This is a genomic window from Virgibacillus salarius (assembly GCF_039521925.1).
In the GTDB taxonomy this organism is placed as follows: domain Bacteria; phylum Bacillota; class Bacilli; order Bacillales; family Amphibacillaceae; genus Virgibacillus; species Virgibacillus salarius.
This window is the reverse complement of sequence record NZ_BAAACY010000006.1, coordinates 1-57,671: the sequence shown is the minus strand read 5'-3', so window position 1 is coordinate 57,671 and position 57,671 is coordinate 1. Positions and strand designations below refer to the sequence as shown.

Sequence of the window (57,671 nt, the reverse complement as noted above, 5' to 3'; positions counted from 1 at the left end):
CATTCAGAGATATGCATATTCATATCGACAAAACTTACTATGGGGGTAATTGGAGAGCACCAACACTGGCAACCAAAGGGATATGGACAAGACTTGAAGAAGAGGAAACATTACTTCGCCAATTACTACCTGTGGTCGAAGAAAGAGCAGGAATATTAATCAACCTCTTACTGCAGTCAGGATCCACTCATATTCGTACACATTGTAATGTCGATCCAATTATTGGTCTTAATAATTTAGAAGCGACGCTAAGAGCACTAGAAACGTTCAAAGATAAAGCTTCTGTGGAGATCGTTGCTTTCCCACAGCACGGGCTATTACGTAGCGATGCCGTATCTCTCATGAGAGAAGCGTTAAAAACTGGAGCTTCACTCGTAGGTGGTATCGATCCTGCCTCGATTGATAATCATATTGAGAAATCGTTACAAACTGTGTTCGACCTTGCAATTGAGGCTAATGCAGATATAGACATACATTTGCATGATCCTGGTCACCTTGGTATTTTTACATGTAGGCGATTGGCAGCATTAACGGAGGAAGCTGGTTGGCAGGGAAGAGTCACTATTAGCCATGCCTTAGCTCTTGCAGACATAGCAACTGAAGAGGTAAGTGAGGTCGCAGCTTTATTAGCACACCATGGTATTTCAATCACCTCTTCTGTACCCCTTGGAAGAACCATCCCAATCCCGCTTTTACAAGAAAAAGGAGTAGCGGTATCACTTGGTGACGATAGTATCATCGATCACTGGTCTCCCTTTGGAAAAGGAGACAGCCTAGAAAAGGTAGGAACACTTGCCGAACGCTTTCATCTCAAAGACGAGCAATCACTTGGGCAGGCGCTAGGCTTTATTACTGGAGGAATCACGCCATTAAATCAAAATGGAGAGATGATTTGGCCAAAAGCTGGGGACGATGCTAACTTTGTCTTTGTAGATGCAAGCTGTTCTGCCGAAGCCGTTGCTAGGAGAGCGCAACGAATAGCAGTTTTATATAAAGGTAAGATTGTTGCAGGAGCAATGTAATCGTTAAAGAGAAAGGATAGAAAAAATATGAGTTCTACTTTTTGGCTAACCAATGCTAGATTGGAAACTGGCTATCAGGTTACTAATAATTCAATTACAGGTACCAAAACGGAAGCATTTCACCTCAAGATTTGTGACGGAAGAATCGCTAAAATTATATCTGCTAATGAATCACTGCCTGAGCATCTTCCCAAAAAAGATGTAAATCACTTGTTAATGCTACCATCTTTTGTTGAACAACATTGTCATTTAGATAAGACCTTACTAGGTGACCAATGGCATTCAGCAACCCCCGCGCCTACTATTTTTGATCGACTTAAACTAGAAAAAGAAGAAACACGACAAACTTTAGATACGACCATTCAAGAAAGAGCAGAAAAATTATTGAATCGCTATTTAATGTATGGTGTTACACATGTACGTACCCATGTAGATATTTATCCAGAAATTGGCCTAAAGCACTTTGAAGAAGTTCAGAAGATATTACAAGCTTTTGCAGGAAAATTAACGTCTGAGATTGTTGCATTTCCACAACATGGATTATTACGTTCAGGTGTACAACATTTAGTTAGAGAAGCTTTAAAGCAAGGTGCTCAGTTTGTAGGAGGAGTTGATCCTGCGACAGTGGATGGTGATATTGAAGCATCTTTACAAGCCATGGTCGAGCTTGCTGTCGAAGGTAACGCAGGTATCGATTTACATTTACATGATCCAGACCATTTAGGTATCTTCACTATGAAAAGATTAGCAGAGCTAACCAAGGAGGCCGGTTTACAAGGTAAGGTTGCTATTAGCCATGCATTTGGTCTCGGTGAAATCTCTCCTTCGGAGGCAATGGAAGTAGCAGAGCAATTGGCTGAAGCAGGAATAACCATTATTACAAGTGTTCCCATTAATCGAAGAGTTCCACCTGTTGACTTATTACACAGTAAAGATGTGCCGGTTGCAGTTGGCTGTGATAATATTTTTGATGTTTGGTCACCATTTGGAAATGGCGATATATTAGAACGAGCGGGACGATTAGCAGAAATCTTTACGTGGATAGATGAACCCGCACTCGCACAAACACTTTCCTATATTACGGATGGCAAAACACCGTTAAATCTTGAAGGTAAGCAAATATGGCCTTGCCTTGGAGATGATGCGAATATGGTTTTTGTGGACGCAAGCTGTTCTGCTGAAGCAGTAGCTAGAAGATCACAGCGAGCAGCAACGATGTTTAAAGGAGAAATTGTATCAGGTACTTTTTAAGCAGGAACACCCTTGTTACATCCAAAAAATCTCCTACTTTATATATAATTAATTAAATCTAAATAATACGCCTTTAGTTGCTCTTTTAACGAAACAGGCTCAACAATTCGTATGGTTTTTCCAAAGCTAGCTAGGTAACAAATGATAAAGTCTACTTCAGTAGGCTCATAAGTTCCGACCAAATAATAATCATTATGTTCTTCTTTTATTTTCATAGAGGGGAACTGGCTCTGTATGAATTGCTCGATGCCTGTTTTTGTTATCTCACATTTAAACGGAATAGCTTGATCTGTAGGCTTCCAGAAAACATGTGCATTTTCTATAGTGATACCTTCTACGTCTATCATATCCACATCCTCCACTACCTCTATTGACTTTATCCGATCACAGCGAAAGACACGATACGCTTTTTTATTCAAATCAAGAGATTGGCAATACCAATAGCCCTTCATAGCATAGATAGAAATAGGTTGAATACGGCGAATTGTCGTCTGCTTTTCTGTGGTATAGACTATCGACAAAATTTGATTATTAGTCGAAGCTAATAGAAGCTCTTCTAAATAAGCACATTCATGTAGCTGCTCTGCATGAAAGAATGCGACTCGTTTTTGCAAGCTATCTATTTGCTTTCGCTGTTTTGTCGTGAGTCCTTCTAAAAACTTTTCATGAACGGAACGATAGGATATTTCAAATGGCGTACTCGTAAAGCTCTGTAGTGCCTGCATGGCAAAATAAAGCGCGAACACTTCTTGACTTGAAAATGAAATCGGCGGCAAAGTAATTGGTTTTACTAAACGGTATCCGCCGTATCTCCCATATTCGGCGTATAAAGGTACGCCCATCTCCTCAAGTGAAGCTATATCTCGAAGTGCAGTCCGTTTCGAAATTTGAAATTCATTGATGACATCTTTTAGTGTAAAACGTTGCCGTTGATTAACGAAACGAAGCATTTGATTTAAGCGCTCACTTTTTTTCATAAAATCCCCCTTAATAGTGCCAATAGTTGTCACCTTTATTCTATATACTCATCAGTATAACAAACGAAGGAGGCATTTCAATGAATGTTGAGGTTATTCCTTTCCTATCTTTAAACGGACAAGGAGCAAGAGCAATTGCATTTTATGAGCAATATTTAGAGGCTACGGTTCTATTCAAAAAAACTTATAAAGAAATGAAGGACATGGACCCAAAGTTTACGTACGCAAAAGGGCAAGAGGACTATATTACACATTCTGTCTTACAAATTGGATCGAACAAGCTGATGATTGCCGAGGAAGCAATGGATCAAACCCGCTCCTGGCAGTTAAATAACAGCTCGTCTTTATGTGTTCAAGCAAAGGACTATAACGCGATTTATACTATCTATGCAAATCTTCTAAAGCATGAAGACGTCCACATTTTAATACCCTTTGAAAAAAATGCATTTAGTTCTGGATATGGTATTGTAAGAGATCCCTTTGGAGTGATTATTCAATTAGCCGTAACGAAACATGAATTTTAGACTTCTAAAGCCTACGCGACTAAACCTAATGAGGATGGAACATAACGAAATCAGTATAGTGAACTACTCCCACCACTTACCACCCTTACGGGTTGCTTGAAGTGGGGGCTTCTTGGGTAATCGCCACTTTTGGTAGCTGACGAAATGGACCAAGCTAACCCTCTTGTTACAAGAGTTTATATTTTCATTAGGCACTTGCTAATAAGCGAATGCCTTCTTTTTTGATATGGAGAGCTGAATTAATCTCTTTCGGGATTTAGCCCACACGAACAAGCGTAAGTTCTAATTTCTATAGGCATTGGTTGGGTATTTCCGCAACTCGAACAAGTTTGGTAGATGGGAACCATTTATCAAACTTGTTCGAGTTGTTTCCCTTGTTCTTTTAGTTTGTACTGTAAGAAAGAAGTGAACATTCCCCATCCATTGAAAAATCTAAGCCAACAACTTTTTCAATTTCCTTCCTTTTTATCTCCTTCTCGTACTCTGTAAGAATAGAAATATAGTATTTTCCTGATGAAGTCATAGACAAGGTACAAGATTTGATGTTGTACTCCGAAGGAATTGCTCGCATCTTGAACAGCTGTACTTACTCATGGATCAAATTGTCCTGTTCAATGCCTAATTTCATAGCAACAGTTATTCGTTTTTTTCCATTACTGCAAAATAATTTTCTTCACTATCTGCAAAGTTAAAGACTTTTCCCGAAGGCATATTTACCATTTCACCAACTGTGACGCCTTTGCTAGATAAATCCTTATATAGCTTTTCTAGATTGTCAGTAAAAAACATCAAGGAAGGTGTATCGAGATTTAATTCAGGCTCCATTTTTGCAATAACGCTTTTATCATGAAGTACTATCCTTGTTTCGGCTTCCATTGTTGGAGCAATCTCAATCCATCTCATTCCCTGACCATTATTTTCATCAGTAATGACCTGAAAACCTACCTTTTCTCTCCAAAAACGCACTGCTTCATCTTGATTATTTACATACAGCATGAGCTGCCCTACTTTATTAATCATTCTATTACCTCCGTATCTGTTATCATCTCCTTATTTATTTCTACATTCATCTCAAATATCCTTTTCATTTCATCTAGAACTGCATGAATAAATGGAGGACTAATAAATATACACTCCTTATCCACTTCCATTCAGTTTCCATAGCCTCAAAAATTATATTTATTTAATTTTTCTTTTATAACCATCATCGAAGTATGAATTTCATGTATCTCACTTTCAGATAGTCCGCTAAACAATTGATTTATTTGTTGATCTGACTGAATATTAATTTTAGCTAGCTGTTCCTCTCCTTTTTTTGTTAAAAAGAGAAAGTTTTTTCTATTGTCTCTTGCTGAGCTTTTTTTCTCTATTAATGCTTCCTTCTCTAATTTACGCAAAATCCTGCTCATATAGCTTTTATCCATATTAAGTTTTTGAACGAGATTATTCGCAATACATTCAGTTTCTTCGCTAATTTCGAATAATATGCGTGCCTCGGTTAATGAATAATCTGTATCTAGAATGTGGTTATTAAATAAACCAAGTACCTTTGTATAAAATCGATTGAATTGCCTGATATCATAAATAATTTCTTTATCCATACGTTCTCCTTTAGTTGACTTTGTCCACTTTTAATAATACTATAACTATACCCTTGAAATGTTGACTTAGTCAACTTTTTAAGGGGAGAACAGTTTAACAATCTTTCGTAATCTTTAATGAGAACTATTTGGAGGGGGTATTATATGATTATTCGAGAAATTAAACAAGAAGACAATGCACAAATAAAAAAGATCATACAGGATTCACTAAAATCACTTGGTTTAGCGATTCCTGGTACAGCTTATTTTGACCCTCAACTTAACGATCTTCACCAATATTATACGGAGTTAAAACATGCGAACTATTGGGTGGTAGAAATGGAAGGAGAAGTTGTTGGCGGAATTGGTATAGCACCGTTTAACGAACATGACCATGTTTGCGAATTGCAAAAGCTCTACGTAAGTCCAAAAACGCAAGGTTTAGGATTTGCAAGGAACCTGATGGAAACAGCTCTATCATTTGCATCTAAACATTATTCAAAGTGCTACTTAGAAACACAACATGAATTAACAGCTGCATGTATATTATATAAAAAATTTGGATTCTCTCTTTTGGATGAACCACTGTCTGGTTCTGACCATTCCGCCATGAATGCGTGGTATATAAGAGATTTGAATTAGTAATTAATAAACTTCTTTTTAATGCTATATACATCCATAAATTTCAATCATTACCAAAGAAGTGTTCTTTCATAAAGTGAAACTTCAATTAACGGGGGGCTTACTGCTAGTTATATGCGGGATAAACAAAAGCGCAAGTGCCCGATTAGAAACGTAGCGACTGGAGCGAGTCAACGGAGATAATTAATCACGGTGTGCTTGCGAGCCGATGATGATTTAGATTAGGACGATTCGTGAAGTCCTCTAGTTTCTGGGTGCTGTGCTGGACGCCGCCCAACACGCCCATATCCACATGGGCACTTTTATAATTTCCTAGACTAGAATAAAAGATGGGATGAATATATAGTTTTCACACCATCTTTTTAAACTACTCTACAAATAATACTGGCTTTTGTTTTGATTAAAGCTTAACAGCTATTCCTGCCGTTTCTTTAAAGAAATTTTTATATAGTAGTATATCCAAATCTGTACTTCTTTTTCTTCAGTCACCGTTATTTTTTATGTCATGGTCATTTACAGGCATTTTCGTACCAGTAAAGGGATTTAACTCATATGTCATATCTCGATTGTAATCCTTTTCTGTTTTCCGAACATTTTTTCCTAAAGCAACAAAATACATTATAAAAGGCACAAAAGCAATGAGTATAACAATTCTTATTATCCAATCCATTGAATATACCTCCCTTTATTTTGTATTACGTCCTTTAATTAATTAAGTTTCACCTTTTCCCAAAACGCTACTATTATACGAAACATGGGGTCATTGTGAAAAAAACACGAACTAGAATGAATAAAAACACTCAAAATTGAAAGAGGTGGCCCACTATCAACAAAAAAGCGAAATCAAGTACTGACAACAGTAAACTTATTTATTTCATTTAACTATATTTAATCGTTTTATAAAAAGGCTGAATTATTTTTTGGTTACGTAGCTATTCTTGAATGAACTAAGAAAAATTCTTGAAGCTATACTTGGGAATATAACAAAGATGACTAGACATCGTCAGTTAACCAAAAATACAACACCTATTTAATTTCAACTTATTGACCTACACTAAGGTTTTAGTTTTGTAGTTTTCCCTTTTTAGCATACTTCATAGGTTCAGGTAATAAAAGGTTTAATATAGCTGCTCCTACTAAAATAACAATTGATAAGTAAAAGGAAATGTTATAACTACCTGTCTCACTATAAAACAGCCCTGGTAAATAAGCACCTAATGCTGATCCTATTTGATGACTTAGAAATAACCATCCTAAGATAAATCCAATGGAATATTCTTTAAAATATTGAGTAGCCAATAATTGAGTAGGAGCTACAGTTGCAAAATCAACTAATCCAAATAGCACTGCAAAAACAAGTAGTAAACCAGAATTATGACTATATAATAGAATACAAATTGATATTGCTCTAACTACATATAGAAAGAATAACATTTTCCGACTGCTCCAACGATCAGCTACTACACCAGATATTAAGATTCCTAAAATATTAAATCCAGCAAGTATACTTATAGCTGCACTAGTGACACTTGTTGAAAAACCATGATCATGTGAAAATGGAATTAGGTGTGTATCCATTAATCCTGTGGTAGTAAAACCACAAATAGCAAAAGGTAAAATTAAGAACCAAAATTCTCTTTTTAGAAATACTTGCCATATCGAAAGGTTTGTATTTAAAGCTTTCTTTGCGTCTATGTCTTCTTCAATAACTTCCCCGCCAATAGGGGATAACCCCTTTTCTTTAGGATGATTTCGTAAAATTAAAAGGACAATTGGAAAGACAACGAAAATTAAAAAAGCACCTAAAATAATAACAGTCATTTTCCAATTAAACCAATGGATTAACATAAGAGAACCTGGAACAAGAAACATTTGACCAGCACCAAAACCTGCTTCCATAATCCCAAATGCAAGGCCACGCTTTTCATTAAACCAATTAGTTACAACCACTGTTGCAGCTACATTAGAGGCTCCTCCTACACCAAGAGAAACCATAATTCCATAAAGAAAAAATAACTGCCAAGGGTGATGTACAAAAGAAGTAAGTAAAATACTTATTCCTACTAGAAAAGTGCTGAAGGATAAAATAATACGAGCACCTAATTTATCAACTAGCCTGCCAATGATTGGTTGGGAAAGTCCATAAACAATAAAGCTTAAAGTTGAAATAAGGGAAATTGTTCCTCTATCCATTGAAAATTCAGATTCCCATGGTTCTACAAAAGCACCAAATGAAAGGCGTACACCTTGAACAGCTAAAAAAGTTAAAAATGTCACAAAAACGATAATCCAACCATAATGAAATTTTATCTTCATATCTTCTCCTAAAAAAATAATTATTTGGTCCTTAGATCTAAATCCCAACGTTCTTCTATTAAAGTAGATCCCCACAATGATTTTTCTTCTTTTTCTGCTGTTATTTCAAATCCAAATTTTTTATATAATGGTCTGGCAGTTACCATATCACTAACCGTCCAAAGAAAAATTCGTTCAAAATTATGTTCTTTGCAATATTGAACTAAAGATTTAATAAGTTGAGTGCCCACTCCCTTTTTTTGAAATGCTGGATTTACTAGGAACCACCTTAACTGTCCGGTCTCGCTTCCATCATTTACTAAACCAATACAGCCTGCAAACTGTCCACAACTTTCCGCTATCCAGATCCTTTCTATTTCAGAGTCAAAGGTCTCATGAAGATATGCTAAAAAACTTTTATCCCATTTGTATACTTGGCTATAAAATAACCATTGCTGTTCAATCATGTTTTTTATATCTTCCGAAGTATAATAGCTCCGGATAGTAACGGCTTCTTCTTTATCTTGAAATGAATGAGAAAGAATTTCTTGTATCGTATTCATTGAAGAAATCAGCTTTCGTTTTTGACCATCTTCCAAACCTTCAAGAATATATCCCACTTGCTGATTAGCCTTCTTCTCCAGCTCTTTGTATATTAATTCTCCATGATTCGTGACATATAGATGATAATTACGACCATCATCTTTACATTTTTGCTTATAAATCATTTTTTCCATTTCGAATTTTTTAATAATTCTACTTACATAACCACCATCTAAATCTAATTTTTCTTGAATATGTTTAGCTGTACAATTTCTAGTGTTATAAATCTCAAATAAAATACGAGTTTCCGTTAAAGAAAAAGGACTATCGTAGATATGTTCATTTAAAAAGCCTAGAATTTCTGTGTAAAACCGGTTGAATTTCCGTAACTCAAAACCACATTCATTTTGTTCATTATTCATATTGCACACCTCTTCCAAAGTCTAATAATTTATTAAATACATAATTATTTCATAATTTTAAACAAAATACTTGCTTTAGTCAATTATTTATTTTTTTCTCCCTCTTCGTAGAACCTCAAGTTAGCTACATAATCTTCGTAAAGCATGCTCATAATAATTTCATCCGAATATGTATTCTTCAAATATAAGGATTGTCTTAAAATGCCTTCTTTTTGAAAGCCAGCTTTTTCATAAGACTTTATGCCACGAATATTATGTGAGAAGACTTGCAGCTCTAAGCGATTTAAGTTTAATTCCTCAAATGTAAATTTTTGTGCAAGCCGTGTAGCTTCTGTCCCATACCCTTTTCCATAGTTGTCCTTACTATGAAGCGCTATTCTAAACATTGCCTTTTTATTATGTTCATCAATTTCTTGAATCGATAAATCACCTATAATTTGGCCATTTTCTAATAAACAAATAGCTAAATCATGACGCGTCTCATCTTGGCTAAAGCTTTTATAAGCATTAACCACCTCCTCCATTGTAAATACGTTACGTGTGCCAGTCATGTATAACCCTTCATCCTCTTGGCATCCCTTAAATATACTTTCCATATCACTATCACAGATAGGTCTTATGTATACATAACTTCCTTTGATCATGTTTATAACCCCTTCTTTGATAATTTTTACTTAACCATATCAACTTATCTTCTATTTAAATAGATCGTTTTATAAATAGCTATGCCTAAAACAATGATGAAACGTTTTTGACATCATGAAAGGCACTAACAAGTGATTTGTCAGTGCCTTTCATTCATCTAGAATAGACTATTTTTTTAACCGTTTCTGTAGATAAATAATATTGTATTGCCAAAGCTTCAATTGGTGTTCCACAAGTAAAAGCTTTCCTTATAAGCCATTTATGCCAGCCCCTTAATTAATATAAATAAAAATAAGCATGCAAAGCCAATTTATAAGAAATGAATCCTAAGCAAATTATACAAATTGCTCATGTAAAAATCCGTCTTCTATTGCCATTTTCCAATTAAACTGTTGGTACCAGAAATAAGGCCACCATAAGCTTCATTTGTGATATAACCTCTGTCTTTTTGTCGATCAAGTAACCGCTTAAACCCTTTCAAGTGTTTCACAATCTTTTCTTCTTCTTTTTTCTGTTCAAATCGTTCCACCACGGTCAGATGTATGTTCAAAGCATGCACAGTGCTTTTCTTTTTAAAAGCACCAATTTCATCATAATAGTCAACTAATGCACGTAAATCGGCTATTGTTGATACTGGTACTGCCTGCTCGATGCGAAGATTATCCAATATAAATGTACCTTCCCCAGTGTCCATATTTACGGATGTGCCATCATTAAAGAGACCGATATAGGTTTGACCATTTTCTGAGCCAGTAATGGTAAACTCTGCTGTGTTTGTTTTTATAGATGCTGGGAGTAATTCATTCGTTGTTAATCCATTTGCCTTGTCGATATTTCGAACATCAATCGCTTGGTCACCAACGATGAAGCGATACGAATCAGCAGTTGTTTGATAGTCAAAGCTCACTTTATACGTTACACCTGGTTTAAAATGAAAGTGTTGTGGAATAGTTCGGTATACTAATCCACTGTTTCCGGTATTCACCTTCAGAGACCAATTCCCCTCAAGTACATCATCAACTATTTTTTTGCCTGCCCAACCTTTTTGTGTATATGGTGTATGAAGCTCTGCCAAGTGAATGCGGTTATCTTCTACACCCTCTGTATTACCTACAACAAAAGGATAAATTCCCTGGACAACTGTTTCAAAATCCTGTTCAAATACACCTGGTGAGCTGTAATTATTCAATGAACTTTGCACAATTCGGATGTCATCAAATCTTGTATTCCCTTCCCCGGCTTCACGGCCAAGCGATAATATAGCTGTATCACTTTCAGCAATAAAACTTACTTGCATCCGCTGCATATTACTGTTGTATCCATCATTTGTGGCATGTGAATCAGCTTTTACGTAGTTCTTTTGTAAGCTACGCAATGTATAATTGCTAACCTCCTCTACGCCACCCATAACAGAAATTGAAGCCTGCCCATCACTATTGTTCTCCACATATACTTCTGCTACATATTCCGCTCCAGGTTCTAAATCGGTTATCGTTCGAGTTACAATTGTCTCTTTTTTCGGACTGTCCATATTCAAATAATAGTCGCCACTGCTTAAATTTCGAGCATCCTCTGCTTGGTCTGTTCTATTTACACTGACAGCTTTCTTATCACCTTTAACCTTTGTAAACTTATCTTTAATTGTCCCTGTATTAAACCCAGAATCATGAATATGGTTACCAGTACTCCATTCCTCAACCTTTATTTGTTGATCGTCGCCAGCAACAATAATATAAGGAGTTGCTGCTTCCGCGTTCAGTGTAATTTGATTATCAACTACCTCTACCTCATGCATATCCGTTCTACCTTGATCTGTTAGCTTATAAACTTTTAGACTCGCAGCATCCTCGTATTCATTCGGAAGTGTCCATGTAGTCTCTCCACCTTCCAAATTCCAGTGATATAGTTTATTAGAATCAGGTGTTGGTTTCTCGAAATCCTGCTCGATCCATGGCAGCAAATACGTATGACCGTCAAGTATGACATTGTCATTAAGACGAATGATTCGTTCTCTCGAATCATTTTTTCGTCTCACTTCAACTTGATCTCCATTGCTTGGATCCTTTAACTTGATTGCTTTTTCTAAATTGGTTTTCGTTGGGTCACCTTCTGTTGTTTCCCAATTCATTACATAATATTTTTGTAAAAACTTCGTCGGTAAATTCGTATCAAATGTCATGCGAATGAAGTGATCGAAGTTCTTATCCGATTGCCATCCTTCAAAACCAGCTAACTCAAATCCACCAAGTAATGGATGATCCGCTGTACCTCCCACTTCTGGCCAATTTAGTACCCAGGAATCTTTTTGATGATTACTAATAAAACGAAGCACTTCAGAGTTAATACCCTTGCTTGCTGAGCCACCATAATTTTTGTCCGTTGCCCAATGCTGCCATGTGGAATAATTTGGAACAGCTGTACCAAATTCTGTTGTCATCCTCCACCCTCTGTCCACAATTTGCTCAGCAATCCGATCGGACTCCCATTGATCCTGATACCAAACATCTAGGTATATAAAATCAAGTTCAGGTGCGGCTGCTTTTAATTCATCCAATCTTTGAGCACGTGCACCCGAGTACAAATCTTTCAATTTATCAATAGTGTATGACTGGTCTAACCACCCCCACCCTTTGGCATTAGGACCGTTAATCAAATCGTCACTAAAAGCATCTGCTTCTGGATACGTTTCTTGGGCATTAATGTGAACACCAAATTCCGCATTGTACTGATGACCCTCTTCAATAAGTTTGTTTAAATCTATTGAACCACCCATACGCTCGCCAATATCACCGTAATCTGGGTGAGCACTGTCATGTCCTTCATTTCCATAACCTTTAAGCAGAACAGCCTGTCCTAATCCATCTGTTGCAAGTGCTACCTTTTTAACATTGTCTAGCGTTTTCAGAAATGGCTGCTGGGTCTGTGAGCCAAAATTCATGGCAATGCGCATGCCTACATTATTGTTTACGTTTTCCGATCCCTTAATCGTCTGCATAATATCACGGTATGCAATTGCTCCGTCCTGCCAATCTACGTTGTTATCTGCGTTTAAATCCTCTGCAATGGCAATTTTTATGGTCGGCTTATTAGAGGATGGTTCTGACATAAACTCCCTATGGTAATAAAGAGCGTTGGATGCAATACCTAGCGCTTTATTACCATTACCATTTACGTACCGGTTGGCAATCAAGTTATGGTAGCCATCTACTTCTGAACTGGACCATACCCCTGCACTTAGTTCGTTTGTTGACAGAAAGGCAGCATAGTACCCCTTTGAACTTCCTATTTCCTCTATTGATGAGTCTACATTCACAGTCGTATCACCGGGCTTGGTAACATCACTACTGAGATTGGTTAATTTAGCATTTGCATCAGCTTGCGAAGCATTTACTGAGATAAAATTCATATCTGCAAATTCGATTGTTTCAATGGTGGTATTCCCGTTATTATTTATTTCCTCAAAGCTATAAACAACCTTATTGCCATTCACTTTTAGTGAAAGGGTAAACGTAGCATCAAGGTCCTCAAACTCATCCTGAACAGCTAGCGTATAAATCACTTCCTGATCACTAACCTTTTCAAAGCTTACTTCAGGATAGTAAAGCATATTATTTATTTTTAATCCATAAACTGGTGATAGCTGCCCATTCATTACACTGTTACCAACAGAGTATTTGATTACTCTAGGAAACACTTCATCAATTGTTACATTCATATAATCTGAGCTTATTGTCTGCTCTATTGGCTCTAGATCTGGTGGATCTGGAGGCATGTACTCCTTCATATGCACATTCGAAATCGTAATATTAGCAGCTCCGCGGCTCTTCTCTAAGCCAATTAATCCCGCTTTATCTACACCACCAGACTGCGTCCATGATCCTATTTTTTCATCATTAATGAAGAGCGTTGCTGAATCATTAATAAATCGTACACGCAAATGGTATGTTTGGTCTGCCTCTATCGCCATCCCTTTCGTTAGCGAAGTCCATTTGTTCACTGGACCGAAGAGCTCATGGAAGTACTGATTGTTCTGATCCTCCGTTCCCACATACGTATACGCAGAGGGATCTTGTACTCGAAAAATAACTCCGAAACGATTCAAATCTGTATCTGATGTAATGTCTGCTTCAAAAATACCATTTTTCATTTCTTCCATATTTTTATAGACTATTTTATTTTTTCCGCTCGATGTAATTCCAAATGTTGCAGACCCATCATCGTGATAGGTTATCGTACCGTCACCTTGAATAATTTCTAAGTCCCCTTCTTCCAAGTTCTCATCATTAATTTCTGTCTGATTACTAGTAGAATCAATAGTTTGTAATCCCTCCCCGCTTGGTGATTCTTTTGAATTTTCATCCTTTTTTCCAATTTTCTCCTCCACTGCAGATCTCATGTTGCTGTTCCCCTTTTGCTGTGTGATTTCAGTTGTTTCATCTCCAGCAGAAGTATCTTGATTCCAACCTTCTGCATAAGCTGATGAGCGATTAATTATACTTAGATAAGAAACAGTTAACATAAATGCTAGTAACACTGTACATACTTTCTGTGCACATTTTTTTATCATTGATCCATTTACCTCCTTTATTTTAATAACTTAAATTAGATTGGGAGGACAAGTAGGTTTATTTCCATAAAGTGAAACTTCAATCAGTTAGGGTTTTGTTTAACCTCACTACTGCCAATTATGTGCGGGATAAAACAGGAACCTCCCTACAATTGCACGGTTACAAATTAAGGTTAACGTTGTTGAAACGCTTTCACAACAAAGATGTTGTTCTATTTTTTATGAATATTGCTTATTATTAGATTTATTAGTTCATTAAAGAGATAGTGCGAAGTAGTTCTATGAATCTTTTATTTGAAAAGCAGCCAATTACCTAATCCCGTTTAATTACTTGTTACTAAAACAGAAAAAGAGAGAAACACCTTGGGAACAAGGCGCTTCTCTTCAATTCAATTCAATTCTTTATTATCTCAAAATATACTTTTTACCAAGTGCCCACATAACAACACTTATACTCAAAAAATATAATGGCATCGTAATCAATGAACCATTATGAAGAAAACTCATTCCCGTCGTTACTAAACTAACTAACATGTAATAGCCTAAACTGAAAACTGCCCCGGCTGTTCCTATAACATCTTGAAAATCCACAAGCGCAAGGCTCAAACAGTTTGGTAAAGCAATACCTGCTCCTATTAACATGATAAAAACTGCAACTAAAATACCTAGCAGTAATGCTAGATTAAATGAAGCTGTGAAAATAACGGCCAATGTTAATAACAAAGAGCCTACAATCATTACGAAGCATCCAAGGTGAATAATTCTCTCTGGCTGATATATGGTTAATAATTTTCTTGAGATTATAGCTCCAATAATAGATGCCAACGCCACAATTATACCTAGGAAACCAAACATACCTGGAGACATATGAAAGTGTTCCATAAAGATAAAGGGGGCTTCCGCATAATAGCTGAACAAAATTCCGTTTATACCACCAATTAGCAATCCAAAGACAAAGACACGTGGAGAAAAAACAATTCGTTTAGCAACAGGCAAAATGGCGACTCGTTTTCTTGTTAAACCATTCGTTGTCTCCGGTAGCCTGAAAAAAGCATAGATAAACAACAAAATACTCATTATAACAAGCACTAAAAAGACAGCCTTAAACCCAAGTTCCTGATCCACCCAACCACCGATAAGTGGACCTACTGCAGGTGTGAAAGCGATAACTGCAGATATTTGTGCAAACATAACATGTCTTGTACTTCCAGACATACTTTCTCGTAAAATGGTTTGCGTAATAACTGACCCAGTAGCTGCCCCAAAAGCCTGAATGAAGCGGCTAACAAGAAGGAAAGTAACGGTTTCAGAATAAAAACACATCACACTTCCTATTCCATAGAAAACTAAACCACTTAGCATTGCTGGTCTCCGGCCGATTAAATCAGAGACCCATCCCCAACAGAAAACCCCGAAGGCGAAACCAATAAAGTAAATACTTAAGGTTAACTGCACCGAATTATTTGTAGCACCAATCGCATTAGCAATATCCGGCAAAGCTGGCGTATAGATTGTTTCGCTAATTTGTGGAAAAGCCACCAGAACAATCATTAAAAGTAAAGATGGTGCTGTATATTTTTTCATTTTTTGCCCTCCTACAAGCATGGTCTATGTTAAAAACAAAGAGACCAGCTAGGGGAAGGGCGGTATCATTATTAATATACGATTATAAAATAGCATTATTAAATCACCTTCGTATGCAATAAAAGTAGGAGAGCATAGTCTGATAATATTATAGGAGTTTTTATCCTTTTTTGAAAGAGCTATTTTATCCTCTTTAGTTTTGTCACAGCCCAAATTAAAAGGTATTCATTTAACTCTCCCCTTTTTATATTTGGATTGTTATCTATTAACCTCTCATATCCAAAAACCCTTTCTAAAAGAAAGACTATGAAGATGACATGGCACCTATCCTATGCAAAGTAGATTTTCATTCAGTAAGGATGGATACATTTTGTCTTGACGTTCGCACTCCATATATGTATAATCTAAATCGTAATAATTACGATTTATGAGGAGGAGTATTTATGCGTATTTCATTTATAAAATGGTTTAGCATAGTAACCATTAGTTCGTTACTAGTATTAGCAGGGTGTCAAAATTCAGGCTCATCTAAGGAAGATAATGAAAAATCATCATCCGGCAACACTTCTAAACAGCAAGAGCAAACAACTGATAATACAAATGAGCATGATCATAATCACGACCATGATCACGACCACAGTCATGCACTTGATGAAGAAACAAAACAAATTTACGAAGGGTATTTTGAAGACAGTCAAGTGAAAGATCGTTCACTCTCAGATTGGGAAGGTGACTGGCAATCTGTATATCCATATTTACAAGATGGGACGCTTGATGAGGTATTCGTTTATAAGGCTGAAAATGAAGGTGATAAGACAGCTGAAGCGTATAAGAAATATTATAATAAAGGCTATCAAACGGATGTTGATCGTATCCTAATTCAAGGGGATATGGTAACGTTCTTCAAAAATGGCGATAAATATACAGGTGAATATACCTATGATGGGTACGAAATCCTAACATATGACGCGGGAAATAGGGGAGTAAGATACATATTTAAACTAGTTGAAGAAACTGAAGAGCTTCCTCAGTATATTCAATTCAGTGATCATAGTATCTATCCAAACGAAGCTGGGCATTACCACCTATATTGGGGTGACAGCCGTGAAGATTTACTGGAAGAAGTCAACAACTGGCCAACCTACTATCCATCAGAAATGGATGGTCACGATATTGCCCATGAAATGATGGCACATTAACCAATCATGGTTAGACATATGTAAATTATGTATTAGAATATGATAGTCGTAGCAGTTGATAACTAGGGTATTCGGAAAATTGCGAGGATAGAGCCAGCTCTTAACCTCTTTCCATCCAATAATCCGATTACCCCTTTTTCATTACTGTGCTAGTTGTCTATGTGTACATTCGTTGATTTTATTTTATTTAAGTGAAACGAACATGTAATGAAAATTAAAGCTAGAACTACAAATAAACCACTAATCCAACTTAAATATAAAATGGAAATATACTGTATGATTATACCTCCGAAAGCAGCCCCAAGAGTCATCCCAACATTCATCAATGCTGTATTAAAGCTTAGTATCGTTTCAGACGAATCCGGCTTCAATGTAATAAGGTAAAATTGCTTCGCAGGTGTTGTTGTCCAAGTAGCTGCTCCCCAAACCATTACGGTAATAAAAACGCCTATTGTTGACTGCGTTGTAAACGTTAAAGAAAATAAAGCCATTGCGTGAATGAATAAACTAATTGATATCGTTCGATTTGGACCCCATTTATCTACTGCATACCCCCCAAATCGAGAGCCAATAAAAGCAAACGTACCTAAAACGAATAATACGACACTAATCATCTCTATAGATAATCCAGCAGTTGTACCTAATAACGGCGAAATATATGCAAACACCATTGTATATCCGAGAATCCAAAATACGGTAGTTAGTAACCCTGTAAATAGTCGCTTATCCTTGATTATCTGTATTTGTTGCTTAAAAGGGAGTGGCGTATTCCCTTTAATCCAAGGTAATCTTTTGTAAAGGAAATATAAAATAAGGACCGTGATGAAGGCAATAATTAGAAAGATATACCGCCAATCTACATAAGCTGCTAAATATGTTCCTATTGGAACTCCAAGTACTAACGAAACGGTAAAGCCCGTGATAACAGTTGCTATGGCACCACCTCTTTTTTCAGGCGTAGAAATTTGAGCAGCATAATTCGTTGCAACTACAATATACAATCCACCACTCATAGCCATAATAACTCGTGATATCATAAGTAAAGCGTAGTCATAACTAAAACATGCAATTATATTTCCTAAGATAAATGTAAAGATGGAATATAATAATACTTTTTTTCGTTCAAATGTTGCAGTTAACATAACCAAGACGAGTGCTCCTATAGCATAAGACAAAGAATATACGGTTATCAATTGACCTGCTAATGCAATGGTTATATCTAAATCAACAGAAATAATTTCTAAAATTCCAGAAACAACAAACTCTGCAGTACCTGTAACAAATGCTCCTAAAGCAAGTAAAAATATATTTAAATTTAGTTTTTGATTCAATTTCTACAGCTCCTTATCACCTCAAGACTTGTTCTCATTTTATGCCCTGTGATAACATAAGTAAAATTGATATTTTTAATGAAGGAGATGAGTAATAACTCATGAGTCTTGTTCGCTTTGAAATTATAACGAAAGTGATGGAGGTGGGGAGTTTTACCAAAGCCGCGGAAAGGTTAAATATGACCCAATCAGCTGTAAGTCATGCTATTGCCAGTCTGGAATCAGAATGGGGTGTGACCTTATTAATTCGTGATCGCCGAAAAGGGATAGCACTTACAGAAGTGGGGCAAAAAATCCTTCCTCATATGAGAGAAGTGCTAAATAATATGGAAAAAATAAACCAGGAAGTAGCTCTAGCAACTAATCTAGAAATAGGCACGATTCATATTGGTACTTTTTCGAGCGCCTCTTCTTGTTTATTACCAAAAATACTTGCAAAATTTCAAAAAAAGCATCCTAAAATAGAATTTAGATTTTATGAGGGGACATACGAAGAAATTACCGAATGGCTGAATTCAGGAATTATAGACATAGGGTTTGTTGTGGAGGATAGATCGACCTCAGACTTTGATCTTGTACCTCTAATAAAAGATGAAATGGTTATCGCTTTTCATCCAGAACATAAGTTTTTTAACAAACAAACGGTAAATATGCAAGATTTACAAGATGAACCTTTTATCATGCCAACAGGTATGTACCAAGCACATGTAGAAGCGTTGTTTAAGCAAGCAAATGTTAAACCTGTTATCCGCTTCGAAGTACATGACTGTAATACAATAGCCAATATGGTACAGGAAGGGCTCGGAGTTACAATCGGTCCAGCGCTATTTCTAAAAACACAGCAAACTATTAAAATAGGTAAATTAAATATTATTAATTGGCGTGAAGTTGCACTAGCTTGCAGTTCAATTTCAAATGCATCTCCCGCTGTAAAAGAGTTTCTTAAGGTTGCTAAACATACTTTCGATCAACCTAAATAATAAAGTGAAACTTCCATCCGTGGAGGATTGTTTATCCCCATTGATTGGTAGTAATGACCTAAAGACCATTGAATCAATCGGACATTTGCTAGCAGTCGAACCCCCTCTTACCAATATTGGGTTCACTTTTTTGCTTGAAGTCAGGGGCTTACTGCTAGTTATATGTGGGGTAAATGGGATACCTATCATAAGTAGTTCGTGATCAAAGATTTAGCGTTTCCCTTGTTCATAGGCACAAGGCGATATAACCAAGTATTAGATCTTTCACTACCTTTATATGCAACGCTTAAATCTCTAATACGTAAATAAAGAAATATAAAACTATAACATACCTAACAAAAAAAGAATCGAGAAGACATACGAATAGTACGTCCCGATTCTAGTCTAAAAGAAATTTACTGTTATATTTAGATTGCTCCAACCTACTCTTTATCTAAATAGAGAAGTTCTATTACTTTCTTTGTTGCCTGTGCAATAAGCTTATCATTATAATCAGCATCCTCTTTATCCCGATCAGAAAGTATGGCAAGAACAATCGGATCAACTTTTGTTGGCCAAATGATAGCAATATCGTTTCGCGTACCATATGAAGCAGCTCCCGTTTTATCTGCAACCTCCCAATTACTTGGAACACCTGCACGAATCAAATTATCTCCCGTCGTATTTCGCTTAAGCCAATCTACTAATATCGTTCGTTTTTCCTCTGGAAGTACATCTCCAAGTGTGAAAGCTTGGAGGCTAGTAACAAGTGCCTTTGGTGTGCTAGTATCAGCTGTTTCTCCTGGTGTAAATTCATTTAATGCTGGTTCCTTTCGCTGGGGATTAGTAACCTCATCCCCTAAACCCCTAAGTGTATCTTTCAATCCACTAGGGCCACCTATTTGATTGAATATAAGATTAGCTGCTGTATTATCACTAAAACGAATAGAAGCATCGGATAGCTCCTTTAGCGTCATCCCTGTATCCACATGCTTTTCTGTGATTGGGTTATAATTTACAAGGTCATCTTTAGTATAGGTAATTCTTTGTTCTAAATCTTCCATTGATTTTTGTTGTAACAGCGCTCCCACCGCTAAGGCTTTATGCGTTGAAGCATATGCAAAACGTTCTTCTGAGCGATAAGCTATCGTTTTATTTGTTCCAGTATCTAGAGCAAACACACCAAGTCTGGCATCAAATTCTTTCTCAAGTTTGCTAAAAGTGGCCTTGATGTCAGTTTCTTGCTTCTTTTGGTTACTATGATTACTTACCTCATTTTTCGAGCAACCTACTAAAGCAATAAATGCTAACAGTAATAAAATTCCTGTCCACTTATATTTATTTGATCGGCAAAGCTGCGTACATACTTTCATGAAAAATCTTCCTTCTTTCTATATGTTTTTTATTCCTAATAACTCCTTCTCGTCGATTACTCCTACATCGTTCACAGCGTGACATGAAGGTGATTGGCAAGATTATTAGATGCAACATATGGGTCTTAGTATTGCCTATCGTAGCAAAAGCGTGTATATATAATTGGGTAACTATTAGCTAATGCAAAAGCATATCGACATTTATTCGGTTTGTTCTTTATCTTTTGGTTCACGACGTTCTTCTTTCAATTCAAAATAAGCATCCATTATTCGTTCGCCTATTTTATTGTTTACATGTTCGCCTTTACCAGTGTGTGGTACGACAATTGCAAAAGCTACCTCTGGATGATCAAATGGTGCATATCCGATGAGAGTGAGATTCTCCGTATAATTGCCATTAATCTCATTTTCTGCTGTTCCTGTTTTTCCTGCAGGATTATACGATTTATCACCAAATTCGCGATATGCGGTTCCACCGGGCTCCTGATATACACGTCGAAAGCCCTCTTGGACACGTTTAATCTGACTTTGACTCATTTCAACCCGATTCAGTACATCTGTATTTACGCTCTTAAACAAAGAACCGAGCTGTTTTTCAGAAGGATTAGGGAGCCGAATTTCTTTCAAAAAATGAGGCCGAACACGTAATCCATCATTTGCAATCGTAGAAACATATTGAGCTAATTGCATAGTGGTGTATGTATCATACTGTCCAATAGCAAAGTCCAGGAGATTACCTGCTACGGGATTAGGACCTTTATATCCTGTACCCTCATAAGGATAGTCAACTCCAGTCTGTACACCAAGTCCAAATTGAGAAAAATAATTCCGCATTTCTTGAAACGCCTCTTTTTGAAATGTAACAGGTTGATTATACTGATAATGATATTCTCCACCCATACGTAAGGCGATGTAAAACATATACACGTTAGATGATCTTTTTAAAGCATCCTGATCATTAAGCAAGCCAAGGCTTGAATCAGTATACGAACTTTTTTCTGGTGTTCCTTTAATTTTTAATGGTTTATCATAAAACGTATCTCCCGGAGCTATTACAGCCGATTGATAACCGGCTAATACTGTTGCCCCTTTCACAGCAGAACCTGGTATATGTTGATCATACAATGCTTTGTACGCAGTATTACGAAATGCATTTTGCTTGCGATCATAATGCTGTCCAGAAACGGCAAGCAACTCACCGGTTTTTGGATTTAAAACAACGGCTAGCGCGTCTTCCATATGACGATTTTCATATGGATATTTTTTAATAATTGCTTTCAATTCATCACGTACAATCTGATCAACTTTTTCCTGGAGTGCTATGTCGATCGTTAAAACTAAATCCTTCCCTTGCTGACCTTCAACCACAATATTGGAATCAACTATTTCCCCCCTTTTATTGATCGTATACTTCATCTGCTCCTTTCTTCCTCTTAGAACAGCCTCATACTGCTCTTCTAATCCGCTTTTTCCAACTCTGTCATTCGGACTATAGCCACGTGTCAAATAAAAGTCTTTTTTATCCTTTAAAATCCCTTCTTTATGAGATGTAATGGACCCTAACAATTTTTTAATCGTATCACCATAAGGATATGCTCGTTTCCAATCTGTCGTTGCATTAATTCCAGGTAACTCATGTAAATGTTCCGAAACCTTGGCAAATTCACTTGGTGTTACCCCCTCATTCTTTACAATGTGTGGTGTTAAGGTCATCGCCTTATCTAATTCTTTTTTTATAAGGATAATGTTTAACTGTTCTTCTGTTATGTCGTTAACTTCCTCTTTATTTATTCTCTTCAAAATCGTACTATATTGTTCTGATGGGTCCATGCTAGCTACTTCTTTTTCCATTAATCGTTTTTTTGCTTCATCTATATGCTTTAAATACCAGTATTCTTTTTTATCTCGTAAGGTTAGCGTATCTAATTGAGCTTGCTTATTTTTGCCATGATACATCGAAATAAAGGTTGATAATTTTTCCGCGACCTCTAATCTTTCTTGTGCTTGTACCCCTTTTGCCGGCATATAAGTGATCGCATATAGTGGTTGATTATCTACAATAACGCGATGGTAACGATCATATATTCTCCCACGTGGTACCGGCATTTTCGTCGTATCTTGAGTTGTTCGGTCTATTTCTGCTTGGAAGCTGTCTCCATTTAAAATTTGTACAACCCCAAGCCGAAAAATTAATATTGTAAATAAGAAGAATATAAGAAGAAATAAAATGCTAACTCGTAAGGTAAACGGATGTTTTCTTTTATCTCTTTTTTCCATTGTTTCAACAAACTCCCTTTAAAAATCACTCTATTAATAGGCACCTATTGAAGCGATTTAAGGATTTTCTCCATTTTGGGATAACATAGCCGTGCCTCCTCTCTGCTTGACATCTTTAATCATCATTACTAAAAGCAATTTAGGATTTTTTGTGTCCATTTTGCTGATATCCTTCCCAAACCATTTCATTGCTTTTCATTCCTGACGGACGCTTTCCGTGGGCATGGCTTGAGCCTTTTGCTCACAAAAAACGTTCGCTGTGGGGTCTCAAGACGAATGGAAATCAGTATCTCCGATATTATCTAGTTGAAGTCGCTAACTCGGTAAGAAGGCTGATTCCTGAGTATAGCGAATATTATGGGAAAAAGTATGAAGAAGTACCGAAGCATCAACACAAAAGAGCTCTTGTCTTTACTTAGCTTGCTTAGATTCTTCTTGTACAATCTCTCACCTAAGTAACTACATACAGATTACAACCGTAGTCTAATACTACAGTCGTAATCTATTTTTGTCAAATGGACAAAGATCATTAAACAAGATCCCTTGAAATATGGTTGTGACAATCATCTAGAAGGAGTGATCTACTATATAGGTTGTACGTTTACTCGTGTAATTGCACTGTTTACATAAATTTGGTAGATTGCTTAACCAATCATGAAGTGCTACTATTTTTATATATTCATTATGTGATTCTATCTTTTAGTAATCATTGCTACGAAAGTTAAGATGGTCAAGGATTGGAGAGAATAGCATGGATTTTATCCACTTTATGATAAGTTTTATGGTGTCTTCTTTTACTGTTGTAGTTATTACGTTAATTAGAAAAGTGTTTAAAAACCAACTCTCCGCCAAATGGAGATATCATTTATGGTTTTTATTGCTATTTGCGTTGACGCTTCCTTTCATACCAACTCATTACCTTCATGTTGGAAACTATTTGTCGATGGATGGTAAGCAAGCAAATCAAACACCATCATCTACAACTTTGGCTGAAGAACCTCAAGCGGAGGTAAACTGGATGCAGGACTTTTCAGTCTCTGTTAATCGAATGGATCTTACAGCCCTAAATGAAATACTAGTCGTAATTTGGATACTAGGCATGCTGCTTTTCACTGCGCTAACAATCCATTCGTGGTTAAAACTTAAAAAAATAAAGCGCGCTACGTATAGCATTGGGAATAATGAAATTCTAAGTTTGTTTGAACAATGTAAACAACGGTTAAATGTAACAAAACAAATAAATATAGGAATATCCCCGCTTGTCAAATCCCCTATGACATTTGGTCTATTTAAAACTTATATTGTACTGCCAAGCCATTTTGAAAAATGGCTATCGATGGAGGAAATTAAATACATTTTGCTACATGAACTGAATCATTATAAATATAAAGATATTGCAATAAATTACCTTGTTGTCCTGTATCAAATTGTTTACTGGTTTAATCCATTCGTTTGGTTTGCTTTTAAAGAAATGAGATTAGATCGTGAAATTGCCTGCGATATTGCTGTATTGAAGTTATTAGATAAGCAGAAATATAGGGTCTATGGAAATACAATTATTAATTTTGTTGATAAAAACTCCCAGAGCAGAGAGCATTTTATTTTGACAAACCAGCTCAACGGGTCAAAAAGGCAGATTAAAAGGCGTATTGAAAGTATTGCATCGTATACAACCGAATCAAAGCTATTGAAGCTGAAAAGTCTAGCTATCTTTATGCTTGTAGGATTATTTGTAACGAGTCAAATTCCGATCATTTCTGCTACGGCAGCTGAAGATAATCATCATAAATTTAAGCATGAACGAACAATCTACGAGGATTTAAGCAACTATTTTGTGGGTTATGAAGGAAGCTTTGTATTATATAGTATACAAGATGAGACATATCGTATTTATAATGAAGAGAAAAGCACATTAAGAATTTCTCCTAATTCTACGTATAAGATTTATAGCGCATTATTTGGACTAGAATCAAATGTCATAACAAACGAAAATTCCACGTTAAAGTGGAATGGGATGCAATATCCATATGATTCTTGGAATCAGGATCAAAATTTAACTACAGCAATGAAAAATTCTGTTTCTTGGTATTTTCAAAGATTGGATCAACATGTTTCTAAAGACAACATCCAAGCTTATCTAAAGACAATAAACTATGGTAATAAAGATATTTCTGCTGGATTATCCAACTATTGGCTGGAGTCTTCCTTGAAAGTATCTCCAATCGAACAAGTAAATGCACTGAAAGACTTTTATGCAAACAAATATGGATTTAAAGATAAGAATATCCAAACGGTAAAAGATGCAATTAAATTAGAGGAAAAAGATGGTATGATACTCTCAGGAAAAACTGGCACAGGTAGTGTCAATGGCAAAAATATTAGTGGTTGGTTCATAGGATATGTCGAGACCGAAGCGGATACTTTCTTCTTTGCAACGAACATACAAAATGAAGCAAGCTCCTACGGAAGTAAGGCAGCTGAAATAACATTATCCATTTTAAGAGATAAGGATATATATTAGCTTTTAAGGTTAATGCTAATTGAAAAAGCCTAGTATACACATACTAAAAATTTTTGTACATTAAACGGGCGCATTTTAAGCAGGAGGAGATTAGTGTGACAAATAAAGTACCTAGTATATCGGAAGCAGAATGGGAAGTCATGAATGTGCTTTGGGAAAAGTCCCCACAGACAGCCAACGAAGTCATTTCATCCTTGCAGGAACAGAAGGACTGGAAGGCGAAAACAGTACGCACACTTTTGGATCGTCTTGCTCATAAAAAGGTTGTCGGAGTAAATAAAAACCAAAGAGTATACACCTTTTTTCCGCTTTACACCCAGGATGATTGTCAACATGCAGAGGCAAAGTCCTTTATTCAGCGAATTTATGGTGGAACATTAAAATCAATGCTAGTACAGTTTATCCAGGAAGATTCTTTATCAGAAGATGATATTAAGGAGTTAAGGTCCATTCTGGATGAAAAGCCTACAAAAAAGAAAAATGAATGACGTACATGAAAACTATTAAAAAATAGGTATAAGTCAAATCGTACATTTTTTAGAGTTTTTGTATAACCGTAGCTAATTTATTTATTCCACCGTTCTTAGTAAACCAAATATCATCACTGTAACATACAATGAAGTACATTAGTTTTGTAATGTTACTATAAATGGGAACCAAATACGCAGGAGAGCATGACTAGGTAAGAAGTGACAAGGAGGCTTTTAGGCAGTATGTGAAAAGCCTCCTCCTATAGTGGAAATTAAATAGTAACATTTATAGATCTTCGACATTTTATTGACTCGATAGTTAAATTCCTTTAGATTTATCATTTACAAGTTTGTATACTAAAATCTTGAATAACTACTATTCCTATGAATAGCGCTTAGGCACTACAAGCATTACATAAACGACAACTGCCATCGTAGCACAAATTGCAGCTACGCCCCATAGTGTAACTTGCCATGCTTCGGTGAACTGTTCAGAGAGAAATCCTGAGTCTGAACTAGTAATAACCCCTGCTGCTACTTGCTCTGCAAGCTCAGCTGATTTCACCCGTACCTGAAGCAATGTGACTAATACTGCACCAAACACAGCAATAACTAATGCTTCAGAACCACCTCGAATAGTATTAAGGAAACCTGCCGCCATTCCAACTTGCTCTTGGTCTACGAGGCTCATAGCCTGGCCATCGGTAATACCAAATGAAATTCCCATTCCGACTCCAATCATTAGCAAGGGACCAAATAAATCACTTGTACTTACACCTGGATGAATCACCGTTAACCAGGCATTACCAGCAGCTATTAACAAAAGGCTTAGCCCAATAAGAGCCGGAGTGGAAACGCCCCGATTTACTAACCAGCCACCAAGCTGGGGAATCACTAATACTGGTGCCGTTAGTATCAGCATAATAACACCAACCTCTTCAGCAGAGATCTGATTCACCCCTTGTAAGTAAACTGGAAGGAAGACCAGTACACCGAGAAAACCAACTGATGTTATAAGTGTACTAATACACCAAGCCATAAATCTTGTATTTTTAATCAGCTTTAAGTTAAGAACAGGATGTGTACTTCGTCGCTCAACGAAAACGAAAATTGAAAGTAATATTATTCCAACCACAAACACTGTAAGAATTACCGGGCTTCCCCACCCAATCTCTGGCCCTTGCATGATGCCAAACATTATTAGCGTGAACCCTACGATAAAAGTAAGCATCCCTGGCCAATCTACTTTGACGCTCTGAGCTCCTCGCGACTCAGATATGAACAAAGTACCAATCAGAATCAGTACGCCAATGGCTAAATAAATAAGAAAGATGGAACGCCACCCAAACTCGCCAACTAACCAACCAGACAAAAATGGACCAATGGCAATACCTACACCTGCCATCGTTCCTAACGCAGCGAATGCTCTCATACGAGCTGGACCATTGAATGTAGTGGCAAGGATTGCACCACCACTTGCCATCACTCCTGCACCACCGATGCCAGCTAGTGCACGAGCAGCGTCCATCAGAAAAATATTATTCGAGATTGCGCTAATAAGCGATCCAATGACAAAAAGAGCCGATCCAATGATAAATGTACGCCGACGGCCGAATAAATCCGCCAGCGATCCAAATACTAGCGTAAAAGCAGCAAATGTTAGATTGTAAGCTGCAACCACCCAGTGCAAAGGGGCACCGGATACGCTCAAATCAACGCCTATTTGTGGAACTGCTACTGCTGTTCCAGCAATTGACATTGCTATGACAAGCACTCCAGCAAGCACAACGATGAGCGTGACAGTAGGATATGAACGGCGCTGCCCACTAATCTCCGAAATAACTTTATCTTCCATTCTTTTCATTCAACACACTCCTTATATATATTTAATTTATGTTAAACATTGTCAGTTAGTTATTAGCAACTAACATTAAGTTTAAGTAATGAGGGAAAGAAACGAAAACACTTGAATGTTAGATAGTGATAACTAACATTGAATCGTAAAAAAATTAAGGCTTTAATCCCTTAACAATTATAGTTATCGCCTCTCGAAGATAATCCTCCTGTGGTAATGTAGAGGACGAGTCCTCCAGTAGTGTTTCAGCAACAAACTTCCCATAGTTAAATTGCATTAATGTTAACGCTTGAATTTCTGGGTCTCCATCAACTACCTTGCCCTTTTCCTGCATCACTTTTAAGTAGTCAATAACTACTTTTAGAAATTTAGCTGCATTCTTGTGGACATTCACATGAATATCGGGCATTGTTTTACGTTCCATAATGGAAATTAAGAAAATTTGTCTATTTTTTGCCAATAGTTCATGATACAACATACTTATCATTAGTAGATCCTCTTCTAAATTAAATGTGATATTTTTTTGGATCTGTTGTTCTATAGGCCCTGTGTATAGGTAGTTATCGATTATGGCTTCTAATATTGCTTTTTTTGTTCCAAAGGTTCGAAAAACAGTCATTTCACTCATACCCGCATTTGCTGCAATTTCTTTAATTGTTACGGCTTTATACCCTTTTTCAGACATTAATTGGATTGTCGCTGATAGGATTTTATCTGCGGTACTTTTAGTTTTTTCATTCAAATAACAACTACTCCTTTCATGATAGTTATTAACAACTAACATTGTTTTTTTCTTATATTAATGCATCATAAGCTATTTGTCAAGTTTTCATTATGAGTAAATAAAGTAAGCTTTCAATCAGTGAGGGTCTTACTGTCAGTTATATGCGGGATAAAACAGGGAAATGGAAATCTATTGATTAGAAAAAGGAGTGGGTCCAAATTGAATTCACTCCTTTTTTGCACTGTTCGTAGGTTATTAAAAACATGAAACGACATACTACTCTTTTGTTACTCCATTATCACCGTTAACTGAGTTACAATATGGAAGATTAAAGTTCTGTTGAAAACAAGTTAAACACCCCTTTTTCAACACCATTAAAATACTTTTCTTCTATAAATACGAATAGAAAGTATCCATGAGATAACGTAAAGCAGAACGACTGATAAGGTCACGAATAAATACAGCTGCGTATTTTCTAATGACAAGATTGTATGCACGATATTTCTAATTCGATCATTCAAATCTACGATAAATGTATTAACGATAACAAGATAAAGACAAAACAAAACAATAGACGCATTCATTAAATAACGACTTTTAAAAAGATAACAGAAAGGAAAAGCAAATGAAATAAAGATGACGACAATACTTGTAATCAAAAGTAATTGCTTCCATTGCACCATTTCGCTATGTATAATCCAATTTCCAACAGAAATAGTTAGGAGAACGAAAGTCATTAATATAATGGCACCAATATATTTCGAACTAACTATTTCATTTCGTGTATAAGGCAAAGCGTTCAACAGTAAATTTGTTGACGATTTTTCGTCCTTTGAAAAAACATCCATAATGATTACAATAGGAAATACAATACTTACCCAGGTAATAGAAGTACCAAAAAACAAATAGATAAATAAGGCAGGTAACAGAATTAAGATTCCATTTTTCTGTAATAAAATATCTTTACGAATAAGATTTAGCATAACGTTCTTTTCCTTTCTTTGTATATAGCATAATATCTTCAAGTGTCGGCTTTTCGATAACGACCGTATCGCCAAAAATATTTTCTGTACGTTGTCTATTCGACGTCAATGCCTCAAAACCATAATTTGTCTTACGAATCCCTAGAAATTCCTGTTCTGTATCCCGATCTAATAGGTTTGTCTCACCTTTCACAATTGCATAGTTTTCTTCGATTTTGTAATACGCTTTTGTAAATTGATGCTGTCCATTATGAATAAAGGTGATATAATCCGCTATCCGATCCAAATCTGTCGTAATATGTGTTGAAAAGAATATCGTCTTTTCACCATCCTGCATCAGATTATGAAGAATATCCAGCAGCTCTCGGCGAAAGATTGGATCTAAACCAGATGTTGGTTCATCCATAATAATTAGATCAGCATGGTGTGATAATGCAAAGGTTAAAGAAGCCTTCATCATCATCCCTTTTGAAAATGTTTTTATTTTTTTCTTTAGTGGCAGCTCAAACATATCTACATACTGAACAAAAATGGAATCATCCCAATTTTTATAAGCGGGACTAATCATTTGCTTCATGTCGGCCAATGTACTATTTTCATAAAAGATATTACCATCGAACACAAAGCCGATTCGTTGTTTTATTTCCTTTTCATGTGTTTTGTAATTCAAGCCGAAAAGGGAAACAGTTCCACTATCGGGTTGTAATAAATTCATAATCAACTTGATCGTCGTGGATTTACCAACCCCATTACCACCTATAAAACCAGTAATAAAGCCTTTCTTAACCGATATAGATAAGTCTTTTAGTTGAAATCCGTTAAACGACTTATTTACCTGATTTAGCTCAATTACACTTTCCATTATGCTTCCTCCTTAAAGAGCATCCTAAGCAGTTCTTCTAATTCTGTTAACTCTAGACCTATTTCTTTACTATTTTGAATGGCGTCCATTAATTGCTCTTCTATCACTTTCATTTTTCGTTCTCGAATCATCTCATTATTTTGCTCAGATACGAAGGAGCCTTTTCCAACTATCGAAAAGATAAAACCATTTTTTTCTAGTTCTTCGTATGCTCGTTTAGTTGTAATGACACTTATGTCTAAATCCTTAGCTAATTGACGCATGGAAGGTAAAGACTGTCCGGCTTGCAATTCATTGGTCAAAATATGCTTCTTTATTTGCGTATAAATCTGCTCATAAATAGGTCCTTTTACATTATTTGAAATTATAATTTGCATGCAAATACCTCTTTTTAGATATATTGTATATATACTTTATATACATAATACACAAAAGGTAATTGATTTACAATATTATTTAATGAGTAAATAGAAAATTTTATCTTACAGTTAACGGATACAATTGATAGTGGAACCACAATGAATGGATAGATGGAACGTGAAAAATAACTGGAAGCATATCGTAGACAAACACGTCAAACGTAAAAAGCCAAATAATGAGGCTGAAAATCAAGCGAGAACGGATTAAAGGAAAATAAAAATAAAAATTAAAAGATAAAAAAAACGAAAACAGTTTTAATATAGATAAGAAAAACCGGGCAAAATTCGCTCAGTCCTTATCACTAAATGCTCAGATTTACGCTTTCTCTAGTAGCTATTATGGAATAATAGCTACTGCTTAACCACCACTCCGGCTGCCCACTTCCCTTTCCGTGGGGTTTGTCCTTCAGCTAACTTTTTTAGCAAAACCCGCTCAAAAAAGTGGATCTTCAGGTCAAACATTTCCCACAGGAGTTGAAGTGGCCGGCCTTCGCTATTATCAGGCTCTACAACGCTAGCATGAAGTAACACAGCTGCTTTTATACTCACAGATAACGATTTTCACTTTACCCATTGGAAAAAAAGTCAACCTATTACTTATGACAAGAATTGTTGCACCTTCTCATAGCGTAGACGAATTACGTAGACTCCTGCGGGATTAGCGCGAGCCGAAAATCCACTTTGCAACGTGTTCTTCTTTGCAAAGTTAGTTGAGGCCGTGCCCGCCGAAAGCGAAGTAATTAGTCGGAGCATTGCCAATATACATCAAACATTTCAAAATAACTACTTCGCTTAACGCAGTCATTGCACTGATTTTATACTTTCTTAACTTAAAAAAAAGAACCGAGAAAGCGTACCTTTGGTACGTTCTCGATCCTAATTGATAGCATAGAAAGATTTAATACATAGTCCCTATCTTCTTCCCCTTCGTTGTAAAGCTAAGTCAAAAATTGTAAAAAAGAATTACAGGGAAACCTTATATTAGATATCTTACCTTCACTTATTCAACTGTAACACTCTTCGCTAAGTTACGTGGTTTATCTACGTCACAGTCACGATGAAGTGCAGCATAGTATGCTAATAGCTGCAAAGGTACGACACTAACAAGTGGTGTCAATAATTCATGTACATGTGGGATAACAAAAGCATCCGTATCCTGCTCAAGTCCCTTCATGCTAATCACTAATGCATTGGCTCCACGAGCAACTACTTCTTGCACGTTTCCACGGATGGAATAGTTCACATTATCTTGTGAAGCAAGGGCAATAACTGGTGTACCCTCTTCGATTAAAGCAATGGTGCCATGTTTTAATTCTCCTCCAGCAAAGCCTTCTGCCTGAATATAAGAGATTTCCTTCAGTTTTAATGCACCTTCTATACATACATGATAATCGGTACTACGGCCAATGAAGAAGGCATTCCGTGTTGTTCCTAGATATTCACGGACTAAATCTTCAATTGCCTCTTTTTGATCTGTTAATACTTCCATCGCATTTGCAACAATGGCAAGTTCTTGTAATGGATCAAAGTCTAAATCCAATCCTTTTGCCTTTGCAGTATCTACAGCTAAAATAGCTAAGACTGCTAGCTGTGCCGTATACGCTTTTGTGGATGCTACGGCAATTTCCGGACCTGCATATAGATTTAACGTATAGTCTGCTTCACGAGAAAGGGTGGATCCTGGTACATTGGTTATCGTCAATGCTGGATGTCCCAATTCTTTTATCTTTACTAACACAGCACGACTATCTGCTGTTTCACCACTTTGGGAAATGAAAATAAACAATGGCTTTTCAGATAGTAATGGCATGTTATAGGAAAATTCACTAGCAATATGGACTTCTACTGGAATATGCGCTAATTTTTCAATAAACTCTTTGCCGACTAGTCCGGCATGATAGCTGGTACCGGCTGCAATGATATAAATACGATCGCAAACCTTCATAGCCTGACGTACATTTGCATCAAGCTTTAATTCATTGTTCTCTGTTTGATATTCATGAATAATTTTGCGCATGACAAATGGCTGTTCATCTATTTCCTTCAACATGAAATGAGAATAAGTTCCCTTTTCGATGTCACTTGCATCAATTTTTGTTGTAAATGGTTGACGCTCAAGGACCTTACCGTTCAGGTTCTGTACCTCTACAAAATTCCGATTAACCAGTACGATTTCCTGATCATGAATCTCCAAGTATTGATTTGTTTCTTTTAACGTTGCCATTGCATCACTTGCAACAACATTAAAACCATCGCCCAAACCAACTAATAAAGGACTTTTATTTTTTGCAACGTATAGCGTATCATGGTCTTCATTATCAATCAGGCCAATCGCATATGACCCCTTTAATAGACTCATTGCTTTACGAAAACTTTTTGCTGTATCGTTTGTTTCTGCAAAAAATTGTTCAACAAGCTGAACAATGACTTCCGTATCCGTTTCACTAACAAAATCAACAGCTTGTAGGTATTCTCTTTTTATATCCTGATAATTCTCAATAACCCCATTATGAACTAGTGTAAACCTTCCAGACGCGCTTTGGTGTGGGTGTGCATTCTCTTCACTTGGCACACCATGTGTTGCCCAGCGGGTATGGCCGATTCCCATCGTTGCATGAACAGAGCTATCTACACGTTGTCTTAACGCGGCAATACGTCCTTTTACTTTAAAAAGATTAATTCCATTATCATTAAGCATTGCAATACCAGCAGAGTCGTACCCTCGATATTCCAGTTTTTCAAGTCCGTTTAATAAAATTTCCTTCGTGTCATTTTGTCCAATATAACCTACAATTCCACACATGTTTGTGGCCTCCTTATATAAAGGGGCAGACAAACGAACCAATAATTTATTGTTACAGGGGCGTTGTGCTGCCCCTTTCTCGTGATTGTTGTATGTCACCTTGCTTTTTTCCTTTGGCCAACAAGTTACCTTGTTGTTTTGAGAAAAAGCGTTACAATGGAGGTGAGCAATCGGGAGGCACCCGCCGAACAATTCGATAACCTCCAACCTCGTCAACTATCTTCCATCGCTCGGAAAGAATAGTCCTGGCGCTTTGTAAAACATATAAAAGCGTTCTTTAATGCTCCTTTCTTTTCTAGAATAAAACGTAATTTCCTACTAATAGGATACACCACATTTTAACCTTATTCTCTGATTTGCGTCAATCATTTTTTTGTGATGCTATATTACTATATGATTACAAATTGGCATTGTTCATACAATGTGACTAATATGCTTCTAAAAATCTTCCCATTTACATGTCCTTAGCAGAAGAAAAGAGGCACCATGTATGAAGTACCTCTTTTACCAAAACTGTTTATTTGTTTTATATAACCGAATCGTTGAAAACGGAGCGAGTAACCATAGAATACCTCCGAAGATAAGGGTGGCTATCCAAAATGGCTTCTCCTTAAATGTTAATACACCGCCGAAATAAAATATGGTAATACAGCTTAATACTAAAAATAATAAGGAGGTGAGAAGCAGGTAAATAAATATTCCACCATAAAAATATAAAATATTACGATTTCGCTTAATAATACCATCACGTACTGGATAACATCTTAGTTCTTCTGCTGGTTTTTCATTAGCAAGCACATACCAATTTCCTTGGTGACACACTTCCTTCCAGCCCTCACTCTGTATAGCTTCAGACAGGTGGTAATCCATTGATTTATCATATACAATATGATAGTGAATCCTTTGAGGATGTTGCGCTTCCTCAAAGATAAATAATCGCTTATTCGTTCTGATCTTCGTCAGTCGATAACCCGCTAATGCCATATCATGCAACCAGTTCTCCATTTTTCTTATATCATAACTCCAAAATGGCTTCCATTTTTTTCTCATTGGACTAACCCTCCCTCTGAGCCTATTTCATGAAGTTATTTGAACCCCCTTATTTCATAATTACGCTACCATTGACCATTTATTACATTTTTTTACGATGTTCTTCTTAACGTAAAATAAATATTGGGGTTTTACTACTCAAAAACCTGCGGTAAACTATAGAAAATCATTAAAGTGAACTTCAATCAGTTGGGGGTTTTATTTATCCTCTAAATACTACAACAGTATGACCTAAAGACCTTTAAACCAATTGGATATTTACTGTCAGTCGTTCCCCCACTTATATCGCTTGAAGTGGAATCCTACTGCCTGTTATATCCAACAAAAAAGGGGAGGTTCCAATGGAATTCAAGAAGATGTATAAAGAATATCAGCCCTATCTATTTTCCATAGCGTATCGAATGCTGGGCTCCGTTACAGACGCAGAGGATATTGTTCATGATTCCTTATTACAAATGAACCAAAAAACGGCTCATATAAAAGATCTCAAATCGTACCTTGCGAAAACAACGACCAATCATTGTATTAACTTTTTAAAATCTGCACGTACACAAAGGGAAACCTACACTGGCACCTGGTTACCTGAACCACAAGTTCATTTTATCAAGCAGCCATTAGACAAGGTAATTACAGATGAGGCAATCTCATATGCATTTTTAGTTTTAATGGAGCAATTAACTCCGACAGAAAGAGCTGTGTTCGTTTTAAAGGAAGCAATGGCCTATCATTATGTTGAAATTGCTAATATCATAAATAAAACAGAAGTAAACACTAGGAAAATATATAGTCGTGCTAAGAAAAAATTACAAAACGACTTATTTTCCGCCCACACAAACCACGCTGATCGTGCCGAGAACCTTACAAAATCATTCCTTGATGCTACAACTACAGGTGATTTTGATGAATTTATTCATGTGCTTACAGAGGATGTTGTTCTAGTTACAGATGGGGGCGGGAAAGTACTTGCTGCCATCTATCCAATTCTAAATAAGCGCCGTGTATCAGCTTTCCTTAAAGGAATTTTCTCTAAGGGGAGTTTTAGTGGGAAACTTTACGCTGTCATCGTCAATGGTCAACAAGGTATTTTACAAGTTAAAGATGGTCGTCCAGTAAAAATCATTACCTTTGCTTTAGATAGAAGTCAAAAGAATATAAGTCGCATTTATATTGTTTCTAATCCGGATAAATTAAACCGGATTTCAATACCTAGACACTGATAATGAGAGAGCACACACACAGCTCTCTCTTTTTTGTCACAAAACAGCTAGCTATTTTGTCTATATAGTGAAGGGCCAATATTTAAAAGGAGTGATTTTGAATGGAACAACGAATCAATTATCAGAAGACGTCACCTGAAATTGTCAAATTACTAGTGCAGCTTGAGGAATACAAGAAAAAAACAGCGTTTGATCTGAAATTAATCGAATTAATTAAAATTCGCGTATCACAGATGAATGGCTGTGCTTTTTGTATCGACATGCATACGAAGGATGCGCGGGCAATAGGAGAAACCGAGCAAAGGATATATTGTTTACAAGCTTGGCGTGAGGCACCATTTTATACAGAAACCGAGCGTGCAGCTTTAGCATTAGCAGAAGCTGTGACTGCTATCTCAGTAAATGGTGTGCCTGATAAACTATATAAACAGACACGCATGTACTTTGATGAAAAGCAATATATTGATCTTGTAGCCCTTATTATTACCATCAATTGCTGGAATCGTTTGTCTATTTCCGTTAATAATGTACCTGGAAATTACAGCCCTGTTACCGCAAAATAGCTTGATACCAGAGCAAGTATTCTATCAACAAGTATAGGTACTTGCTCTACTTGTTTAAAGTATTCACGTTAAGTAGCAGCTGTAATGTTACGAAAAACAAAAATGCTGCTGTAATGAAGCTAACATAACCCCATATATTCAATTTATCTTTTCTCACTTCGTTTATTCCCATTACGATGAATAACAATCCTAATAATAAAATAGTTAATGGCATGAAACGCAAATCTCCTGTTAAAAGTTGATAACCTGATAACACGATAATCGTTAACTGTAAGCTTCTTCTACTAACTCTGATGATAACCACTTCCCTAAATGCGTAATTCCATTTCACGAAGATTAGATGTTAATCCTTTATACGTAAAGACTTCACGGGAAAAACTTTGAAACTCTTTTTCTAATCCGTTGATAATAAAGACCTGATTGAAGCGAAAAGGTAGCAAACTCAATAACCGCTATACCAAAAACAATTAGCATAAACCAATCCATTTTGCCCATATCCGCTGACCACTGCATTGAAAAAAGCACCACGTACATGCTAGTCATCGGAAGCATCATGAAAAGATGAGAAAATGCAATTCGCTTAGCATGATCTAACATATGGACTGTATCGTTATATAATTGCGGCAACTCTTCACCCTCTTCATAGGCCATAGACCAAATCGACCATTTATTCATAAATCCTTTTGATGCATGCATTAGCCTCCATCCAGCACCAAGGTGCATATCAAAGTAAGCGCGATTTAACTCTTTCTGGTAGTCCACACAATATCGAATATGCTGCGGCCTACTATCTTTGAAATAAAATCTTATTCCAAATGTACGAACTGCTACAAGCTGCTTCCCCTGCTTAGCCATCGCTTCTAACCATTTCTCTAACTTATCAGGTGCATATATCCATCCTAACCTCCATTTTACAAAGTCTGACGTATACTTTTCTTGCGACAACCTCTGTTTGTTTTCTAACACGTCGCACGCTTCTAATTGTTTTACCGATTGATTTAATTTGAAAAAAGAATATGGAATATACATCCATAGCGATAAGCCGATTAATGCTGTGAATAGCCATCCTGGCCCTCCCTCTACAGATGGTGGCACACCAGCCATTACTAACGAAACTCCCAGTAACAAAACGGGGGGAAGGGCAGTGAATATCAAGGCGAGTAATAGTATGAAAAATAACTTTCTAAGGGTATCGTTTCTCCGTATCATTCCTTCCCTAGCTGGAAGTGTTGTAATATCATGTAATGTTTTTTCGTTACGCAGTACATGCCAATTTCGCTCTGCATAAATTTGTCTCCAGCCATCCTCCTGTAATGCTTTCGATAGATCAGCTTTACCCCTTTTCTCGTGTTCTATCCAATATGTTGGTGTTTGCATGATTGTACCTGCTTTTTCAAAATAAAACCGTCTTGTTAACCGATTGAACTTCACAAAGTGATAACCCTGCTGTGCCATATATGTTAACCAATTCTCTGTCGCATTTACATCATAACTCCAAAATGGACGGAATACGCTAATCATAATAGCTCCTCCCCATACTTTATTGCGTTAGCATGCAATTCTTTTAACCGTTGTATTTCTATCTGTAATAAATTCTGACCTTTCTGGGTAATTTCATAGATCTTCTTGCGTTTACTGTCTGAATAAACACTAATCAACCCATCTCGGTGCATCTTAGTCAACGTACCGTAAACTGTTCCAGACCCGAGACGAATTCGATAATTGGTTATTTCTTCGACATGCTTAATGATTCCATAGCCATGTCTTGGTTCAATTAAAGAAATAAGAATATAAAAAGCTGTCTCTGTCATTGGTATGTAACTTTTCAGCAGTTTCTCACGCTTCATCACATCCACCTACTATCTACTTGATATGTCACAACTCGACTATATCGCATCGTGACATATCGGTCAACGATGATATAAAGGATGCACCATGTTCTTCTACTATGAATAAAGTGAAACTTCAATCCGCGGGGCTTCGGATTGATAGTTGAACCAATCGGACATTTACTGGCAGTTGTTCCCACTCTTCTCCATATTGACTTCACTTTATTGCTTGGTTGGGGGCTTACTGCCAGTTATATGCGGGATAAAGAGGATGTATAATACAGATCTTCAACGTAAAAAACGATACGATGGCTTTTGATGATTGGAGTCGGGTGTATGTCTGTGAAAAGCGAGTAAGTTTTATTCGATTACGAAAAAAGCTTGTAGCGAGTCTCCTAGCTCACTACAAGCTGTGTTTTCTTAGGATTGATGCTGATCTAGAAAATCAAGCATCCGCTTATATACGTTTATTTCATTTTCTTTTTTTGCGAAGCCATGCCCTTCGTCCTCTAATACTAAATATTCCACATCACGCCCTTGTTTCTTAAGCTTGGCAACAATTTGATCCGATTCTTCTTTTACAACGCGGGGATCCTTTGCTCCTTGAATGACTAGCATGGGCTTCGTCATTCCGTCCAAATAAGTCACTGGAGAATCTTTAGTAAATCGTTCTTCATCCCTAATTGGATCACCTAACCAACGTTCCATAAGCGGCTTCCAATGTGGAGGAACTGAATTAACAAAAGTAAATAAATCAGAAGGACCAAATATGTCAACAACTGCTTTAAAATATTCAGAATGACGTCCATGTAATAATAGCGCCATGTATCCCCCATAGCTGCCTCCTACTAAAAAGAGCTTCTCTCGAGTGCTAATTTTGTTGTTAAATAGCCACTCTACTCCTGCTACACAATCCAATCGTGGTCCTTCACCCCAATCCTGCTCCACCATTTTCACAAAAGAGGCTCCGTATCCTGTGCTGCCTCGGAAATTAGGAGCAAATATTGAATAACCACGATTTAAGAAGCATTGGAACATTGAACGAAACATTTTTCGTTCGGAAGCTTGTGGTCCACCATGTGGCCAGAAAATTGTATGACCGTTATCATATTCTGGATGGGCTTTAAACAGCAAGGCTTCTATTTCCATTCCATCATAGGAGGAATAGTTTACAATTTCCGGTTCAACCATATCTTCATTTTTTACACCAAGTACTCCATTATTCGTAAGTTGCTGCCAATCCTCACCATCCACGGATTGAAAAATATTACTAGGCACTGTAGCGCTTCGTCCTAATAAAAAGATGGAACCAGATGTTGTAACATGACATTGATCAATTACATCTACTGGAGACTTTAACGTATGGAGCTTACCGCTTGCTACTTCATAGCGATACATCACATCCGTAACGCCTTTTTCCGTAATAAAATAAAAGCATTGATTCTCTTTATGCCATTTTAAAAGTTGTATACTCTCGTTCTCAATCGTTAAAACTTTTGAAAACTGTTTCGAACCCAAATCAAATTTTGCAAGATAACTATATTCACTCTCATAATCTGTTAAAAAATAGATGGTTTGATTATCTGTAAATATCGGATCAAATACAACATGGACTTTATCAGGATTTGGTGTGAGGTAATTTTTATTCTCTCCAGATTTTACATACCCTGTTACATAGGTGTTTGCGAACGAACATAAATACACGTATGCTTCTTCATCCTTGGAAACAGCGGCTAACTCTGTAAGCGATTCCTCCCCTTCATGTATAAGTTGATCCGTATCTGTTCGAAGATCTCGGACTCTCGCATTCAAAAAAGAGGGATTATCTTCAGACGTCATATAGTATAATCGCTCCCCATCTTCACTTAAATGCGAAAAGAAATATTTTTCCGATGCCTCTCCTGTTACTAAAGGTTGTGGCAGACCTCCCTCAGCAGGCAATGCATATATATGGTGGTTTTCATCACCATCTTTATCAAATCCTGCTAGTACAAATCGATTGTTCGGATCAACCTTGATAAAGCTACAAGCTTCATCATGATGGGCAAATAAATAAGGAAATGTGTCTGGTAGATCCATTGCCCATAAATTCATCTTACCATTTAAATTCGAGGTAAATATTAACCGCTTCTCATCACCGCTAACTGTAAAATTTGTGATCGTATAGGTACGAAAAAACTGCTCCACCGTTGGCTTTGGAAAATTTAACATTACTCTCCTCCTATCTTTTTTCACCTACATTCTAAGTTATTAGAAAATTAATACTTATATGTAGTATAACGTATCTGTATGAGGGTCGATAGTATTACTATACCAATAGTAGCACGTAGCAGTTTGTTGTAACACAGTCAGGAGAAGTAGAATCTTCTCAGCCTTTAGAAGGAGAAGGAGCAGTGAGATGTTAATCCTACATATCAAGAAGTGAAGATGAATAGAGGGTTGCCCAAGTAACATATAATTTAAATCATATTAAAGAAGGGAGCAAGAAACTCATGCAGCAACCCATCGATTCGACTGCATAGGATTTTGTAATCGAAGAAATTAGCCATCGTGCATCTGATTCGATGCAAAGGATTTCGCCCGAAAGATATAGCTTCTATATAATATAGAAACTGCATCAATAGTTCCAAATCTTATCTATTTGTATAAAAAATCCTGTGATTGATACGAAAACAATAAAGACTAAAAGTCGACTTAAATTAGAAATTCATCCTTATGTATCCTTTGAGGATATCCATTATAGAACCCTAAAATCTTTCATACTTTCTCCAAGAATATAGTGTGAAAACCACATCAAATTCTGCTTCATAATAGCCACATTAATTCCTGGTTGGTCTGAACTATAATTCCTTTAAATATAATTAATTCTGTATCAACTTCCATATCCCTTAACCCTTGATATAGCTCATATGCATTTGGAGTTGGAACTCTTACATCCTTTTCGCCATGTTGGATTAAAGTGGGAGTACAGGCAGTTTTAATATATGTCATTGGTGATGTTTTCGTATATATCCCTGGATCATTCCATGGATTATTTCCTAAATACATACTAATAAAGTAAGGTATATCTGTATTTACATAATGGGTACTCCAATTAGTAATTCCACCTCCAACTGAAATAGCCACAAATCTACTACTAAATGTTGAACAGAAGGCTGATATATATCCTCCGTTGCTCCATCCCATAACCCCTACTCTATCTTTATCTGCAATCCCTTTGTCAACTAGATTATCTACTCCAGATATGACATCATCGTAGTTAACAATTCCCAGCTTTCTATAGTTAGCTTTCAAGAATTCATTACCATAACCAGAACTTCCCCTGTAGTTTGGTTCTAAAACGATAAAGCCTTTTCCAATAAACTGTTCAATAGGATATTTCTCATTAAAACAATCTGAAAATATTGGAGAGGATGCCCAAGCTGGACCACCATGGATTACCACTAATAAGGGATACTTTTCATTTGTGTCAAACTCTACTGGGGTTGATAAAACTCCCTCTATTTCAAGACCATCACTATTTATCCATGAAATTATTTCCCTGTTACATTTAAGCCTTCCTTTGAAAAAGCTATTTTCATTCGTTATTTTTGTATCGTCTAAATAGATTTCAAAGATTTCATTTGTTATAGCCTTATTATAGGATATATGATTTTCATCCCTTGTTATAGAAGCATCTATTATAAAACTATCTACTTTTTCGCTTAACATTTCCACAGTGCCATCCTCAGCTAGTAACCCAATAAGATAATTAGTTTTATTCTGCCATCTAATTAAAATTCCTTTAGTTGTCCAGCGTAATGGAACTACCGTACTATCAAAATTTGCTAAAAGGTTGAATGAGCTCTCCATTATTAATATCATATATTTCTAAATTAATATCTTGTATATGGGTCTTATAGTAATCCTTCTCCCTTATGCTTGCTGCGTAACATATTTTGTTGCCTTCAGGAGAAAAGCAAACACTCCCTCCCAACAACTTATCTATATGCATCTTTTGTAGCTCTTCCGCTTTAATATCTAATATGTATAGATCTCCATTCAGATACTCTTCCATATTTGGGCTTGGTGTAGCTATAAATACAACCTTTTTCCCATCATCTGAAATATCAAATCAAATTCATGGATATGAAAATCCTTACCATCAGTTAGTTGATAAACAACGCTATTTTTGTGTTCATATTTATCATTTTGTATCACTTTATCTATTTCAATGTAACATAAACAATTATTCTGATATTCATTACCTACATGACGGAAATCTCCATACAGTTCCTTACGTTTCCTTATCTCCTCGCATTCTTTTAACTGCGCAACATAATAAAAACCCTTGCCATTAGGCTCCCATTGGAATTTACTGACTCCTTCTTTCTCATTAGTAATTTGAACCCCGTCATAACCATCTATCGACTTAACAAAGATTTGATTTGTCTTATTCTCCCCATCACCAACTGGGCTAAAGGTATGCAATATTCCTAGAATCTGGAGACCATAATGGGTATGTACTATCTATTTCACCAGTTGTTAATGGGTAACACTGCCCCTTTTCTTTTTCATATATCCATACATGGTTCCGATATTTATTGTCTTTCCAGTTAGCTGGCTTTTTGACAAATGCTACGTTTTTGCCATTATCACTTATGTTTGTACCTGATAAGGTTGGTAATGAAATAATTTCTTCTATACTTAGATATGTTTTTTCATTCTTTTTCATTAATAAACCACCTCGTAATGTTACTATTGTCAAAATTGTAAAACCTATTGTTTGACCACATAGGTTAGGACTAATACCAGAATTTAATCTCACTAATATCCTAATTTATGTATTGTACTTGAAAATGTTATACAACAATCTGGCCAGATTGATTTAGAACTTATCTCCATGTTAATACATGCCATTACCATAAACCAGTATTTTTGTAACGCTTTCTTTCATCCTACTAAACTTTGATTTTATTAAGATTTATTAATTACCAAAAAATACCTTTACAATAAGAGTCCTTCTAGTAAAATAAAAATATATAGGTTTACTGAAGGTTACAAATGATAATTGATTATGCTCGGCTCGGGTGTCTACTATTGATCAAAACTTAGATCGGCAAATTGGTATGTTTAATCAATATGATTGTAAAAAATAGTTAAGAAGAAGTTTACAGGTACGATTAAAGATTGAAAAGGACTTCATCAACTTTTTAATGTCATCAGGCAAGGCGATACAGTTGTAGTGGAGAGCATCTCCCGTTTAGAACGGTGGATATCCTCAATATTATTCAACGGTTAGAAGAAATGAGTGTTATCACGCAAATTGTTTTTAGTTTCTATCACTGCGTTAGCTTTACTGATGGCATTTATTTACTATGTAAGCGCTTCTTTAAAGTCGGCTGAAGAATCACTAAAAGACTCATTGAATTCTTTGAGAGAAGGAGATTTTGATTCATACATCAATTCTGTAGTGGACGATCGTTTTGAATCAAAATAACAACAAAAATCAGAATATGCAGAACTATTATCAGAAAACCCATTGGTAGACTTCAATATTTTAGAAAGGGCTATGTTATATAATTTTGTGACAAATTGTTCTAATAGTTAAACAAATTATAAGGAAGTGATGTTGTGAATATAAATCATAGTGAAAAAAGTAAAGTTTTAGTTATAGGTGGTGGGGTAGTAGGGCTAACTACAGCATTGATTTTACAAAATGAAGGACATCAAGTCAAAATAGTTACAGAAAAGCTCGCTCCTGAAGTTACTTCCGTAGTCGCAGGTGCATTGTGGGAGTGGCCTCCGGCTGTTTGTGGAAACCACCAAGATGAAGCTTCAATTAAGATATCAAAAGAATGGTCATTACTCTCTTATAATATATTCTCGGATTTATCTAAAAACAAAGAAAGTGGAGTATACATGCGTGATGTTACTTTCTTTTTTAAAAATTTAATAAAGGATAACTCTAAAGATTTAAAAAAAATGAACGAATTAAAAAGACATGTTCGTAGTTTCCGCCATAGTGTATCACTGATTGAAGAAAAAGGAGTTAATCCAGAAATGGGTATTAAAGACGCATATACGCTGTTAGCTCCTATGATTGATACGGATATCTACATGAAGTGGCTACAAGAAAAGGTTGAAAAATCAAATTGTGACATTATAATGAAAAAAATTGTAGGAAATTTAGAACAACAAGAAGAAAATTTAAAAGCGGAATACCAAGTGGATGTAATTGTAAACTGTACAGGTTTAGGTGCTATTGAATTGACTGATGATGACATGACCCCGTTACGTGGTGCATTAGTTAGAGTTGTGAATGATGGGCAACAATTCTCTAAATTAGATGAAGCTTATTGTATTTCTCATGATGGAATTAGTGAAGATCCTGGCTTTATTTTTATCCTTCCTAGAGGGGAAAACATGTTACTTTTAGGAGGTTTAGCTGAACTTAATAAATGGGATTTAGAAGTTAATTTAGAAAATTATCAACCAATTGAAGAGATGTATAATCGTTGTAAATCGTTCTTCCCTCCGCTTGAAAAAGCAATTATTGATTCCTATGAACCTGTGCGTACTGGTTTAAGGCCTTTCCGTGAAAAAAGTGTTCGTTTAGAAAGAGTACCTAACTCATCCATTATACATAACTATGGACATGGTGGCTCTGGAATCACTTTTTCATGGGGATGTGCGTTACAGGTTCTGGAAATGATTAATGGATTAAATGTTAAAGAGAAAGCAAAAAAGGATCTTGTAAATATTATTTGAGGATCTATTGCAAAATCAACTAAAGCGTGGAGAATTTGTAGTTGATACCAATCCAAAAGAGAAGTAAACTACTTTCTTCACGTTCTTTTTCTACATATACTCATCTCTTTTTATCTAAGCCAAATATGCCATCACCTTTGTAAGTTCTTCAACCATTTCTTGAACATCCAATCAATTACTGCTTTAAAAGAACAGTTAGATGTAAAGTGAAACTTCAATCAGTGGGGGGATTACTGCCAGTTATATACGGGACAAAAGTAGAGTAGATAGTAACGTTAAATACATTAACACTTACTCATTATAGTATTGATAAAACGCATGATCGTAACGCTAATTCAGTTGTTGTAGCTATTCTTAACGCAAAAAAATAGCCACCTGTTCCACAAAGGGGTATGGGCTATTTTTTCTTTCTAAATTAGATAACGCCAATCCCTATCATAAGGATGGGTATCTATCGACCATAGCTGGAACTGTGGTCGTTCTTTTATTATATGAGTGGTTGTTTTTATTGCTGAGCAGTTCTTACTATTTAATCCTTTACTATTTTTCCGTCGCGAATCGTTACAATTCGATCTGCATAGCTAAGTACGCGCTCATCATGCGTTACCATAATTCCGGCCTTGTTTCGATCTTTAATTTCGCCTGCCAAAAGTTTTACAACATCCTGACCTCGCTTGGAGTCAAGGCTTGCAGTAGGTTCATCAGCAAGAATTATTTGCGGATCGTTCATTAGTGCACGAGCAATTGCTACTCGCTGACGCTGACCTCCTGACAGCTCATTGGGATAATTATTCAACCGATGCTGCAAGCCAAAATGAGTAAGTAAATCACTCCCATGTTTAACTCGTTTCTTGGCAAGCACTTGAATAATATTCAACTGATCTTTTACCTTGAGATATGGAACTAAATGAGCAGCTTGAAACACAAACCCAATCTTTTCAAGCCGTCTTTTCGTTATTTCTTTCGATGATAATCCAGTAATATTCTCTCCAGCCAACAGCACGTTCCCACTTGTTGGAGAAAGTAGTGCCCCGGCAATTGATAACATCGTACTTTTTCCTGATCCAGAAGGACCAACTATCGCAATAAATTCACCTGATTTTACTTCTAAGGATACTTCATCCAAAGCGTTAAAGCGATTTGGACCATCTGTATAAGTTTTCGTAACATGATCTAAAATAAGTGTCATTATGCAGCAGCCCCCTCAATTGCTTCAATTGGATCAATTCGCGTTACTTGATAAAGGGATAACAGTGCTCCAATAAAGGAGACAATCATCATAATAATGGCTGGCTTAAGCATTGTAACTAATTCGAGGTGAAATGGCATATCACTAGGGAATAACGCACCTATTCCAACCGTAATCGCTGCTCCTAATGCGATACATACAACGGCAAGTAATACTACTTGCCCCATTAACCCCTGAATCAAGTAGCTGTTATTAGCACCTAATGCTTTTAACACCCCAAACTGTTCCCTTTTTTGTAGTGTGATGACATAGAAAAACACAGCCAGCACAAATGCAGCAATGACATATAAGAAAATGATCATCATATTTAGCGATGCCTGTTCCTGCGAATAGCTAGGAATCCCCTGAAGTGCATCTTCTTTTGTCATTACATCAAATGACCCTTCTACATGGGCGTCGCCTTGTACAGCAATTGCATTCACTTGATCTAAGCCTTGATTATGAATAAACACAACGGGAGTATGACTGTATCGTTGACCTGATGTAAAAGCTGACACAATGTAAGAGGCTTCCCCAATTGTCAATTTATCGCCAAGCTTTACACCCTCCTGCTTTAATGTAGTGTCGGCTACTACTTGTTTTTGATTTGTTGGAGAAACTCCTTCCGTTATTTTTGGCATCAGCATACTATCAGGTTCTGTTGCAAACATTGCAATATCTAGTTGCTGTTGACTGTTATTTCTGGTGGCATTCATCATCCGAATGGCTAAAGTACTAGCATGCTCATCACCTTGATTGTCTACAATCTCTTGCGCCTCGCCCATTGGAATAAAGGATTTTGTAAGTTTTCCCTCTGCATCCTTTGTTAAGATTAACAAATCCGCTTGCAACTCTTGAATCGAGGACGCATTATCAGCAGATAGACCTTGAGCTAACCCCGAAATAATAAAGATTAGACTAGCCGTTAAAACCATAATGAGACCAATTAATATATATCTAGTTTTCGCAAATAGTAACTCTCGAATTGCAAGAAACATTGCACTTCCCTCCTCTTCTGCTTCTAATATAGACCTTTTGTATGAACAGAAGATGAACGATTCGTTACTATTGCGGTAGCGTTATAATAATCGCTGTTCCTTGCCCTTCTTCACTCTTAACCATGATTGTTCCAGCATGTAATTCTACAATTTTCTTTGTAATGGCTAATCCCAGACCTGTTCCACCTGCTTTTCGCGTTCTAGCTTTATCAGCTTTATAAAACCGATCAAAGATTTGAGGGATATCTTCTTGAGAAATTCCAATACCTGTGTCCGTAATAATAACTTCAACATTCGCTTTCCCTTTTTTTACAGTTATTGATATCTTTCCTTCTTTCAATGTATAACGAATGGCATTTGTTATAACATTCATCCATACTTGATGTAATAATTTAGGATCGCCGTTAATAACCGTTGACTTAGCATCCCATTCTATCGATAGATTTTTTTGGCGCCACTGCCATTCAAGTGTAAATAATATTTCCTTCATCTGCTCCGATAGATCAAATGGAATACGCTCCAGCTCATTATTGCCTTGATCCAGCTGAGATAAGGTAAGCAGTTGCCTGCTAAGTACAGATAATCGTTTGCTCTCTTTTTCAATAATGGATAGATAATGAATGCGTTCTTCGTTGGAAAGGTTCTCCTCCTGAAGGGCTTGTGAAAACCCTTGAATTGATGTAAGTGGAGATTGAATTTCATGGGAGACGCTTGCAACAAATTCCTGTCTTTTTTCTTCTGTTTTTTGTAAACTCTCACTCATGGTTGAAAAATTTCTTGCCAAGCGTCCAATCTCATCCTTACGGTTAACAGCTAATTTTATATGATAATTACCTGCTGCAATTTTTTTCGTAGCCACTGTTAATGACTGAATTGGGTTTACAATCCAGCGTGTACTAAAAAGCACAAACAAGAAGCTAAAAAACAAGGCAAGTCCAATAATAACTGCAAAAAAGATACGCATTTCACCAAATTGCTGCACGGAATTTGGTCGAACAAATAAGGCAAAGCTATCGTCATTAGCATTTATCGGCAAGCCAATGGTATTTGAAAGTGCATGATCAAAAAATCCGGTTACAAAGGGCTGCCAAGGATAATTTGCAATGCCGTGGTATATGTTACCGCTTAAGACATCCTGTACAACCGATGATTGCAATTCTGTTGTATCAAATGGTTTGCCAAATGTCTTGCTCTGGCCATCATTATCAATTAAATAAAAGGAGTATCCTAAATCTGCCATATCCCTTAAAAAATGACCAATCGATTGATCACTACCATTGTAAAGATCAACAATATTGTTAGCCATATGAGTAACCTTTTTATCATTTTCTGGTTTTAATACATGCTGGTAGTAAACGTTACTAGCAATAAATGCGATAATGGAGCTAGTAATCATGATAGCCATCGTTGTAACAATAATTCGTACATAAAGTGTCCGCATTAGTGAACACCTGCATCGCGAATGAATTCTAATTTATAACCAAGCCCTCGAATGGTTTGAATGGAAAAGTCGTTCTGCACTGAGGTAAATCTCTCGCGAAGTCGCTTAATATGTACATCTACTGTTCGGTCATTACCTGGATAATCTGATCCCCATACCAATTCAATCAACTGTTCTCTAGAAAATATTCGATTCGGATAACTCGCCAATTGTGCCAACAGTTCAAATTCCTTTAATGGGAGTATGATTGTCTTCCCTTGTGTATGAACCTCATAGCTTTTTCGATCAATCACTGTATTGCCAAGTTGTATTTTTTCATTATGTTGCATTTGGAACCTGCGGAGCAATGCTTTAATTCGAAACAAAACTTCCTTTGGTTCAAACGGCTTTACAATATAATCATCTGTACCAGCCATATATGCTTTCTCCTTATCTGTCAGTTCACCTTTTGCGGTAAGCATCAGAACAGGGATATCATAATCGGTACGAATTTCTTTACAAAGCTGATATCCATCGATTTGCGGCATCATGATATCTACAATTGCCAAATGAACTTGTCGCTTCGCTAATTGCTTCAATGCTGCTTGACCATCTTCGGCCTCAATAATTTGATATCCTTCCTTTTGTAAATAGAATCGAAGCAGTTCACGGATATGTGCATCATCATCGACGGTTAAGATTGTTATCAATGCTTACTACCTCCTGTCTTCATTTTGTTCTTCTCTATTATAGAAAGATGAACAGATTGTGGGGCTAAATAGCATGTAGATTCTATCTAAAATTGGAATGCATTGTGGGGTGCACGAATTTATTCACCCCTGTTTTATTAAACGAATATACTGTGCTTTTTGTTTATCTTGGATTACTACACCTAGCTTGGCCAAATCTTCACGTAATTGCTTTGCTTCCTCCTCATTATCCTCCTTTAATGCTCGTTCTCTAGCGTATAGAATAGAATTAATATCGGAAGGATATTGATTATTACCCAATTCCCAGCGTTGATAATCCTTTATAAAAGGGTCTTCGTTCTTCCAAGGGTAACCATAATATAAAAAGGCTTCCTTTGCCTCTTCCTTTTTAACCTCCAAGTCTTCTCGGAAAATTTCTTTACTATTTTCTCCAAGAATAATCAAGGTTTTATTTTCCATAAAAATTGCAGAAATAGCCTGCTTATGAATATCCCTTCTCATCTCTCCAAGAATTAAAGTAATCTGTTTATCGGATACCTTCACCTTCAGCGTTACATGAAAGACATAAACTATAAAAGCGATACCTGCAATAACGCCTACAATTGTAGCAACAACCGAAACCCAAAAATGATTTAATGAATCAATTATAGAAATAATACCTTCCATCGGTACAAATGGCAGCTCTAGTACCCAATCAATGATGACAGGAATAAACCAGCCAAGCAGCCCACCAACGGTAATAGAAATGACAATGATAAACAACTTATCGAATCGCTTTAATCCTAAGACTGTCTCTTCATTTAGCATGTTGTTTCCTCCCTCCACTACTTCACCATTTTAAATACCATGTTTTTTAATTCTTCTCCATATTGTTCCGTACTTTGTTTAGAATCATTGGATAGCATAAACTCTGAAATAGCTCCTCGTATAATAGTTACTACTGTTTTAACGGAAAATTTAGCAAAATCATTATTCGTCTGTCCCATTTGTAAGATATCCTTTAATAATATCGTTATTGGATCTCCCTCTTCTTCCTCTAACAGATAATAAGGTACATATTCATCTGTGCGTGCATGAAAAACAATTTCTATTAGAGCAATATTATTTGAAAGATGCTTCAACTGATAATCTAAACTTGCATCTATATAAGCTGCTAATCTTTCCTCCGCTTTACTATTTTGCTCTACCCTTTTACGAATGAATAAAAATTCGTTCTGAATCAGATAACCAAGCGTACTATTCATCAAATCTTCTTTTCCCGAGAAATGATACGAAATAAGGCCAGTACTAATGTTTGCTTTTTTAGCTATTTTAGATAAACTGGCACTTACATAACCAATCTCTTCAAGAACTTCAATTGCTGCCTTTATAATTTGTTCTCTTCTAGCTTCAGCAATAAAGGATTGTCTATCATTCATATATCACAACTCCTGATCAATTGATCATTTTTTTGATTGAGCAACCAAATTATAGTAGGAACAAAAATGGTTGTCAAGAACATTGAAAAGTTACTATCCATACATACTAAAAGCCGCCCATTAAGCGGCGGCTTTTAGTAGTTACTATTTAAAATTAATGATTTGTTCCAAGCAGTCTTTCAATTACAGCTACGACTTGATTAACATATTTCTCACATTCTTCTTTCGTTGGTGATTCAACCATTACCCGCACCAGTGGTTCGGTACCAGATGGTCTTACTAAGACACGTCCTTGTTCTCCAAGTTCCTCTTCTACTGCTGCAATCTCTTTCTTTATTTCTGGATGATTTAATGCTTCTTTCTTGTCAGAGACTCTTACATTTTTAAGTATTTGCGGATAAATGGTCATTTCTTCTGCTAACTCTGACAGCGGCTTACCAGTTTCCGTCATTACATTTACTAATTGTAACGCTGACAGCATGCCATCTCCCGTAGTGTTATAATCTAGAAAGATAATATGTCCAGATTGTTCACCACCAAGATTGTATCCACCTTTTCGCATTTCCTCCATCACATAGCGATCCCCTACTGCTGTTTTATCACTACGCATGCCATTCTCTTCCAATGCTTTATAAAAACCGATATTACTCATTACCGTAGAAACGACCGTATTATGACGAAGGGCTCCTTTTTCATTCATATATTTAGCACATATAAACATGATTTGATCGCCATCTACAAGATTTCCTTTTTCATCAACAGCAATTAATCGGTCACCATCGCCATCAAATGCTAGACCAATATCAGCATCTTTCTCTTTCACAAAAGCTTGAAGCTTCTCCGGATGTGTAGACCCAACACCATCATTAATATTCAATCCGTCTGGAGATGAGCCGATAGAATAGATATCCGCTTCTAAATCAGCAAATAAATGTGTAGCCAAACTTGATGTAGCACCGTGTGCACAGTCAAAAGCTATTTTTAATCCGCCAAAATCATTATCAACCGTATCTTTTAAGAAGGATAGATACTTTTGACCGCCTTCAAAATAGTCGTTGACGCTCCCAACATCGGCACCAATCGGACGTGGTAACTCGTCTTCTCCGTCCATAAGCGCTTCAATTTCATTTTCTTGATCATCTGTTAGTTTAAAGCCGTCTGGACCAAAGAATTTAATTCCATTATCTTCAACAGGATTGTGAGAGGCTGAGATCATTACACCAGCTTGTGAACTAGTTGCTTTGGTTAAATACGCAACACCTGGAGTGGAAATAACACCTAGTCTCATTACTTCTGCACCGATAGAAAGTAATCCGGCTACCAGTGCTCCCTCAAGCATATGGCCAGATATCCGCGTATCACGACCAATGATGATCTTAGGTCGCTGCGTTTCTTTTGTTAATACGTAACCACCAATACGCCCTAACTTAAAGGCTAATTCTGGAGTAAGATCCTTATTTGCTACTCCGCGTACTCCATCTGTTCCAAAATAATTTCCCATGTGAGTTTCTCTCCTTTATATCCTTTTCACCGTTTATCAAGCGAGAGCAATCCTATATTAAGATTCACTTATTTCAATCGTAGCTTGTTCGAATTCAGCTTCAACGGTTACTCCATCGGGTCCTTCAATCGTTATTGGGACATCATGCTCCCCAACGTCCAGACCTTCCACATTTATTGATGCTTGGAAATCATCAGCTTTTAGCTTTGCAATGTCTGCTTGATTTCCAGTAACTGTGATGTCTAACTCTGCATTGGATGGATCGATAAAGGATACTTCTTGTCCATCTCCCAGAGATTCTACATTAATTGGTAAAGCTTTAATGGTTTTCGTTTGTTCTATTTCTACATCCACTTTAATATTCTCTACTCCAGGTGCGCTTGCTCCCTCTGGTAAGGCTAACTTCGCCTCGATTGTACCTGATTGTTCAATCTTCGACAAATCGATGTCTTCCGTTGTAATCTCGTCAATATTTTGGAGCAAGCTATTGCTTGCAAACACTTCCACTTCCTCTACATTAGCAGAAATCGATGATAATGCATAGCCCTCCGGCAACTTCCCACTCGTCTTTAAACTTAGTGGTACTTTCTTGCTCGGATTATCTATATCCGCAGAAATGATAACATTCCCTGGTTCAACATTCACGTTTAATTCACTACCTTGATTATCATAAACATTAACAGGTACTTCCCGATTATTAATTGGCTTATCCAAATTAGATAAATCGACATATGCTTTTACAATACCAATCTTATCAATTACGCTTTTGGCACTGGTAATCGTTACGGTTTTAGGATTAACTTCGTAATCACCTAGCTCATAACCTTCAGCAATTTGACTTTCATTTAAGAAGTCAACCATGACATTGAATTCTTTCGTTGCTTTCTCTTCAATGGTTACATCAATCCGCTTTGGTTCAATATAAACATCTAATCCGCTAGAAATATCATGTTGTAATTCCACGGTATGTTCTCCAGCTTTTAATCCTTGTAAATCAACATATACGTTGAAATTCCTATTTTTAATTGTAGGAGTGAGGAAGCCAGCAGACCCTTCCATGGAAACAGATACGTATTCAGGAACACCACTAACCACATATTTTTCGTTATCAATTTTAATATTTACTGGCACATCATCTAAAGTCTGTAATTCTTGAGAGCTGTCCCCCGATGGAAACGTTAAGCCATCATTATTTGGTCTATTTTGTACTTCTACAGACACAAAGACATAAAACAACACCGCAAAGGCCAAGGAAACGACACGGACAAACCATTTACTTCTAAACCAATTATCCATTTTTGTTTCCCCTCCTCTTTTTTGACTTTTTACTAGGGGCTTTTAAGCTTAATGACAAATTCTCTCGTAATAATGTACGAAGACCTTCTTGGTCAAGCTCTCTATGTAGCTCACCATTTTTTGTACATGAAATATTACCTGTTTCCTCCGATACAACTATAGTTAAAGCGTCAGTAACTTCACTAATTCCCATTGCAGCACGGTGTCTAGTACCAAGTTCTTTGGAAATAAAAGGACTTTCCGATAATGGTAGATAACATGCTGCGGCAGTGATAATATCTCCTTTTAAGATCACCGCACCATCATGTAATGGTGTGTTTGGAGTGAATATATTTGTAAGAAGCTGATGTGTCAGCTTGCCATCAATTGGGATACCTGTCTCCGCATAATCGCCAATGCCTGTCTCGCGTTCAATCGAGATGAGAGCACCAATCCGTCGTTTTGCCATATAATTACAAGACTGAATAATCGCTTCAATATTTTGTTCAATTATTTCTTCTTCTGAGCGTGAGCTTCGTCCAAATATATTACCCCTACCCAGTTGTTCTAGCGCTCTTCTCAGTTCAGGCTGGAACAGAATAATGATGACAATAAGTCCCCATTCAATTATCTGATTGGTAAAATATTGAACGGTTTGTAAATTTAAAACAATACTAATAAGCCATACAGCCAATACTACAGCAATTCCTTTTAAAAGCTGGATTGCCTTCGTTCCTCTGATTAGCATGATTAATTTATATATAACATACCAGACGAGAGCAATATCTACGCCTATCCTTAGGAGCTGTATCAGGTCGAATCCCCCATCAAGCATGATTACACATCCTTCTACGAAAAATTTCTAAACACTAGTTTCATTGTGACCATAACGTTATTATTATAACATAATTTTACCAGTAACATGTATGATATCACTCTAAAGTAAGCAAGTAATCAACTACTTTGACGGTATAAGAAAAAGCCTGAAATCGGAATGCCGATATTCAGACTAATCTATTGTAGCCTCATAATGCAAAAACACTTTGAAACAGTTGTTTAATTGAGTACCATATCCATTCAAAAACTTGATCAACGTGCTTTAATTCTCCGTTTACCTCTCCAACTGAAGCCATCAGTCCTTCACCTTCAATTGGTTCTTCTATCAGCTTACCGTTGATGAGTGTCACATTTCCATCAATGGTACCATTTATAATGAGATTTCCATTTTTTACTAGTAAGTCTCCATCTACGGTCACATCCTGCGGCACAATAACTGTATCCCCATTAATGACCAAGTCCTCCTGTTTGGAAACAACTAGCTCACTATCCTGATTCCAAACGGAAAGCATTCCACTTAGCATAAATACGAAAAAGATGGCTGCTGCTGTAAGCATTGGATGAGCCTTAAACCACCTTGTATATTTTATTCGTTTCTTTTCTGTAGGAAGCTTTTCCATAACAGTAGCTGTGAAATTCGCTGGTGCTTTTATTTGTTCTGCACTTTGAATAAATGTAATGGTTCGTTTTAACTCATGAAAATGCCTTTGGCATGCATCACAGCTCTCTAAATGCTGACTAAGTGTTTGCTCTTGCTCTTTGGTAATATCACCGTCTAAATATTTATGCATTAATTCTACAGCTTCATTATTACATTTCAAGTGAGTCACACTCCTTTACACGTGACGAAGCTTTTTCCGTAAAGCTTCCCTTCCTCGGTGGATTCGGGTTTTTACCGTTCCTAAAGGGATGTCTAGGATTTCACTTATCTCCTGAAGGGAAAATTCTTCAATATATCGAAGCATAATGATACTTCGATATTTCGGAGGAAGCTGTATGATCTCCTGTTGAATATAGCGTTGCAGCTCTAACCCTTCCACCTCTTCCTCTGGCAGACGGCCGTTATCAGCCAATTGAGAGTACATATTTAATCCTTCTGTCCCCTTTACTTCTGCATCAAGGTAATGATCCGGCTTCCGTTTTCGAATACGGTCAATCGTTAGGTTTGTAGCAATACGATATAACCATGTTGAAAACTTCCTGCGGTCATCAAACGAATGGATATTTACATATGCACGAATAAAAGCTTCCTGCGCTATATCTTCCGCCTCGTGTGCATTACCAAGCATTCGATAGCAATGCTGATAAATCTTGTTTTGAAAGAATGAGACCACATCCTCAAAAGCTGATTGATCTCCTTTTTTCACTTGTTTTATTCTCTCTCTTATCATTTCATCCATATTGGTACCTCCGCCAACTATGCGGTATTCATGTTACGAATAACTCCTCGAAAAGGTTTCAAAAAATAACAGAAAAATTATCTATGTTTATGATTGCAAAAATTTGGCTACTCTCCTATTATAGTATACTAGATAGGAGGATAGTTTTGTGAGTAATTATGTTTTATTGGAAAAAATCGAAAAATGTCGAGAAGAAATGATATCTCTGAGTAACTCACATGCATTAACTTCCGAAGCTGTCATCTCTTCTAGTATGAAGCTAGACCAGCTCATTAATGAATATCTTCATAACAGTAAATAATATGTATGTATTCACAAAACATCACGTTACAACACAATAAAAATAGAGAAATTAGGGTAAAAAAAGACATCAAATTTCCAGTTTGAAATTTAATGTCTTTTTTATTGATCGAAAATTTCACCACTGCTATTCATTTTATTATTTCAATTTTTCTCCAAAAAGTGATCCCATTAATCCGACAGCAACAGTAGCAGTTTTATTTTTTTCATCCAAAATTGGATTGACTTCGACAAACTCTGCAGACGTCAGTAGTTTTGATTCTTCAAGCATTTCCATTGCCAGATGACTTTCTCTATAAGTAATACCACCTATAACTGGTGTTCCTACTCCTGGAGCTTCTGATGGATCAAGCCCGTCAAGGTCCAAGCTTAAATGCACTCCATCCGTACGTTCTTTCAAATAAGAAATCGTTTCTTCCATAACCTTTGGCATTCCCATTCGATCTAGTTCATGCATCGTATAGACCTTGATCCCCCTGTCGCGAATCAACTCTCTTTCGCCAGGATCGAGTGAGCGTGCACCAATAATCACAATATTCTCTGGTTTAATCTTTGGCGCAAACCCTAAAATATTTGTTAGCTTTTCATGACCAATTCCTAAACTAACAGCTAGCGGCATACCATGGATATTACCTGATGGTGAAGTTTCTCCAGAGTTTAAATCACCATGTGCATCATACCATATCACACCAAGATTTTCATAATGCTTGGATATCCCGGCTAAACTACCAATTGCAATACTATGATCTCCGCCGAATATTAAAGGAAAATGTCTCTTTTCTATTTCTTTATCTACCATTTCTGCTAGCTTTTGATTTGCCTCAACCACTTGAGCTAAATTTTTTAAATTACTACTATTATCCGTCGTAGGTTTATCCGGACGATTAATCGGGATATCACCGAGATCATGGATTTGATAATCTAATTCTTCTAATTTTTCAATAGCGCCTGCGTAGCGCATAGCACTAGGCCCCATATCCACTCCACGGCGGCTTTGACCTAAATCCATTGGTACACCAATAATTGATATTTTGTTCTTCATGTAAGCGCCCCCTTTACTCTATTGTAGACAGAAAAAACAAGATGACTCAACTCGACATTAGATTGTATATATATGCATACTCAAATATAACGTCATATTTCCTACACCCTTATCTAGTACTGGATCTTCAGCAGCATGGACACCCTTGCTTTTGGCTATGTACTTATCACTACTAGGTCGTACTGAGAGACTTTCACCCCATTGGAGCCCACCACGCCATAATGGGCAAACCTAAAAAAACGGAGCAAAATTCGCTCAGTCCTTATCACTACATGCTCAGATTTACGCTTCCTCTAGTAGCTATT

51 protein-coding genes and 4 pseudogenes (1 of these 55 running past the window's edge) are annotated in these 57,671 nt (G+C 36.6%); 15 read left to right on the top strand and 40 right to left on the bottom strand.

Annotation, left to right across the window (positions count from 1 at the left end):
- Positions 1-1,022 carry the 3' portion of an amidohydrolase family protein gene (locus ABDZ84_RS00880; protein WP_343779378.1) on the top strand. Its footprint begins 199 nt before the window's first position, so the window shows 1,022 of its 1,221 coding nt (coding positions 200-1,221); its start codon lies off the left edge, out of view; the stop codon is at positions 1,020-1,022.
- 27 nt (positions 1,023-1,049) lie between these two features.
- The gene (locus tag ABDZ84_RS00875) at positions 1,050-2,273 is read left to right on the top strand and encodes an amidohydrolase (protein ID WP_343779376.1); all 1,224 of its coding nucleotides are present in this window, start codon (positions 1,050-1,052) and stop codon (positions 2,271-2,273) included.
- Positions 2,274-2,311: 38 nt separating this feature from the next.
- Here the strand turns inward: ABDZ84_RS00875 and ABDZ84_RS00870 are convergent, their stop codons facing one another.
- Positions 2,312-3,250: a helix-turn-helix transcriptional regulator gene (locus ABDZ84_RS00870; RefSeq protein WP_343779373.1), complete on the bottom strand. Its 939-nt coding sequence runs from the start codon at positions 3,248-3,250 to the stop codon at positions 2,312-2,314.
- 80 nt (positions 3,251-3,330) lie between these two features.
- On the opposite strand from ABDZ84_RS00870, the gene ABDZ84_RS00865 reads away from it, so the two are divergent.
- Positions 3,331-3,774, top strand: a complete 444-nt coding sequence (locus ABDZ84_RS00865; protein ID WP_166529859.1) for a VOC family protein — start codon at positions 3,331-3,333, stop codon at positions 3,772-3,774.
- Between the two features lie 187 nt (positions 3,775-3,961).
- Here ABDZ84_RS00865 and ABDZ84_RS00860 read toward each other — a convergent pair.
- From ABDZ84_RS00860 to ABDZ84_RS00845, 4 genes and pseudogenes are all read right to left on the bottom strand, one after another.
- Positions 3,962-4,360, bottom strand: a pseudogene (locus ABDZ84_RS00860) (zinc ribbon domain-containing protein); the annotation flags it as partial.
- Positions 4,361-4,410: 50 nt separating this feature from the next.
- Positions 4,411-4,794: a VOC family protein gene (locus ABDZ84_RS00855; protein WP_166529860.1), complete on the bottom strand. Its 384-nt coding sequence runs from the start codon at positions 4,792-4,794 to the stop codon at positions 4,411-4,413.
- Positions 4,791-4,925, bottom strand: coding sequence for a hypothetical protein (locus ABDZ84_RS00850; RefSeq protein WP_343779368.1), 135 nt, complete (start codon positions 4,923-4,925; stop codon positions 4,791-4,793). The genes ABDZ84_RS00855 and ABDZ84_RS00850 overlap by 4 nt, the downstream gene beginning before the upstream one ends.
- 15 nt (positions 4,926-4,940) lie before the next feature.
- Positions 4,941-5,375 (bottom strand): MarR family winged helix-turn-helix transcriptional regulator, encoded by a 435-nt coding sequence (locus tag ABDZ84_RS00845; protein WP_026682112.1) that lies wholly within the window; start codon positions 5,373-5,375, stop codon positions 4,941-4,943.
- Between the two features lie 144 nt (positions 5,376-5,519).
- Between ABDZ84_RS00845 and ABDZ84_RS00840 the strand changes: the two genes are divergently transcribed.
- The gene (locus tag ABDZ84_RS00840) at positions 5,520-5,996 is read left to right on the top strand and encodes a GNAT family N-acetyltransferase (RefSeq protein ID WP_026682111.1); all 477 of its coding nucleotides are present in this window, start codon (positions 5,520-5,522) and stop codon (positions 5,994-5,996) included.
- 481 nt (positions 5,997-6,477) lie between these two features.
- Here ABDZ84_RS00840 and ABDZ84_RS00835 read toward each other — a convergent pair whose 3' ends face one another.
- The 6 genes from ABDZ84_RS00835 to ABDZ84_RS00810 form a co-directional block, all read right to left on the bottom strand.
- Complete coding sequence (locus tag ABDZ84_RS00835; protein ID WP_026682110.1) at positions 6,478-6,666, bottom strand: hypothetical protein; 189 nt, start codon at positions 6,664-6,666, stop codon at positions 6,478-6,480.
- A 392-nt stretch (positions 6,667-7,058) separates the two neighbouring features.
- Positions 7,059-8,312, bottom strand: a complete 1,254-nt coding sequence (locus ABDZ84_RS00830) for an MFS transporter (protein WP_121604358.1) — start codon at positions 8,310-8,312, stop codon at positions 7,059-7,061.
- A gap of 20 nt (positions 8,313-8,332) precedes the next feature.
- Entirely contained in the window at positions 8,333-9,256 is a 924-nt protein-coding gene (locus ABDZ84_RS00825; protein WP_166529862.1) for a bifunctional helix-turn-helix transcriptional regulator/GNAT family N-acetyltransferase, read from the bottom strand.
- Between the two features lie 83 nt (positions 9,257-9,339).
- Positions 9,340-9,900 (bottom strand): GNAT family N-acetyltransferase, encoded by a 561-nt coding sequence (locus ABDZ84_RS00820; RefSeq protein WP_166529863.1) that lies wholly within the window; start codon positions 9,898-9,900, stop codon positions 9,340-9,342.
- Positions 9,901-10,268: 368 nt separating this feature from the next.
- Entirely contained in the window at positions 10,269-14,468 is a 4,200-nt protein-coding gene (locus ABDZ84_RS00815) for an endo-alpha-N-acetylgalactosaminidase family protein (RefSeq protein ID WP_343779360.1), read from the bottom strand.
- A 405-nt stretch (positions 14,469-14,873) separates the two neighbouring features.
- A complete protein-coding gene (locus ABDZ84_RS00810; protein WP_026682106.1) occupies positions 14,874-16,052 on the bottom strand; it encodes a multidrug effflux MFS transporter in 1,179 nt (392 codons plus the stop codon).
- 443 nt (positions 16,053-16,495) lie between these two features.
- On the opposite strand from ABDZ84_RS00810, the gene ABDZ84_RS00805 reads away from it, so the two are divergent.
- The gene (locus ABDZ84_RS00805) at positions 16,496-17,251 is read left to right on the top strand and encodes a metal-binding protein ZinT (protein ID WP_121604353.1); all 756 of its coding nucleotides are present in this window, start codon (positions 16,496-16,498) and stop codon (positions 17,249-17,251) included.
- Positions 17,252-17,400: 149 nt separating this feature from the next.
- On the opposite strand, the gene ABDZ84_RS00800 is transcribed toward ABDZ84_RS00805, so the two are convergent.
- Positions 17,401-18,582: an MFS transporter gene (locus tag ABDZ84_RS00800; RefSeq protein WP_343779356.1), complete on the bottom strand. Its 1,182-nt coding sequence runs from the start codon at positions 18,580-18,582 to the stop codon at positions 17,401-17,403.
- A 101-nt stretch (positions 18,583-18,683) separates the two neighbouring features.
- Here ABDZ84_RS00800 and ABDZ84_RS00795 point away from each other — a divergent pair, with 101 nt between their 5' ends.
- Positions 18,684-19,562 carry a LysR family transcriptional regulator gene (locus ABDZ84_RS00795; RefSeq protein WP_343779355.1) on the top strand — a complete coding sequence of 293 codons (879 nt, stop codon included), beginning with the start codon at positions 18,684-18,686 and terminating at the stop codon, positions 19,560-19,562.
- 422 nt (positions 19,563-19,984) lie between these two features.
- Here ABDZ84_RS00795 and bla read toward each other — a convergent pair whose 3' ends face one another.
- The 3 genes from bla to ABDZ84_RS00780 all read right to left on the bottom strand — a co-directional run bounded on the left by bla (position 19,985) and on the right by ABDZ84_RS00780 (position 23,380).
- Positions 19,985-20,914, bottom strand: coding sequence for a class A beta-lactamase (gene bla, locus ABDZ84_RS00790; protein ID WP_166529865.1), 930 nt, complete (start codon positions 20,912-20,914; stop codon positions 19,985-19,987).
- 201 nt (positions 20,915-21,115) lie between these two features.
- Positions 21,116-23,191: a peptidoglycan D,D-transpeptidase FtsI family protein gene (locus tag ABDZ84_RS00785; protein ID WP_026682101.1), complete on the bottom strand. Its 2,076-nt coding sequence runs from the start codon at positions 23,189-23,191 to the stop codon at positions 21,116-21,118.
- A gap of 57 nt (positions 23,192-23,248) precedes the next feature.
- Positions 23,249-23,380: a hypothetical protein gene (locus tag ABDZ84_RS00780; protein ID WP_255637589.1), complete on the bottom strand. Its 132-nt coding sequence runs from the start codon at positions 23,378-23,380 to the stop codon at positions 23,249-23,251.
- Between the two features lie 77 nt (positions 23,381-23,457).
- Here ABDZ84_RS00780 and ABDZ84_RS00775 point away from each other — a divergent pair.
- The 3 genes and pseudogenes from ABDZ84_RS00775 to blaI form a co-directional block, all read left to right on the top strand.
- Positions 23,458-23,607 (top strand): annotated as a pseudogene (locus ABDZ84_RS00775) (IS110 family transposase); the annotation flags it as partial.
- A gap of 335 nt (positions 23,608-23,942) precedes the next feature.
- Complete coding sequence (locus ABDZ84_RS00770) at positions 23,943-25,712, top strand: BlaR1 family beta-lactam sensor/signal transducer (protein WP_343779352.1); 1,770 nt, start codon at positions 23,943-23,945, stop codon at positions 25,710-25,712.
- 95 nt (positions 25,713-25,807) lie between these two features.
- The gene (blaI, locus tag ABDZ84_RS00765; protein WP_026682098.1) at positions 25,808-26,200 is read left to right on the top strand and encodes a penicillinase repressor BlaI; all 393 of its coding nucleotides are present in this window, start codon (positions 25,808-25,810) and stop codon (positions 26,198-26,200) included.
- A gap of 364 nt (positions 26,201-26,564) precedes the next feature.
- Here the strand turns inward: blaI and ABDZ84_RS00760 are convergent, their stop codons facing one another.
- From ABDZ84_RS00760 to ABDZ84_RS00725, 8 genes are all read right to left on the bottom strand, one after another.
- Complete coding sequence (locus tag ABDZ84_RS00760; RefSeq protein WP_200862564.1) at positions 26,565-28,046, bottom strand: MFS transporter; 1,482 nt, start codon at positions 28,044-28,046, stop codon at positions 26,565-26,567.
- 145 nt (positions 28,047-28,191) lie between these two features.
- Positions 28,192-28,779: a TetR/AcrR family transcriptional regulator gene (locus tag ABDZ84_RS00755; protein WP_026682097.1), complete on the bottom strand. Its 588-nt coding sequence runs from the start codon at positions 28,777-28,779 to the stop codon at positions 28,192-28,194.
- Positions 28,780-29,135: 356 nt separating this feature from the next.
- On the bottom strand, positions 29,136-29,744 hold the full coding sequence (locus tag ABDZ84_RS00750; protein WP_343779347.1) for an ABC-2 transporter permease: 609 nt from the start codon (positions 29,742-29,744) through the stop codon (positions 29,136-29,138).
- Positions 29,725-30,606: an ABC transporter ATP-binding protein gene (locus ABDZ84_RS00745; RefSeq protein WP_026682095.1), complete on the bottom strand. Its 882-nt coding sequence runs from the start codon at positions 30,604-30,606 to the stop codon at positions 29,725-29,727. Before ABDZ84_RS00745 ends, ABDZ84_RS00750 begins: the two co-directional genes overlap by 20 nt.
- The gene (locus tag ABDZ84_RS00740; RefSeq protein ID WP_281949643.1) at positions 30,606-30,983 is read right to left on the bottom strand and encodes a GntR family transcriptional regulator; all 378 of its coding nucleotides are present in this window, start codon (positions 30,981-30,983) and stop codon (positions 30,606-30,608) included. The genes ABDZ84_RS00745 and ABDZ84_RS00740 overlap by 1 nt, the downstream gene beginning before the upstream one ends.
- Positions 30,984-31,376: 393 nt before the next feature.
- A complete protein-coding gene (locus tag ABDZ84_RS00735; protein ID WP_121603754.1) occupies positions 31,377-31,574 on the bottom strand; it encodes a hypothetical protein in 198 nt (65 codons plus the stop codon).
- 451 nt (positions 31,575-32,025) lie between these two features.
- The gene (gene glmS / locus ABDZ84_RS00730) at positions 32,026-33,828 is read right to left on the bottom strand and encodes a glutamine--fructose-6-phosphate transaminase (isomerizing) (protein WP_121604335.1); all 1,803 of its coding nucleotides are present in this window, start codon (positions 33,826-33,828) and stop codon (positions 32,026-32,028) included.
- A 504-nt stretch (positions 33,829-34,332) separates the two neighbouring features.
- Positions 34,333-34,878, bottom strand: coding sequence for a DUF2812 domain-containing protein (locus ABDZ84_RS00725; protein WP_343779340.1), 546 nt, complete (start codon positions 34,876-34,878; stop codon positions 34,333-34,335).
- A gap of 341 nt (positions 34,879-35,219) precedes the next feature.
- Here ABDZ84_RS00725 and ABDZ84_RS00720 point away from each other — a divergent pair, with 341 nt between their 5' ends.
- Positions 35,220-36,095: an RNA polymerase sigma-70 factor gene (locus tag ABDZ84_RS00720; RefSeq protein WP_026679701.1), complete on the top strand. Its 876-nt coding sequence runs from the start codon at positions 35,220-35,222 to the stop codon at positions 36,093-36,095.
- 101 nt (positions 36,096-36,196) lie between these two features.
- Entirely contained in the window at positions 36,197-36,658 is a 462-nt protein-coding gene (locus ABDZ84_RS00715; RefSeq protein ID WP_026679702.1) for a carboxymuconolactone decarboxylase family protein, read from the top strand.
- Positions 36,659-36,704: 46 nt separating this feature from the next.
- On the opposite strand, the gene ABDZ84_RS00710 is transcribed toward ABDZ84_RS00715, so the two are convergent.
- From ABDZ84_RS00710 to ABDZ84_RS00700, 3 genes are read right to left on the bottom strand one after another with little or no spacing between them, the layout of a single operon-like run.
- A complete protein-coding gene (locus ABDZ84_RS00710; RefSeq protein ID WP_152525392.1) occupies positions 36,705-36,989 on the bottom strand; it encodes a DUF3953 domain-containing protein in 285 nt (94 codons plus the stop codon).
- 35 nt (positions 36,990-37,024) lie between these two features.
- Positions 37,025-38,179, bottom strand: coding sequence for a DUF2812 domain-containing protein (locus ABDZ84_RS00705; RefSeq protein ID WP_026679703.1), 1,155 nt, complete (start codon positions 38,177-38,179; stop codon positions 37,025-37,027).
- A complete protein-coding gene (locus tag ABDZ84_RS00700; RefSeq protein ID WP_026679704.1) occupies positions 38,176-38,505 on the bottom strand; it encodes a PadR family transcriptional regulator in 330 nt (109 codons plus the stop codon). The genes ABDZ84_RS00705 and ABDZ84_RS00700 overlap by 4 nt, the downstream gene beginning before the upstream one ends.
- A 138-nt stretch (positions 38,506-38,643) precedes the next feature.
- Between ABDZ84_RS00700 and ABDZ84_RS00695 the strand changes: the two genes are divergently transcribed.
- A complete protein-coding gene (locus ABDZ84_RS00695; RefSeq protein ID WP_256365765.1) occupies positions 38,644-38,766 on the top strand; it encodes a hypothetical protein in 123 nt (40 codons plus the stop codon).
- Positions 38,767-38,907: 141 nt separating this feature from the next.
- Here the strand turns inward: ABDZ84_RS00695 and ABDZ84_RS00690 are convergent, their stop codons facing one another.
- Together ABDZ84_RS00690 and ABDZ84_RS00685 are read right to left on the bottom strand one after the other, a co-directional pair.
- A complete protein-coding gene (locus ABDZ84_RS00690) occupies positions 38,908-40,698 on the bottom strand; it encodes a S9 family peptidase (protein WP_343779333.1) in 1,791 nt (596 codons plus the stop codon).
- Between the two features lie 526 nt (positions 40,699-41,224).
- A pseudogene (locus tag ABDZ84_RS00685) lies at positions 41,225-43,201 on the bottom strand (S9 family peptidase).
- Positions 43,202-43,595: 394 nt separating this feature from the next.
- Here ABDZ84_RS00685 and ABDZ84_RS00680 point away from each other — a divergent pair.
- Together ABDZ84_RS00680 and ABDZ84_RS00675 are read left to right on the top strand one after the other, a co-directional pair.
- A pseudogene (locus ABDZ84_RS00680) lies at positions 43,596-43,782 on the top strand (recombinase family protein); the annotation flags it as partial.
- 318 nt (positions 43,783-44,100) lie between these two features.
- Positions 44,101-45,237: an FAD-dependent oxidoreductase gene (locus ABDZ84_RS00675; protein WP_026679766.1), complete on the top strand. Its 1,137-nt coding sequence runs from the start codon at positions 44,101-44,103 to the stop codon at positions 45,235-45,237.
- 529 nt (positions 45,238-45,766) lie between these two features.
- Here ABDZ84_RS00675 and ABDZ84_RS00670 read toward each other — a convergent pair.
- From ABDZ84_RS00670 to sigW, 11 genes are all read right to left on the bottom strand, one after another.
- On the bottom strand, positions 45,767-46,426 hold the full coding sequence (locus ABDZ84_RS00670) for an ABC transporter ATP-binding protein (protein ID WP_026679765.1): 660 nt from the start codon (positions 46,424-46,426) through the stop codon (positions 45,767-45,769).
- Positions 46,426-47,463, bottom strand: a complete 1,038-nt coding sequence (locus ABDZ84_RS00665; RefSeq protein ID WP_343779330.1) for an ABC transporter permease — start codon at positions 47,461-47,463, stop codon at positions 46,426-46,428. Before ABDZ84_RS00665 ends, ABDZ84_RS00670 begins: the two co-directional genes overlap by 1 nt.
- 67 nt (positions 47,464-47,530) lie before the next feature.
- Complete coding sequence (locus ABDZ84_RS00660) at positions 47,531-48,904, bottom strand: sensor histidine kinase (protein ID WP_281949654.1); 1,374 nt, start codon at positions 48,902-48,904, stop codon at positions 47,531-47,533.
- The gene (locus ABDZ84_RS00655; RefSeq protein WP_026679762.1) at positions 48,904-49,593 is read right to left on the bottom strand and encodes a response regulator transcription factor; all 690 of its coding nucleotides are present in this window, start codon (positions 49,591-49,593) and stop codon (positions 48,904-48,906) included. The genes ABDZ84_RS00660 and ABDZ84_RS00655 overlap by 1 nt, the downstream gene beginning before the upstream one ends.
- 123 nt (positions 49,594-49,716) lie before the next feature.
- Positions 49,717-50,400 carry a YqeB family protein gene (locus ABDZ84_RS00650; RefSeq protein ID WP_026679761.1) on the bottom strand — a complete coding sequence of 228 codons (684 nt, stop codon included), beginning with the start codon at positions 50,398-50,400 and terminating at the stop codon, positions 49,717-49,719.
- A gap of 17 nt (positions 50,401-50,417) precedes the next feature.
- Positions 50,418-51,011, bottom strand: coding sequence for a TetR/AcrR family transcriptional regulator (locus ABDZ84_RS00645; protein ID WP_026679760.1), 594 nt, complete (start codon positions 51,009-51,011; stop codon positions 50,418-50,420).
- A gap of 154 nt (positions 51,012-51,165) precedes the next feature.
- On the bottom strand, positions 51,166-52,512 hold the full coding sequence (gene glmM, locus ABDZ84_RS00640) for a phosphoglucosamine mutase (RefSeq protein WP_026679759.1): 1,347 nt from the start codon (positions 52,510-52,512) through the stop codon (positions 51,166-51,168).
- A 57-nt stretch (positions 52,513-52,569) separates the two neighbouring features.
- Entirely contained in the window at positions 52,570-53,808 is a 1,239-nt protein-coding gene (locus ABDZ84_RS00635; RefSeq protein ID WP_343779325.1) for a CdaR family protein, read from the bottom strand.
- Positions 53,801-54,622: a diadenylate cyclase CdaA gene (cdaA, locus tag ABDZ84_RS00630; protein WP_026679757.1), complete on the bottom strand. Its 822-nt coding sequence runs from the start codon at positions 54,620-54,622 to the stop codon at positions 53,801-53,803. The genes ABDZ84_RS00635 and cdaA overlap by 8 nt, the downstream gene beginning before the upstream one ends.
- Before the next feature lie 190 nt (positions 54,623-54,812).
- Positions 54,813-55,454, bottom strand: a complete 642-nt coding sequence (locus ABDZ84_RS00625; protein WP_345739469.1) for a zf-HC2 domain-containing protein — start codon at positions 55,452-55,454, stop codon at positions 54,813-54,815.
- A gap of 6 nt (positions 55,455-55,460) precedes the next feature.
- On the bottom strand, positions 55,461-56,024 hold the full coding sequence (sigW, locus tag ABDZ84_RS00620; RefSeq protein ID WP_026679755.1) for an RNA polymerase sigma factor SigW: 564 nt from the start codon (positions 56,022-56,024) through the stop codon (positions 55,461-55,463).
- A 148-nt stretch (positions 56,025-56,172) separates the two neighbouring features.
- On the opposite strand from sigW, the gene ABDZ84_RS00615 reads away from it, so the two are divergent.
- On the top strand, positions 56,173-56,325 hold the full coding sequence (locus ABDZ84_RS00615; RefSeq protein WP_080668607.1) for an aspartyl-phosphate phosphatase Spo0E family protein: 153 nt from the start codon (positions 56,173-56,175) through the stop codon (positions 56,323-56,325).
- A 138-nt stretch (positions 56,326-56,463) separates the two neighbouring features.
- Here ABDZ84_RS00615 and rocF read toward each other — a convergent pair whose 3' ends face one another.
- The gene (gene rocF / locus ABDZ84_RS00610; RefSeq protein WP_026679754.1) at positions 56,464-57,366 is read right to left on the bottom strand and encodes an arginase; all 903 of its coding nucleotides are present in this window, start codon (positions 57,364-57,366) and stop codon (positions 56,464-56,466) included.
- Positions 57,367-57,671 lie beyond the last annotated feature (305 nt).

Bases quoted from the DNA above. Each gene is read 5' to 3' on its own strand.
- ABDZ84_RS00875 (WP_343779376.1), top strand. From the start codon at position 1,050: ATGAGTTCTACTTTTTGGCTAACCAATGCTAGATTGGAAACTGGCTAT.
- ABDZ84_RS00870 (WP_343779373.1), bottom strand. From the start codon at position 3,250: ATGAAAAAAAGTGAGCGCTTAAATCAAATGCTTCGTTTCGTTAATCAA.
- ABDZ84_RS00865 (WP_166529859.1), top strand. From the start codon at position 3,331: ATGAATGTTGAGGTTATTCCTTTCCTATCTTTAAACGGACAAGGAGCA.
- ABDZ84_RS00855 (WP_166529860.1), bottom strand. From the start codon at position 4,794: ATGATTAATAAAGTAGGGCAGCTCATGCTGTATGTAAATAATCAAGAT.
- ABDZ84_RS00850 (WP_343779368.1), bottom strand. From the start codon at position 4,925: ATGGAAGTGGATAAGGAGTGTATATTTATTAGTCCTCCATTTATTCAT.
- ABDZ84_RS00845 (WP_026682112.1), bottom strand. From the start codon at position 5,375: ATGGATAAAGAAATTATTTATGATATCAGGCAATTCAATCGATTTTAT.
- ABDZ84_RS00840 (WP_026682111.1), top strand. From the start codon at position 5,520: ATGATTATTCGAGAAATTAAACAAGAAGACAATGCACAAATAAAAAAG.
- ABDZ84_RS00835 (WP_026682110.1), bottom strand. From the start codon at position 6,666: ATGGATTGGATAATAAGAATTGTTATACTCATTGCTTTTGTGCCTTTT.
- ABDZ84_RS00830 (WP_121604358.1), bottom strand. From the start codon at position 8,312: ATGAAGATAAAATTTCATTATGGTTGGATTATCGTTTTTGTGACATTT.
- ABDZ84_RS00825 (WP_166529862.1), bottom strand. From the start codon at position 9,256: ATGAATAATGAACAAAATGAATGTGGTTTTGAGTTACGGAAATTCAAC.
- ABDZ84_RS00820 (WP_166529863.1), bottom strand. From the start codon at position 9,900: ATGATCAAAGGAAGTTATGTATACATAAGACCTATCTGTGATAGTGAT.
- ABDZ84_RS00815 (WP_343779360.1), bottom strand. From the start codon at position 14,468: ATGATAAAAAAATGTGCACAGAAAGTATGTACAGTGTTACTAGCATTT.
- ABDZ84_RS00810 (WP_026682106.1), bottom strand. From the start codon at position 16,052: ATGAAAAAATATACAGCACCATCTTTACTTTTAATGATTGTTCTGGTG.
- ABDZ84_RS00805 (WP_121604353.1), top strand. From the start codon at position 16,496: ATGCGTATTTCATTTATAAAATGGTTTAGCATAGTAACCATTAGTTCG.
- ABDZ84_RS00795 (WP_343779355.1), top strand. From the start codon at position 18,684: ATGAGTCTTGTTCGCTTTGAAATTATAACGAAAGTGATGGAGGTGGGG.
- bla (WP_166529865.1), bottom strand. From the start codon at position 20,914: ATGAAAGTATGTACGCAGCTTTGCCGATCAAATAAATATAAGTGGACA.
- ABDZ84_RS00785 (WP_026682101.1), bottom strand. From the start codon at position 23,191: ATGGAAAAAAGAGATAAAAGAAAACATCCGTTTACCTTACGAGTTAGC.
- ABDZ84_RS00780 (WP_255637589.1), bottom strand. From the start codon at position 23,380: ATGAAATGGTTTGGGAAGGATATCAGCAAAATGGACACAAAAAATCCT.
- ABDZ84_RS00770 (WP_343779352.1), top strand. From the start codon at position 23,943: ATGGATTTTATCCACTTTATGATAAGTTTTATGGTGTCTTCTTTTACT.
- ABDZ84_RS00760 (WP_200862564.1), bottom strand. From the start codon at position 28,046: ATGAAAAGAATGGAAGATAAAGTTATTTCGGAGATTAGTGGGCAGCGC.
- ABDZ84_RS00750 (WP_343779347.1), bottom strand. From the start codon at position 29,744: ATGCTAAATCTTATTCGTAAAGATATTTTATTACAGAAAAATGGAATC.
- ABDZ84_RS00745 (WP_026682095.1), bottom strand. From the start codon at position 30,606: ATGGAAAGTGTAATTGAGCTAAATCAGGTAAATAAGTCGTTTAACGGA.
- ABDZ84_RS00740 (WP_281949643.1), bottom strand. From the start codon at position 30,983: ATGCAAATTATAATTTCAAATAATGTAAAAGGACCTATTTATGAGCAG.
- glmS (WP_121604335.1), bottom strand. From the start codon at position 33,828: ATGTGTGGAATTGTAGGTTATATTGGACAAAATGACACGAAGGAAATT.
- ABDZ84_RS00725 (WP_343779340.1), bottom strand. From the start codon at position 34,878: ATGAGAAAAAAATGGAAGCCATTTTGGAGTTATGATATAAGAAAAATG.
- ABDZ84_RS00720 (WP_026679701.1), top strand. From the start codon at position 35,220: ATGGAATTCAAGAAGATGTATAAAGAATATCAGCCCTATCTATTTTCC.
- ABDZ84_RS00715 (WP_026679702.1), top strand. From the start codon at position 36,197: ATGGAACAACGAATCAATTATCAGAAGACGTCACCTGAAATTGTCAAA.
- ABDZ84_RS00705 (WP_026679703.1), bottom strand. From the start codon at position 38,179: ATGATTAGCGTATTCCGTCCATTTTGGAGTTATGATGTAAATGCGACA.
- ABDZ84_RS00700 (WP_026679704.1), bottom strand. From the start codon at position 38,505: ATGAAGCGTGAGAAACTGCTGAAAAGTTACATACCAATGACAGAGACA.
- ABDZ84_RS00690 (WP_343779333.1), bottom strand. From the start codon at position 40,698: ATGTTAAATTTTCCAAAGCCAACGGTGGAGCAGTTTTTTCGTACCTAT.
- ABDZ84_RS00670 (WP_026679765.1), bottom strand. From the start codon at position 46,426: ATGACACTTATTTTAGATCATGTTACGAAAACTTATACAGATGGTCCA.
- ABDZ84_RS00665 (WP_343779330.1), bottom strand. From the start codon at position 47,463: ATGTTTCTTGCAATTCGAGAGTTACTATTTGCGAAAACTAGATATATA.
- ABDZ84_RS00660 (WP_281949654.1), bottom strand. From the start codon at position 48,904: ATGCGGACACTTTATGTACGAATTATTGTTACAACGATGGCTATCATG.
- ABDZ84_RS00650 (WP_026679761.1), bottom strand. From the start codon at position 50,400: ATGCTAAATGAAGAGACAGTCTTAGGATTAAAGCGATTCGATAAGTTG.
- ABDZ84_RS00645 (WP_026679760.1), bottom strand. From the start codon at position 51,011: ATGAATGATAGACAATCCTTTATTGCTGAAGCTAGAAGAGAACAAATT.
- glmM (WP_026679759.1), bottom strand. From the start codon at position 52,512: ATGGGAAATTATTTTGGAACAGATGGAGTACGCGGAGTAGCAAATAAG.
- ABDZ84_RS00635 (WP_343779325.1), bottom strand. From the start codon at position 53,808: ATGGATAATTGGTTTAGAAGTAAATGGTTTGTCCGTGTCGTTTCCTTG.
- cdaA (WP_026679757.1), bottom strand. From the start codon at position 54,622: ATGCTTGATGGGGGATTCGACCTGATACAGCTCCTAAGGATAGGCGTA.
- sigW (WP_026679755.1), bottom strand. From the start codon at position 56,024: ATGGATGAAATGATAAGAGAGAGAATAAAACAAGTGAAAAAAGGAGAT.
- rocF (WP_026679754.1), bottom strand. From the start codon at position 57,366: ATGAAGAACAAAATATCAATTATTGGTGTACCAATGGATTTAGGTCAA.